Genomic DNA, 57,406 nt, shown 5'->3' with positions numbered 1-57,406 from the left:
AGCGTGTCGTCGTCGAGCTCGGCCACCACGAGCTGGGCGCGCAGCCCGTCCCGCGCCATTTCGGCGGCGAGCGCGGCGAGCTTCTCGCCCAGCGGCCGGGCGCCGGCCTCGACCTGCTCCGTCTTCGCCGTCTCGATCATGTGCCGGATCTCCATGGCCTGCGCGCGGGCGAGCCGCTGGATCTCGACCAGCCGTTCTTCGGGCTTCGAGGTGTCGGACAGCGCCATGGCTTCGAGGGTCTGCAGCACGGTGTCGTGCAGCATCCGGTGCTGCTGGGCGCGTTCGGCCAGGCGTCCGTTGCGGGTGCCGTAGGCCAGGGCCAGCCGGGTGCCGAGCCCGGTCAGCACCAGCGCGGCGGTGGCCAGGAACAGCTCGGCGAGCAGCGCGGAGTACGTCGAGAACGCGGCGCCGACGTGGAACTCGCCGGTGTTGAGCCAGTTGGCCAGCATCCGCAGCGGGAAGCTGAGCAGCCCGAACACCAGCCCGCTGGGGACGCCCAGCGCCAAGGTCAGCAGCCCGGCCTCGCCGAAGAGGTGGATGCTGCTGACCGCCAGCGCGTCGAAGTACGCGTCGGCCGGCACGGTCAGCGCGAGGACCAGCGGCGAAAGCACGGTGAAGACGAGGTCGGCGGCCAGCAGCTTCCCCGCGTCCCGGCCGCGGTAGGGCGCCGAGCGGAACATCCAGCGGAAGCCGATCAGGTTCACCGCGACCGAGAGCAGCGTGAACACCCCGACCGGCAGCAGGCCGGTCGAGCCGTGGCGGAGGGCGTAGACGCCGAACTGGCCGGGCACGGCGAGCAGGCGGAAGGCCAGCGGGATGAGCACGACGTACCGGGTGGCGCGCAGCAACAGCCCGTCGCGCCGGCTCGGGTCGATGGGCCCGGCCATCTTCGAGATCCGCTTCAGCGCGTGGATCGGGGTGGGATCGCCGATCTCGTCCGAGAGCTCGCTGGTGGCCGTCGCGATCGCGGGCGCGCCCTGCCGCAGGAGTGCCACGAAGAAGCTACCCGGTTTGGGCGGGCCGGGCGCTTCCGTGGACATCGGCCGGACAACCCCCTGGTCACGTCGGTGAACCGAGGTTAGGGAGTATCACCGATCCGCGACGGTCAGGTCCAGCGTTCTACGGAATTCACGATGAACCGATCAGGAATTTCCGATTCCCTGCGCGGCGGCCCACTTCTTCAGCTCCGCCACGGCCTCGTCGTGCTCCAGCGGGCCGCGGTCGAGGCGCAGCTCCTTGAGGAACTTCCACGCCTTGCCGACGTCCGGCCCCGGCTTGATGCCCAGCAGCTCCATGATCTGCTCGCCGTTGAGGTCCGGCCGCACCCGGTCGAGGTCCTCCTTGGCCTTGAGCGCGGCGATGCGGGCCTCGAGGTCGTCGTAGGTCGCCTGCAGCGCGGCCGCCTTCCGGCGGTTGCGCGTGGTGCAGTCGGCGCGGACCAGCTTGTGCAGCCGGGTCAGCAGGTGGCCGGCGTCGGTGACGTACCGGCGGACCGCCGAGTCCGTCCACTCGCCCTTGCCGTAGCCGTGGAACCGCAGGTGGAGGAACACGAGCTGGGAGACGTCATCGATGATCTCCTTGGAGAACTTCAGCGCCCGCAAACGCTTGCGGGCCATCCGCGCCCCGACCACCTCGTGGTGGTGGAAGCTGACGCCGCCGCCGGGCTGGAACTCCCGCGTCGCGGGCTTCCCGGCGTCGTGCAGCAGCGCCGCGAGCCGCAGGATCAGGTCCGGCTCGGACGTCGGCTCGTGCGTCTTCTCCAGCTCGATCGCCTGCGCGAGCACGGTCAGCGAGTGCTGGTAGACGTCCTTGTGCTGGTGGTGCTCGTCGATCGCCAGCCGCATCCCGGGCACCTCGGGCAGCACCCGGTCGGCCAGCCCGGTGTCCACGAGCAGTTCCAGCCCCGGCCGCGGGTCGTCCGCGAGCAGCAGCTTCGACAGCTCGGCCTGGACGCGCTCGGCGGTGATCCGGTCGATCTCGCCCGCCATCGACGTCATCGCGTCGACCACGCGCGGCGCCGCGGTGAAGCCGAGCTGCGCGGCGAACCGGGCGGCGCGCAGCATCCGCAGCGGGTCGTCGGCGAACGACTCCTGCGGCGTCGCCGGCGTGTCGAGCACCTTCTCCCGCAGCGCGCTCAGCCCGTCGTGCGGGTCGATGAACGTCTTGGACGCCAGCTCGACGGCCATCGCGTTGACCGTGAAGTCGCGCCGGAGCAGGTCGCCCTCGATGCTGTCGCCGAAGGTGACCTCGGGGTTGCGGCCGACGCGGTCATAGCTGTCCGCGCGGAACGTGGTGATCTCGAGCTGCATGCCCTTCTTCGTCACGCCGACCGTGCCGAACGCGATCCCGACGTCCCAGACCGCGTCGCCCCACTCGCTGACGATCTTCAGCACGCGGTCCGGCCGCGCGTCCGTCGTGAAGTCGAGGTCACCGGAGCGCCGGCCGAGCAGCGCGTCGCGCACGCTCCCGCCGACGAGGTACAGGCGGTGACCGGCGCGGGCGAACCGCTCGGCCAGCTCGTCCGCCAGGGGGGAGAGCCGCATCAGCTCCACCACCGCGTTCTCCTTGGCGACCACGTCGTTCACGAAAAAATCCCACGGGGTTCGGGTGCGACTACTACAGGCACCACCGGACAGGACACGGAGAGCCAGCCTACCGGGGCAACCGTTTGCTCTAGCATCGCAGCATGTCTGGATCAGCCGGCCGCCCCGGCGCCTCGAAGCCGCGGAGGCGGCGCAGGCGTCAGCGCGGCAGGCGCCTGACCACGGTCGACGAGACGTCGGCCGGCGGTCTCGTGGTGGACGCCGAGCGCGAACAGGCGGTGCTGATCGGCCGGCTCGACCGGCACGGCAGACTGCTGTGGTCGCTGCCCAAGGGCCACATCGAGGACGGTGAGACAGTGGAACAGACGGCCGTGCGCGAGGTGAAGGAGGAAACCGGCATCTCCGCGCGGGTCATGCGGCCGCTGGGCACCATCGACTACTGGTTCGTGGCGGAGCGGCGGCGCATCCACAAGACCGTCCACCACTTCCTGCTCGAAGCGCTCGGCGGCGAGCTATCCGACGAGGACGTCGAGGTCACCGAGGTGGCCTGGGTCCCGCTGGCCGAGCTGGAGACCAAGCTGGCCTACTCCGACGAGCGGAAGCTCGTCCGGAAGGCCGGCCAGCTGATCGAGGAACTTTTCGCGCGCCCGGACGTCCACGGACGAGACGAGCACGCCCCTGAGGGAGCCCCCGAGTGAAGCGGTTCGCCGCAGCCTTCCTTTCCGTCCTCTTCCTGGCCGTCCCCGCCCTCGCCGGAGCCACGGTGGCCCAGGCGGAGGAGGGTGCCCGCCTGCGCGTCGACCTGACCCAGCTCAACCCGCGGGTGATCACGAGCTCGTCGACGACGCTCACCGTCGCCGGCACGGTGACCAACACCGGCGACCGCAAGGTCAACCGGCCGCAGGTCCGGCTGCAGGTCGGGGAGCGGGCGACGACTTCGCGCGGGATCAACGACGTTCTGTCGGGGGCCGTCGTCAAGGACACCCCGCTGACCGAGTTCACCTCCGTCGCGGATTCCCTCGAACCCGGGCAGAGCGCGCCGCTGAACATCACGGTGAACCTGACCGGTTCGAAGTTCGCCCGCCCCGGCGTCTACCCGCTGCTGGTGAACGTCAACGGCACGCCGGAGTTCGGCGGCCCCGCCCGGCTGGGCGCGGTCAGCATGCTGATGCCGGTGCTCGCCGCGCCGGGCAAGTCGTCGGGCCACTCGTCCGCCGGGGCGCCGAGCATGACCCTGCTCTGGCCGCTGACCAGCAGCGTCCCGCAGGTTTACGCGGCGCCGTTCGGCCAGCCGCTGGTGCTGCGCGACGACCGGCTGGCCGACGAGATCGGCCCCGACGGCCGGCTGAACGCGCTGGTCACCGCCGCGTCGACGGCCGTGCACGGCGACTCGACCCTCGCCAAGTCGATGTGCTTCGCGCTCGACCCGGACCTGCTGACCACCGTCGACCTGATGAGCCGCGGCTACCAGGTGCACACCGACGGCGGCAACGTCGACGGCAAGGGCGCGCAGACCGCGAAGACGTGGCTCGCGTCCCTGCGCACCCTGCTGACCGGCCGGTGCGTGGTGGCGCTGCCCTTCGCCGACGCCGACCTGAACACCGTCTCCCGGATCCGCCCCGGCGACCCGATCCTGGTCGCGCAGGCGGCCGCGGCGGCCTCGGCCATCCAGCAGGTGGCGGGGGTCGCGCCGCAGACCGGCGTGCTCTGGCCGGACGGCACGCTCAACGAGTCCGTGCTCGCCGCGCTGACCCAGGCCGGCGTCAAGACCGTGCTCACCGACGCGGCGAAGCTCGCCCCGGCCGGGTCCGGCGGCGGAGTCACCGTCCAGGGCAGCACCGTGCGCGCCCAGCCGACCGACTCGCTGATCTCGGCGGCCATGTCCGGCGTGCCGAGCGTGCCCGACTCGGTGACCGTCGCCGCGAACACCGAGCGCGCGATCTCGAGCCAGAACGGGCTCGGCGCGCTCGCCTTCCGCGCGGGCCTCGGCCTCCCGGCCGGGCAGGAGCGCCCGGACCACCTGCTGGTCGCCCCGCCGCGGCGGTGGGACGCCCCGGCCGCCGAGCTCACGGCGTACCTGCAGCAGGTCGGCGACTTCCTCAACGCGGGTGTCGTCACGGCGGCGTCGCTCCCGTCCCTGCTCGACACCGACCCGCAGACGACCGGCGCGGTCGGCGACCGCGGCCAGGACCCCGGCTCGGTCCCCGACCCCGCCCTCGTCTCGACGCTGTCGAAGCTCGACGAGCAGGCCACCGGGATGGCCTCGGCGATGCAACCGGACACCACCAAACGGGTGAAACCGGAGGACGTCGTCGCACCGGTCCGGCTGGCCGAGCTGCGCGGCGCGTCCACCGGCTGGCGTGGCCTGCCCGCCGACGCGGCGACCGCGAACGCGCAGGCCGAGATCGCGGCGATCAGCGACCGGGTGAGCGTCCGGCAGCCGCAGCAGACCATCGCGCTGGCGTCCGGCAACTCGCCGCTCCCGGTGTACGTGGTGAACGACCTGCCGGTCGGGATCACCGCGCGGTTCACCCTCGACAACACCATCGGCCTGCGCACGGACGACAACAAGGAGGTGTCGTTCCCGGCGGGCGGCGGGCGGCAGTACTTCCTCCCCGTGGAGGCGCTGCGGGCCGGCCGGTTCAGCGTCGATGTGTCGTTGAGCACGCCGACCGGTACCCCGCTCGGGTCATCCGCGCGCTTCGAGCTGACCTCGACGGAGTACGGCGCGATCACCATCATCGCGACCGTCGCCGCAGGTGTGGCCCTGCTTCTGCTCGCTTCGCGGCGGATCTACCGGCGGATCAAGGACGCCCGGACGGGTCGCGACGTCGTGGACTGATCCGTCGGCCTTTGAGTGTTCCGGGCGGTTCCCGATTACCCTTGGTCCGCACATGCGCGGCACCGGGCCGCGGGCACCGGACGAGCACCGAGGATTGGGCACGCGTTGGAGAGAGAGCCGGGCTTACCACCCGAGCGTGCGAGTCGTCCTCGGCGCGAAGGCGCTCAGCCCCCGCACCGGGGTGACGGCCCCCCGCGCCCGGTCCGCCGCCAGCAGCCGCCTCCGCCGCAGGAGCGCGGCCGCAGGCAGCCGCCCCGCAACGGGCAGACGCGCCAGATGCCGCCACCGGACGACGCGACGGTCCGTGACCGCCGCCCGGTCCGCGAAGACGGCCCACCCCGCCCGGCCCGTGACGACGGGGGCCAACGGCGGCCGGCGCGCGACGACGCCCCGCCCCGGCGGCCATCCCGCGACGACGGTCCGCCACCCCGCCGCCCGGCCCGCGACGACGCACCCCCGCGCGACGGCCGTCCCGTTCGCGACGAAGGCGTAGTCCGCGACCAGCGGCCGCCCCGCGACGGCCAGCCGGTCCGCGACGACGTACCCCCGAGCGACGCCTGGCCGGTCCACGACGAGGCCCCGCCCCGCGAGCCGCAGCGCCCCCGGCGCGTCCCGCCGGGCCCGCCGCCCGGGCAAGGCCCGCCCCCGCAGCGCGGCGGGCAGCCTCCCCGAGCGGGTGGTCCCGCCCCCACGCGCGTCCAGCCCGTGCCGCCGCCCCCGGGCCCGCCCGGGCCGCCGCCGGCACAGGGCCGGCTGCCGCAGCCCGCCCCGCCGGTGACCCCGCCCCCGGGCACGCCGGCCCCCGGCACCCCGCCGCCCGGCATCCCGGTGCCCCCGCGCGGCCGCGGCTCCCGCCGTCCCGCGCCGGTCCGGCCGTGGCAGGAGGAGGCCCAGCGCCCGCCCGACCCGGAGGCCACGCGGTTCATCCCGCGCACCGCCGGCGTCCCGATGAACTCGCGCTGGCCGGTCGCCGACCCGGACGTCATGCGCCCGTACGACGCCCTGGCCACCCAGGTCATGCCGGCGCTCAAGGGGCCGCTGGTCAAGCCGAGGCCGGGCGAAGAGGTCGAGGCACCGGCCAAGGCGCCGTCCCTGGCGAAGGCGTCCGGACGGATGGCGATCGCGTCGCTGATCAGCCGGATCACCGGCTTCCTGTGGAAGCTGCTGCTGGTCGCCGCGATCGGCCAGGGCATCGCGAACGACTCGTTCAACGTCGCCAACACGATGCCGAACATCATCTTCGAGCTGCTGATGGGTGGCGTGCTCGCCAGCGTCGTGGTGCCGCTGCTGGTGCGGTCCCAGGACGACCCCGACGGCGGCGCGGCCTACACCCAGCGGCTCATCACGGTGGCGTTCTCGCTGCTGCTGGTCGGCACGGTGGTCGCGGTGATCGCGGCACCGGCGTTCACGAGCCTCTACGTCGACTCGTCCGGCAAGGCGAGCGCCGACCTCACCACGGCGTTCGCCTACCTGCTGCTTCCCGAGATCTTCTTCTACGGCGTCTTCGCGCTGCTCTCGGCGGTGCTGAACGCCAAGCAGATCTTCGGTCCCACCGCGTGGGCGCCGGTGATCAACAACCTGGTCGTCATCTTCACGATCCTCGTCGTCTGGGTCATGCCGGGGGACATCAACACCGCGCAGGTGTCGATCACCGACCCGAAGGTCCTGACGCTCGGCATCGGCGTCACCGGCGGCATCGTCGCCCAGGCCCTGCTGCTGGTGCCGCCGCTGCTGCGGTCCGGCTTCCGGTTCAAGTGGCGCTGGGGCATCGACAAGCAGATGAAGGAGTTCGGCGGCCTCGCGCTCTGGATCCTCGGCTACGTCGCCGTCAGCCAGATCGGGTACACGATCAACACGCGCGTGCTGACCACCGGTTCACCCGGTGGTGTGACCGCCTACAGCAACGCCTGGCTGCTCTTCCAACTTCCGTACGGCGTCATCGGCGTCTCACTGCTGACGGCGATCATGCCGCGGATGAGCCGCGCGGCGGCCGATGGCGACCACAAGAAGCTGATCGGCGACCTGTCGTACGCGTCCCGGATCTCGACGGTGATGCTCGTCCCGATCTCCGCGGTGATGACCGTGGTGGGCGGCTCGATCGGCATCGCGCTGTTCACCTTCGGCAAGGGCACGATCGACACGGCCGAGCGCCTCGGCGACGCCCTCGCCATCTCGGCGTTCGCGCTGCTGCCCTACGCGCTGGTCATGCTCCAGATGCGCGTCTTCTACGCGATGAAGGACGCCCGCACGCCGACGCTCATCATGATCGTGATGACGCTGGTCAAGGTGCCGCTGCTGTACCTGTGCCCGGTGCTGCTCTCGCCGGACAACGTCGTGCTCGGCGTCATGATGGTCAACGCGCTGACGTTCGTCGTCGGCGCGATCCTCGGCCAAGTCTGGCTCTGGGTGACGCTGGGCAACCTGCGCAGCAAGCGGGTGATCGGCGTGATCCTCTTCACGGTCGTCGCCAGCGCCCTCGGCGTCGGCGCGGCGTGGCTGGTGGGCCAGGTCGTGCCGGACTCCTTCGGGCCCAAGCTGGGTGCCTGGGTCAAACTCTTCCTGCAGGGCATCGTCGGCATCGTGGTGTCGTTCGGCGTGCTGATGGCGCTGAAGGTGGAGGAACTGAAACCGGCCACTTCGAGGTTCACCCGGTTGATCAAGCGCGGGTAACGATTCCGGTACGGAAGGCGACGACTCGCGCGTCGTATTCTGGGTACCCTCGACAGCGGGATCGAGCGGGAGCGAGTGAGGGTGGACACGAGGCGGAGCGAACAGGCGGGGGGTGCGAACCACGTGGGCAAGGCCCAGGTCGGATCGCTGGCCCCCGGGCGTGTGGTCGGCGACGGCCGCTACCGCCTCCTCGCGCAGTTCGGCGTGGACGAGCGGGGCGACGCGCACCTTTGGCGCGCCCGGGACGGGCAGCTGAAGCGGGACGTCGCGCTGACCCTGCTGGTCGGCGACCCGGCCGATCCCGAAGCCGCCCGGCTGGCCCGGCGGACCCTCGAACGCGCCACCCACGCGTCCAAGTTCGGCCACGGCGGCGTCGCCCGTGTGCTCGACGTGCTCGCGCTCGGCAGCGGCATCACCTCCAGCGAAGGCCTGCTCGGCGTCGTCGTCGCGGAGTGGACCAAGGGCAGCGACCTGGTCGACCTCGTCGCGCAGCGGCCGGTGGCCCCCGCCGCGGCCGCGCGGATGGTGCAGGCGCTGGCCGAAGCCGTCGAACAGGCCCACCAGAACGGGCTCGTCCTCGGGCTCGACCACCCGCAGCGGCTGCGGCTGACGCCGAACGGCGCGCTGAAGCTCGCGTTCCCCGGCCCGCTGCCGGAAGCGACGCTGCGCGACGACGTCAAGGCGCTCGGCGCGGTGCTGTACCTGCTGCTGACCGGGCGCTGGGCGCTGCCCGGCGGCCCGCCCGCGATCCAGCCGGCCCCGCTGTCGCCGCAGGGGCGGATCGTCCCGCCGCGCCAGCTGGTGCCGACGGTCCCGGCCGACCTGTCGTCGCTGGCCGTCCGCACGATCGAGGACGGCGGCAACGGCGGCATCCGCACCAGCGCGGCCATCCTCCGGATGCTCGACCAGGTGGCCGAGGAGGAAGAGCGCACCCAGCTGATCAAGTCCGTCGGCGGTGACCCGGCCGAGGGCGAAGGCACCGTCTGGACCACGAAGAAGCCGGTCAAGGACGTCGCCCGGCGGCGCAAGCTCGCGCTCGGCGTCACCGTGCTGGTGGTCGCGACGGTTGTCATCCTCGCCTGGGGCGGGCTGATGCTGATCAACGTCTTCCAGGGCGATTCGAAGGCGAGCGGGCCGACGATCAACGTCGCCGCGCCGCCGGCGTCGAGCCAGTCCGCCGGGCAGCCGCCCGCGTCGTCGGCGCCCGCCCCGCCGGCGCCGCCGGCCGTGGGAGCCCCGGTGAAGCCGCAGGCGGTAGCGGTCTACAACCCCGAGGGCAAGGGCGACAACACCGCGCGGGCGAAGTACGCGATCGACGGCAAGCCCGAGACGCAGTGGCGCACCGAGCAGTACAAGCAGCAGTTCCCGTCCATCAAGCCCGGCGTCGGGCTGGTCGTCACCTTCAAGGACCCGATCACTCTCAGCCAGGTGAAGGTCGAAGGCGGCACGCCGGGCACCAAGGTGGAGATCCGCTCGGCGACCGAGAAGAACCCGAACTTCGACGACACGAAGGTCGTCGGCAACGGCGACCTGCAGGACGGCGAGACGACGATCCCGCTGGCCCAGCCGACGCAGGGCGAGTACTTCATCGTCTGGATCACCTCTCTGGGTGGCGACGACGGGAAGTTCCAGACGGAAATCGCCGACCTGACCTTCCTGCCTGCGGGGTGACGCACCCGACAGGGTCAGTAGGCTCTGCCGGGTGACAGCTGCAGCTCCCACGGATGCGGATCTGATAGCGGCTCACGCCGCGGGGGACCCCCATGCGTTCAGCGAACTCGTCCAGCGACATCGCGACCGCATGTGGGCGGTCGCCCTGCGCACGGTCCGCGACCCGGAAGAGGCCGCCGACGCGTTGCAGGACGCGTTCATCTCGGCGTTCCGGGCGGCCGACAAGTTCCGGGCGGAGTCGCAGGTCACGACGTGGCTGCACCGGATCGTGGTGAACGCCTGCCTCGACCGGATCCGCCGCCGCCAGGCCCGCCCGACCGTGCCGCTGCCGGAGACCGGCTTCAACGAGCCGGCCACCCCGCGCGACTCGATGGCCGAGCGCGAGACGAGCCTGCTGGTGCGCGAGGCGCTCGACCAGCTGCCCGAAGAGCAGCGCGCGCCGATCGTGCTCGTCGACGTCGAGGGCTACTCCGTCGCCGAGACGGCCAAGCTGCTCGGCATCGCCGAAGGCACCGTGAAGAGCCGGTGCGCGCGGGGCCGCGGAAAACTCGCGAAGGTTCTCGGACACCTGCGGAACCCCGATGCGATTGCGAACGTCCCAACTCACGAAAGCAAACGGGCCGGGCGCCAGCCGGGTAGCGGGGAGGGACGATGACGGACGAAAGCCGGGGGATCGGGGGGACCGTCGGTCCGCCCTGGTCTGTCGACGTGCTCGCCGATCTCCACGCCGGCGTCCTGGACGACGCGCAGGCGGCCGAGCTGTGGCCGCTGGTGCACGCCGACCCGGAGGCCCGGGAGATCCTGGCCGCCCTCGACGCGACGCAGGCCGACCTGGCCTCGCTCGCCGACGCGCCCGCCCCGCCGATGCCCGCCGAGTTCGCGGCCCGGCTGGACGCGGCGCTGGCCGCCGAAGCAGCCGCCCGCTTTCCGGACCGAGCGCAGCCGGCGCCACGGACGGCACCGGAGCAGGGGGACGCCCAGGTGGTGGACCTCGCGGCCGCACGGCGGCGCCGGAACAAGCGGCTCGGCTGGGCCGCCGGCGTCCTGACCGCGGCCGCGGCGGCGATCGTCGCCGTGACCATCGCGATCCCGAACACCGCCCAGCAGAGCGGCACTCCCAACGTGGCCGCCCCGGCACCCACGGGCCCGTCGGTCGGCAGCGACGGCAGCGGCGCGCAGGCCCTGATCGGCAAGGCGGTCGGCGTCCGCGACTTCGGCCCCCTGCAGACCGAGGACAGGCTGGACGCGTGCATCGCGGCCGCCGGGCTCGACCCGAAGGTGCGGCCGGAGGGCATCCGCCCGGTGAACGTCGGCGGCAAAGCCGGGGTCATGATCATCCTGACCACCGGCAAGCTCGCGCAGTTCCGGCTCGTGGCCTTCGGCGCGGACTGCGGGCCCGGCAACCCGGCTGTGCTGTTCGACAAGGTCGTCGGGGAGAAGTAGCGGCTGTCACCTCTGGGAACATGGCCACCTACGATCGTGTTGAGCCTGGTACAGGTCACTACGAGCGGAGGTCAACGGGTGGCTGCCGAGGAAATCAGGAACCTGATCGTCGTCGGGTCGGGTCCTGCGGGATACACCGCTGCCGTCTACGCGGCGCGGGCCCAGCTTGAACCGCTGGTGTTCGAGGGCACGCAGTTCGGCGGCGCGCTGATGACGACGACCGAGGTCGAGAACTTCCCCGGGTTCCGCGACGGCATCATGGGTCCGGACCTGATGGAGGAGATGCGCAAGCAGGCCGAGCGCTTCGGCGCCGAGCTGCGCGCGGAGGACGTCGAGTCGCTGGAGCTGACCGGGGACGTCAAGTACGTCGTCGCGAACGGCAAGCGCTACGCCGCCCGTGCGGTCATCCTCGCCATGGGCGCGGCGGCGCGGTACCTCAACGTGCCGGGCGAGCAGGAGCTGCTCGGCCGCGGTGTCTCGGCCTGTGCGACCTGTGACGGCTTCTTCTTCCGCGACCACGACATCGTGGTCGCCGGCGGTGGCGACTCGGCGATGGAGGAGGCGACCTTCCTGACGAAGTTCGCGAAGTCCGTCACCGTCGTCCACCGGCGCGACGAGTTCCGCGCCTCCAAGATCATGCTCGAGCGCGCCCGCGCGAACGAGAAGATCAAGTGGAAGCTGAACTCGCAGATCACCGGGGTGCTCGGCGACGGCAAGGTCGAGGGCCTGCAGCTGAAGGACACCAAGGACGGCTCGGAGTCGACGCTGGACGTGTCCGGCTTCTTCGTCGCGATCGGCCACGACCCCCGTAGCCAGCTGGTGAAGGGGCAGGTCGACCTGGACGAGGACGGCTACGTCGTGACGAAGGGCAAGACGTCCTTCACGAACCTCGACGGCGTCTTCGCGGCCGGCGACCTGGTGGACCGCACTTACCGGCAGGCGATCACCGCGGCCGGTTCCGGATGCAGCGCCGCGATCGACGCGGAACGATGGCTCGCGGAGCACGGCGAATCGGACGCGCACGAGGCAGCCGAGCTGGTCGGCGGCGGCTACGGCGCGGGCACCAACTGACTTTCCGGCGTTCAACCACCCCTTGGAGGAGAAACCATGGCCAACACCGTCAAGGTGACCGACGCGACGTTCGTCGACGAGGTCCTGACCAGCGAGAAGCCGGTCCTCGTCGACTTCTGGGCCACCTGGTGCGGCCCGTGCAAGATGGTCGCCCCGGTGCTCGAGGAGATCGCGGCCGAGAAGGGCGACAAGCTGACGATCGCCAAGATCGACATCGACGAGAACCCGAACACGCCGCGTGACTACCAGGTGATGTCCATCCCGACGCTGATCCTGTTCCAGGGCGGCAAGCCGGTCAAGCAGATCGTCGGCGCCAAGCCGAAGGCCGCGCTGCTGTCGGACCTCGCCGACGTTCTCTGAGTTCCAGTACTCCCGGCGGACCCGGGGCCTGCGAGAACCCCTCTCGTGGACCCCGGGTCCTTCGCCGTTCGGGTTAATGCCACCGCTGTGGGTGAATCGAGCGTGACGGAGGCCACCAAGCGTGCGCCACCATCGGGCTCTTGACGTACCTACCGGGCCTGCGCTGTCACCGAGAGTTCGCAAGGCACAATAGAAGACCTGGGCCCGTCCCAGCGAAGGTTTTCTTGCCACGCACCGAGCCCCCCGACTCGGTGCCCTAGGAAAGAGCGAGGAGTGCATGCGGGTACTCCGCCGCGGTGACGCCGGTCCGGACGTCGCCGAGATCAGGTCCATCCTGGCCGGGATGGACCTGCTCCCGCCGGTCACCGGTACCGACGACTACGGCACGTTCGACGTCGCCGTCGAGCACGCCGTCCGTGCCTTCCAGCAGCGCCGTGGGCTGATGAGCGACGGCATCGTGGGTCCGGCGACCTTCCAGGCGCTCAAGGGCGCCAGCTACCACCTGGGCAGCCGTCCGCTGTCCTACCTGATCTCGTCGCCGGTGCACGGCGACGACGTGTTCACGCTCCAGGAGCGGCTCACCGAGCTCGGCTTCGACGCCGGCCGCCCGGACGGCTACTTCGGCCCGGCGACCGAGCGCGCGCTCAAGACGTTCCAGCGCGACATGCGCCTGACGCCGGACGGCGTCTGCGGCCCGGCGACCATCCGCGAGCTGCACCGCCTGTCCTCGCCGCGCGCACGCGGCGGTCGCCCCGTGTTCCTGCGCGAGCAGGAGCAGGTGCGCCAGGCCGGTCCCCGCCTGCGCGGCAAGCGCATCGTGATCGACCCCGGCCACGGCGGCGACGACCTCGGCGTGGTAGCCGGCGGTCTGCGCGAGGCCGACATCGCCTGGGACCTCGCGCGCCGCCTCGAAGGCCGGATGAAGGCCACGGGCATGGAGGCGCTGATCTCCCGGGGCCCGAACCACAGCCCGACCGAGCTGGAGCGCGCCAAGTTCGCCAACGACGCGGGCGCGGACCTGTTCCTCTCGCTGCACAGCGACAAGAACTCGTCGCCGCGTGCGCAGGGTGTCGCGAGCTTCCACTTCGGCAACGGCAACGGCACGACGTCCACGGTGGGCGAGCTGCTGGCCGGCTTCATCCAGCGTGAGGTCGCGGCCCGCACGGGCCTGCAGGACAACCGCACGCACTACAAGTCGTGGGACATCTTCACGCGCACCCGCTGCCCGGCCGTCCGGATCGAGATCGGCTACCTGACGAACCCGGACGACGCCCGCAAGCTCGGTGACCCGGCGTTCCGCGACATCGTCGCGGAGGGCATCCTGATCGCCGTCAAGCGGCTGTACCTGCTCGGCGAAGGCGACCAGCCGACGGGAACGTTCACGTTCGCCGACGTCCTGGCGCACGAGCTCGCGAAAGCCGAATAGGGCCGACCACAACCCCTAGCGGCTCACCTTCACCCGCCCCACCACCCCTGGGGACGCACGCGCTGCGTCCCCAGGTTTCGGGGCAGTAATCCACAGCTTTTCCACCGCGCCTAGCAGCGCTCTGTGGATAACTCGGCACTTCTTCCACAGTTGTGCACACGCGCGTTTCAGCCGTGCTCGAGCACGGACGCAAACGTTTGCGGGGTGGGTCAGGCGCGGCCGAGGCTGGGCTCGGCCGTCGTGATCGTCACCTGGCCGAGCAGCCGCTCCAGCGCCGCCTCGACGTCTTCCTTCCAGGTGATCGCCGAGCGCAGCTCCAGGCGCAGGCGCGGCCACTTCTGGTGCGGGCGGACCGTCTTGAAGCCGACGCTCTGCAGGAACGCGGCCGGCAGCACGCAGCTGTGCCCGCCGTCCGGGTCGGACTCGTCGGGACGGGCGTCGCCGAACGCTTCGATCGCGCGGACGCCGCGTTTGGTCAGGTCCTTGGCGACCGCCTGGACCAGCATCCGGCCGAGGCCACCACCGCGGAACTCCGGGAGGACCTGGAACGCCGTCAGCAGGACCGCGTCCGCGCTGGGCGGGGACGTCGGGAAGGCCAGCGCGCGCGGGACGGCGTTCGGCGGGGCGTACAGCACGAACCCGACCGGCAGCGTGTCGCTGTAGACGATCCGGCCGCAGGAACCCCACTCGAGCAGGACGCTGGAGACCCAGGCTTCCTTCTCGACCTCGGTGGCGCCGAACTCCTCGGCTTGGTTCTTCAGGTGCGGGGCCAGCTCCCAGTACACGCACCTGCGGCAGCTCTTCGGCAGGTGCTCCAGGTTGTCCAGTGTGACGCCCACGACGCGACGCGACACCCGCGACCTCCCCTGACCTACTGCTCCCGACCGGCCGCCCGGTCGTCAAGCCGCGTTCGACCGCGGCACGACACGGGAGCCACGGTCGAGGATAGGCCGATGTGACGAGCGCCGAAAGGTCAGGGGGTCCGGATGGGTGCCCGGTTACACTCGACGGGATCTGCTGCGCTCGTTCCAGGCAGCCCATCCATCGAGCCCCGGGTGAATCGTCGATGACCGAGAACCGCCCCAGCAAGCGCCCACACGGCCGCCAGAACCTCGACCCGCACCTCGAGCGCTACGCCGCGCGTACCGCCGGGATGACCGCTTCCGAGATCCGGGCGCTCTTCGCGGTCGCCAGCAGGCCCGAGGTGGTTTCGCTGGCCGGCGGCATGCCGAACCTGGCGGCGCTCCCGCTCGACACGCTCTCGGCGCAGGTGGCGGAGATCATCGCCGAGGACGGCCTCGTCGCGTTGCAGTACGGCTCGGCGCACGGCGTCCCGGTGCTGCGCGAGCAGATCTGCGAAATCATGGCCCTGGAGGGCATCAAGGCCCACCCGGACGACGTCGTGGTGACCGTCGGCTCCCAGATGGGCCTGGACATGGTCACGCGGCTGTTCTGCGACCCGGGTGACGTCGTGATCGCCGAAGGCCCCTCGTACGTCGGCGCGCTGGGCTCGTTCGCCGCGTACCAGGCGCAGGTCGTGCACGTGGCGATGGACGACAACGGGCTCGTGCCGGAACTGCTGCGTGAGGCGCTCGCGCAGACGGAAAAGGCCGGCCGGCGGGTCAAGTTCCTCTACACGATCCCGAACTTCCACAACCCCGCCGGCGTCACGCTGGCCGTCGAGCGCCGCGCGGAGATCCTGGAGATCTGCCGCGAGCACGGCGTCCTGGTCGTCGAAGACAACCCATACGGGTTGCTCGGGTTCGACGGCCAGACGTACCCGGCGCTGCGCTCGACCGACCCCGACAACGTCGTGTACCTCGGGTCGTTCTCCAAGACGTTCGCCTCCGGCCTGCGCGTCGGCTGGGTGCTCGCGCCGCACGCCGTGCGCGAGAAGCTCGTGCTGGCCGCGGAGTCGGCGACGCTGTGCCCGCCGACGTTCAACCAGATGATCGTGTCGCGCTACCTGGCCACGCACGACTGGAAGGGCCAGATCAAGAAGTTCCGCGAGAACTACCGCGAGCGGCGTGACGCGATCCTGTCCGCGCTCGACCAGTACCTGCCGCCGGGCTGCTCGTGGACCAAGCCGGACGGCGGGTTCTACGTCTGGGTGACGGTGCCGGAAGGCGTCGACACGAAGGCGATGCTGCCGCGTGCGGTGACCGCGCGGGTGGCGTACGCGTCCGGGACCGGCTTCTACGCCGACGGGTTCGGCAGCCGCCAGATGCGGCTGTCCTACTGCTACCCGACGCCGGAGCGGATCCGTGAGGGCGTGCGGCGGCTGGCCGCGGTGCTGGAGTCCGAAATGGATCTCGCGCGCACCTTCGGTAACGTGAGCGCGCGCCAGATCCAGGGACCGCAGACGCCGTCTCCCGACACGGTCTGAAATTCGTTCCAGCTAAGGAGTTCCCACGGTGGTCGACCGTACCGTTGCCGTGCTCGCCGGCGGGCTTTCGCACGAACGCGACGTCTCGCTGAGGTCCGGGCGACGGCTCTCCGCGGCGCTCAAGTCCGAAGGCCTCGGCATCGAGGAGTGGGACACCGACGCGGGCCTGCTGGAGCGCCTGCGCACCCAGCGGCCGGACGCGGTCGTCGTCGCGCTGCACGGCGGCGAGGGCGAGAACGGCTCGGTGCAGACGGTGCTGGAGATGCTGGACGTGCCGTTCGTCGGCACCGGCTCCCAGGGCTGCCGCCGCGCGTGGGACAAGCCGACCGCAAAGGCGCTCATCGAGAACGCCGGGTTCACGACACCGGGCTGGGTCGTGCTCCCGCACAGCACGTTCCGCGAGCTGGGCGCCCAGGCGGTCCTCGACGCGATGGTCGAGCGCCTCGGCCTGCCGCTGATCCTCAAGCCCGACCAGGGCGGCTCGGCGCTCGGCACCCAGGTGGTCCGCGAGGCGGCGGAGCTGCCGGCAGCGATGGTCGGCTGCTTCGCCTACGGCGACACGGTGCTCGCCGAGCGGTTCGTGGACGGCGTCGAGGTGGCCGTGACGGTCATCGAGGGCGAGAACGGGCCCGAGGCCCTGCCCGCGGTCGAGATCGTGCCGGAGAGCGGCGTGTACGACTACACGGCCCGCTACACGGCCGGCCTGACGGACTTCTTCACCCCGGCGCGCCTGGACGACGCCGCGGCCAAGGCGGTGGCCGAGCTGGCCGTCGCCGCGCACCGCGTGCTCGGGCTGCGGGACATCTCCCGCACCGACGCGGTCGTCGCCCCGGACGGCACGGTGCACTTCCTCGAAGTGAACCCGTCGCCGGGGCTCACCGAGACGTCGACGGTGCCGATGGCGATCGAGGCCGCGGGCAAATCGCTCGGCACGGTGTTCGGCGAACTCATCGGGCGCGCGATCTCCCGCTGACTTTTCCTACGCGAAAGGCCGCCTCGGAATCTCCGTGGCGGCCTTTTTCGTGTGATCACCAACCGTGTTCACCGGGACTGCTTTGAGCAATCATCACCGTGACGAAACACCCCGGGGTGATCCCTAATCGGTTTTCGGTGTCTGATTCGTCCCATTCGCATCGATGATCGCGACGATCCGCTCGAGGTCGTCGACCGACCCGAATTCGAGGGTGATCCGGCCCTTGCGGCGGCCGAGGTCGACCTTCACCCGCGTGTCGAACCGGTCCGAAAGCCGGTTCGCGAGCTCCTGCAACCCCGGCGCCTGGATCGGCTTGCGCGGCGCGGGCTTCGGCTTGGCCGGCTTCTCGCTCTTCTTGAGCGTGACGGCTTCCTCGGTCGCCCGGACCGACATGCCCTCCGCGATGATGCGGGCGGCGAGCTCTTCCTGGCTTTCGGCGTCCTCCAGCGAGAGCAACGCGCGCGCGTGGCCGGCGGACAGGACGCCCGCGGCCACCCGGCGCTGCACCGGCAGGGGGAGCTTCAGGAGCCGGATCGTGTTGGTGATGACCGGACGGCTGCGGCCGATCCGGCTCGCCAGCTCCTCGTGCGTGACCGCGAACTCGTCGAGCAGCTGCTGGTACGCCGCCGCCTCTTCGAGCGGGTTCAGCTGGACGCGGTGGATGTTCTCCAAGAGCGCGTCGCGCAGCATCGACTCGTCGGCGGTCTGCCGGACGATCGCCGGGATCGCCTCCAGCTCCGCCTGCTGCGACGCGCGCAGCCGGCGTTCGCCCATGACGAGCTCGTACTCGTCGTTCCCGAGTTCGCGGACCACGATGGGCTGCATGAGCCCGAATTCGCGGATCGAGTGCTCGAGTTCGGCGAGCGCGTCTTCGTCGAAGACCTGACGCGGCTGCTTCGGGTTCGGCTTGATCGAGCCGACCGGGATCTCGCGGTAGACAGCGCCGGCGACTTCGCCGCCGTGCTGCTTCGCCTGACCGTTCGCCGCGAACCAGCCCTTGTCCTCGGCCGCCTTCTTGTCCGCCGCCGCGTCCGGGGACGCGGGCAGGGGACCGCCGGGGGCGGGCCCGGTCGGGATCAGGGCGGCGAGGCCGCGCCCCAGCCCTCCTCGGCGCTCGGTCATGTCGAACTACCCTTCTCCAGCTGTGCGCCGCGCTCGGCGATCTCCTTGGCCGCGTCGACGTAGCTCATCGCCCCGCGCGAACCAGGATCGTAAGCGAGGACGGTCTGGCCGTACCCGGGTGCCTCCGACACCTTCACGCTGCGGGGGATGACCGTCTTCAGGACGGTGTCACCGAAGTGGTTGCGCACCTCGTTCGTCACCTGGTCGGCCAGCTTGGTCCGGCCGTCGTACATGGTGAGGAGGATCGTCGAGACGTGCAGCTCGCGGTTGAGGTGCTGCTGCACGAGCTCGATGTTGCTCAGCAGCTGCCCGAGACCTTCGAGCGCGTAGTACTCGCACTGGATCGGGATGAGCACCTCCTGCGCGGCGACCATCGCGTTGACCGTCAGCAGGCCGAGCGACGGCGGGCAGTCGATGAAGACGTAGTCGACGCCGATCTCGTCGAGGATCTCCGAGGAGATGGCCTCCTTGAGCCGGGACTCGCGGGACGCCATCGAGACGAGCTCGATCTCGGCGCCGGCGAGGTCGATCGTCGCGGGGACGCAGAAGAGGTTGGGGGACTGCTCGGTGGGCTGCGCGGCGTCCGCGAGCGTCACCTCGCCGATGAGCACCTCGTAGATCGACGGCGTCCCGGACCGGTGGTCGACGTCGAGCGCGGTGCTCGCGTTGCCCTGGGGGTCGAGGTCGACGACGAGCGTCTTGAGCCCGTGGACGGCGAGCGCGGCGGCGAGGTTGACCGTGCTCGTGGTCTTGCCGACGCCGCCCTTCTGGTTGGCGACGGTCAGCACGCGACGACGGCCGGGGCGGGGGAGTTCCCCCTCCTTCGGGTGCAGCAGACGCGCGGCGCGGGCGGCTTCTTCGGCGATCGGGGTCCAGCCCACGTCGGGGGTGGTCTCCGTGGAGTCGGACGGCGGGGGATTCACCGGTCTCGACACCTCCTCCATGTAGACGTCTGGTCGGTGGTCGAGTCGCGTCGTTTCACGTGGAACATCGCGGCCCGTTAACGCTTCTTGCTCCGCGCCTTCGGCTTGCTTGCTGCTGGGAGGCGACGGATCTTCACGACCGTGCTGGGGACCTCCAGCACGGCGGCACCGCATTCGACGATCAGTGGTTCGGCCCCGCCGGCCTTGCGGATGGCGGCGCCGTCCCGGTCGATCTCGTCCGCCGCGCTGGCGCCCTTCAGGGCAACCAGGAAGCCGTCGGGACGAACGAGCGGCAAGCACCAGTCCGCGAGCCGGGCGAGCGGGGCGACCGCGCGAGCGGTGACGATGTCGGCGCCACCGAGCTGCTCACGCACAGGCCGCTCCTCCGCGCGTCCACGGACGATGGTGATCGGGAGTTCCAGCTTCTCGGCCACCTCGGCCAGCCAGTCCACCCGGCGGGCCATCGGTTCGAGCAAGACGATATCGAGGTCCGGTCGCGCGATCGCGAGCGGTACTCCCGGAAGCCCGGCACCCGACCCGACATCGACGACGCGAGCGCCCTCGGGCATCTGCTCACCGATGACGGCGGAGTTCAGGACGTGCCGCTCCCACAGCCGCTCGACCTCCCGCGGCCCGATCAACCCGCGCTCCACGCCGTGACGCTCAAGGAGTTCGACATACCCAGCGGCTTGGTCCACCCGCGCACCGAACACCCGCTCCGCCGCGGCCCGCACCGCCGCGGCGGCCTGATCCAAGCTCACTCCGTCTACTCCTCGTCCGCCGGTTTCACGTGAAACCGCGCTTCTCCGATTGTCCCCGATGTCGACTCGAAAACGAGCCGACGAGCCGCAGATGTGGACAACTACACTCGCTCAGCCATCTTCGAGTGGGCGGTTCCACGTGAAACATCATCGATGTAATTCGCCGGGCCGCGGCCGGGCGTTCCGCAACCGGATGCCGCTGAAGCCGAGCGAGCTCTCCGCCACGGCGTCCACGAACCGCCACAGGTTCGGCAGTACCCGAAGCTCGATGCCCGCCTCCTCGTGCAACCCCAGGAGGTCGCCGACCGGCTCCGGCAGCCCCAGCGCCGAGACCGCCGACTCCGCCACCATCGCGTGCGCGTGCTCGCCGAACGACCGGAACGACGAAGCTGCGAACCGGTACGCGTACAACCGGACCGCTCGCATCGCCTCGAGCCAGCCGTACTCGATCGCGTGCACGCGATCGGTCCCGAGCCACGCGCGGTCCGCGTCCGTCGTCGACGGCACCACCCACGCCATCGCGCGCGGGCACTGCCGGGGGAACCAGTAGTCCGGCGCTCGTTCCGCGCCGACCGCCCAGACGTACGCCTCCGGCTGCTGAGCCGTCGCGGCCACGTGCGGCTCGAAGCGGGTGATCGTCGGGTCCTCCGAGAAGTGGAGGACCTCACCAGGTGCCGGGCGCATACCCACAAAAAAGCGGCCCCACCTGACCGAGTCAAGTGGGGCCGCTGCCGGAGCCGGTGGGTCAGGACTCCGGGAAGATCACCACGCGGCGCTTGGGGTCCTCGCCCTCGCTCTCGCTCGTGACGCCGGAGACCGCCGCCACCGCGTCGTGGACGACCTTGCGCTCGAACGGGCTCATCGGCTGCAGCCGCACCCGCTCGCCGCTCTGCAGGACCGACTCCGCCGTCGACCGGCCGAGCTCGCGGAGCTCCTCGCGGCGGTCCGCGCGCCAGCCCGCGATGTCCAGCATCAGCCGGCTGCGGGAGCCCGTCTCCTGCTGGACCGCCAGCCGGGTCAGCTCCTGCAGCGCCTCGAGCACCGTGCCGCGCGGGCCGACGAGCTTCTCGAGGTCCTCGCCGCCGTCGATGCTCACGATCGCGCGGCCGGCTTCCACGTCCAGATCGATGTCACCGTCGTAGTCGAGCAGGTCGAGCAGACGCTCGAGGTAGTCGCCGGCGATGTCACCCTCCTGGACGAGGATGTCGTCACCACCCGCCTTCTGCTCACCCCCTTCGTCCGTGGAAGCGGCCTGCTCCGGGGTCACGTCGTCCTTATCGGCGTCGATCGTGTCGATCGTCTCCGACATCATTCGTCTCCTCTCCGAACCGGTCGCGCCTCAGCGGCGCTTCCGGCCCGACTTCCTGGTCGAGTCTTTGAGAAGGCCCGGCACCCCGGTGCCGTTGTCCTTCGAGCCGTTCTGGCCGTTCGCGTCGGCCGGGGTCTGGTCGCCGTCGGTGGACGCCGCCGACGAGGTCTGCGCGAAGCCGTGGGCCGAGCCCGCCTTCGTGACCTTCTTCGACGAGCCGCTCTGGGCCGGCTGGTTCTTCTTCTGCTGGACCGGCTTCTGGCCGACCTTCGGCGCGGTCGGCTTCTGACCCGGCTTCGGGCCGAGCGACGCGCGCTTCTCCGCGGCCTCCGCCTTGCGGGTCGCCTCTTCCTTGTCGATCTTCGTGTAGACGAGGCGCTGCTGCATCAGGGTCCAGCCGTTGTTCGCCAGCCAGTAGAAGAGGAGGCCGAGCGGGAACAGCGCACCGAAGACGAGCACACCGAGCGGGAAGATGTACATCGTCAGCTTGTTCATGATCGCGGTCTGCGGGGTGGCCGACGCGGCGTTCTGCCGGGCCACCGAGTGCCGCGCGGTGAGGTGCGTGGCGATCGACGCGACGATCATCAGGGGCAGCGCGACCGGGAGCACGCTCCAGTGGAAGCCGACGTTCGTGGCCCCGCCGCTGACGACACCGACACCGTTGTAGACGGCCTCACCGAGGTTGACGCCGAAGAGCTTCGCGTTGACGTAGGACTCGACGTCGTGCTGGGTGAAGAAGTAGTTCTCGGTCTTCGGACCGCCACCGGGCGGCGGCATCGTGAACGCGCGGAGGACGTGGTTCAGGCCGATGAAGACCGGGATCTGGAGCAGCATCGGCAGGCAGCTGCCGAGCGGGTTGACGCCGTGCTCGCGCTGGAGCTTCTGCATCTCCGCGGCCTGGCGCTGCCGGTCGTTCGCGTACTTCTTCTGGATCTTCTTCATCTCCGGCGCGAAGTCCTGCATCTTCTTCATCGACCGGACCTGGTTCACGAACGGCTTGAACATGATGCCGCGGACCGTGAACGTCAGAAAGATGATGCCGAGGATCCAGGAGATCGCCGCGGCTTCCCCGAAGACGAACCCGAAGACCTTGTGCCAACACCAGAGGATGAAGGACACGGGGTAGTAGATGAAATCGAGCACTGCTGCTACTCCTCGATCGGTGTATCAGGTCGTCGGTGGCGCCACGAGAACTCCTCGGGCACGGGATCGCGGCCGGGCGGTGTCCACGGGCCGCAGCGCAACAGCCGGCGCAGCGCGAGGTAGGAGCCGCGGCCGGCACCGTGCCGGGTGAGGGCTTCGACTGCGTACGCGCTGCAGCTCGGGTAGAACCGGCAAGCCGGTGGGAGGAAAGGCGAGATCGCCTTGCGGTAGAGCTTGATGGGGAGCAACAGGACCCAGGCGACGGGACCGGGCCGCGGGGGCGGGGTCTCCACGTCGTGGTCGTGCTCGGGGGTGGCTCGCATGCCGGTCACATCGCAGATCCGTGGTCGGGGGCCGCGTCGGCGGGACGCGCCGGGCGGGGGACATCCCCGGCCGGACGACGCGACGGTGGAAGACCCAGCCGACCCGGCACCAGCCCCAGACGACGCAGTGCGGCGTCAAGATCGGCTCCGAGCTCGGCGCTGGACGCGGTCGCGGACGGCGGCAATGCCCTAACGACCAACGCACTGCCGGGCGGCAGGGTTCCGAGGCGGGCGGAAACGAGGTGACGCAGCCGCCGGGTGACGCGGTGGCGGACCACCGAGTTGCCGACGGCCTTGCTCACCACAAAACCCGCCCTGGTCGCCGACGAGTCGGCGACCACGGACGGGTCCGTGGTCAGCGCGTGGACGACGAGGCGGCGCCTGCCTGCCCGGGACCCGCGACGGAGAACCACGCGGAAATCCTCACTCCGCCGCAGACGTGCGGCAGCCGGCAGCACGGCGCGCCCCGACGTGCCGGATCAGGCGGACAGCGCGGCGCGGCCCTTGCGACGGCGGCCCGCCAGGATGGCCCGGCCGGCACGCGTGCGCATGCGCAGGCGGAAGCCGTGCGTCTTCGCGCGGCGACGGTTGTTCGGCTGGAAGGTGCGCTTACCCTTGCTCACTGCTTCTCCTGTGTCTCGCGTCGGGCGGCGGAATCTCTTCCCCCGCCTGGCGTGTCGTGCGGGCGCACGGCAGTCTCTGGTGTCTCCTACCAACGTGTGGCCTCGTCACGACGAGCGACGACAACGTGGGCACGCGAATAGCACCCGTCGCATACGGGAGACCTTACGAGGGTACGCACCCCCGTCGGGCGGCCGGTAACCACCCCCTCGGCCACGGTCCGCGACCGGCCCGCCGGGGCGAGATCATCGACGCCGGGGCACCGAATGGCAACACGCCGTACACCGTGAAATGCTTGCGACCCAGGATGCCTTGTGGCAGCGGGCGGGGCTTGTTAGCGTGCCTCTCTCGGGTCACCGGTCGAGGTGCACGAGTATCCGGGTGGTGGAGTGCCCACCGGCGTACGACGAGCCCGCAGGTGGCGTCGCCGCGGGTCGCCGTACATTAGTGCACAGCTGTGGACAACTATGTGGATATTCGCTGTGCCGGTGCACACGCGGGTCCGCTGATGCGTACCGGACCGCGTGACCAGGGGCGTTCGGCCGTCCACGCCGACGAGGGGAGGGGAGCCAGACCGGTGTCGGAGCACCAGCACAATCTGGGCGTCATCTGGGAACAGGTGGTACGCGAACTGTCCGACGGGACCCTGTCCCCCCAGCAGCGCGCGTGGATGCGCGTGACCCGCCCGATCGGCCTGCTCGACGGCACCGCCCTGCTGGCGGCCCCCAGCGACTTCGCGAAGGAAGCGATCGAACGCGGCCTGCGCGGCGCGATCACCGACGCCCTCTCCCGGCGGCTCGGCCGCGCCATCTCCCTCGCGGTGAAGGTGGACAGCGCCGAGACCGTCGCGCCGTCGCCCGCGCCCCGGTACGTGCCGTCACCCGGCCGGGTGGAAAACGGCGCGAGCCCCGAGCCCGCTCCCGCGCTGCCCGCCAACGGCGCGCCGATGATGCCGCCGCCGCGTCCCGAACCCGCGCCGCCGATGCCGCCGCACCCCTCCGTCGCGGCGAAGCCGGACGACGGCGACGACACCGATGAAGAGGTGGACGAAGAAGGCGAGGCGCTCGCCGCCGTCCACGAGATCTGGCCGACGTTCTCCGGCCAGCCGATCGCCGGCCAGCCCTACACCGCGCCGGCGCAGCCGCAGACGTCGAAGACGAAGCTGAACGAGAAGTACACCTTCGACACGTTCGTCATCGGCGCGTCCAACCGCTTCGCGCACGCGGCCGCGGTCGCCGTCGCCGAAGCGCCGGCCCGCGCGTACAACCCCCTGTTCATCTGGGGTGAGTCCGGGCTCGGCAAGACGCACCTGCTGCACGCGGTCGGCCACTACGCGCAACGGCTCTTCCCGGGCATGCGCGTCCGGTACGTCTCGACCGAAGAGTTCACGAACGACTTCATCAACTCGCTGCGCGACGACCGCAAGGTCGCGTTCCAGCGCCGCTACCGCGACATCGACATCCTGCTCGTCGACGACATCCAGTTCCTGGAAGGCAAAGAAGGTACGCAGGAGGAGTTCTTCCACACCTTCAACACCCTCCACAACGCGAACAAGCAGATCGTCGTCAGCTCCGACCGCCCGCCGAAGCGCCTCGAGACGCTGGAAGACCGGCTGCGGACGCGGTTCGAGTGGGGTCTCATCACCGACATCCAGCCGCCCGAACTGGAGACGCGTATCGCGATCCTCCGCAAGAAGGCAGCGCAGGACCGGCTGGCGGTGCCCGGCGAGGTCCTCGAGTTCATCGCTTCGCGCGTCGAGGCGAACATCCGCGAGCTCGAAGGCGCGCTCATCCGCGTCACGGCGTTCGCGTCGCTGAACCAGCAGCCGGTCGACGTCGGGCTCGCGGAGATCGTCCTGCGGGACCTGATCCCGGACTCGCACGCGCCGGAGATCACCGCGCCGACGATCATGGGTGTCACGGCGGAGTTCTTCGACGTGACGCTCGACGACCTGTGCGGCCCCGGCAAGACGAAGGCGCTCGCCACCGCCCGCCAGATCGCGATGTACCTCTGCCGGGAGCTGACCGACATGTCGCTGCCGAAGATCGGGCAGACGTTCGGCGGCCGCGACCACACGACCGTCATGCACGCGGACAAGAAGATCCGCAAGGAGATGGCCGAGCGCCGGCGCATCTACGACCAGGTGCAGGAGCTGACGTCGCGCATCAAGCAGCGCGCCCGCCAGTAGCACATCCCTTACCTCCCAACGACTTCGGGGCGTCCGCACAAAGTGGACGCCCCTTCGTCGTCTTCGGACGAAGTCGGGAAAATTCTTTGTACACAAGGAAGTTTCCCCATGGTGTGGGCGGATTGCCCACAGTGCCAACGGATCTCCCATCAGCGACGACGCCGGATTCGTCCACACCCCGCCCACAGGTGATCCACAGGGAATCCACACCCTTGTCCACGCTGATTCCACAGGTTGCCCACATTCTGTGCACAGGACGACCAGGTCACTCGGTAGGGCGAACCGGACGCCTCTGCGCACCCCCAGACCCTGGGGACGGATCGCCCCACACCTGGGGACAACCGTGGGGACAACTGGGCCCGGCTGTGGACGAATCGGGGATCGCCCGAAACCATCCACGGACGCCCCGATCTACCCACAGGACTGCCACCACGGTTCTCCACATGCCCGCGCGCCCTCCGACCTGCGCGAACGAGCTCGATCCACACAATCCACACCGCTTACTACTGCTACTGCCTTTAGATCTCTTCTAAGAGAGAACAAAACAAAAACAGGCGATGGACGAAGTTGGGGACAGCCGCGAGAACGTGTCGGCAAGTCGACAAAGTCAAGGGGAGGCCGAGGTGACGTCGGGGCCCGCGACGGCCTAACGTGGACGCCTGCACCTGGTCCGCGCTCCGCCGCTCACGCGGGAGGGCGGACCGGCCGGAGGGGGCAGCCGGTCACTGCCCCGCGAGAACGAGGCCTGGCCCGAGCCACGAGCGCTCGGTCGTCGAAAGGATGCGCGCATGAAGATCCGCGTCGAGCGTGACGGGCTCGCCGACGCCGTCGCGTGGGTGGCCAGAAGCCTCCCCTCCCGGCCTCCGGTGCCGGTTCTCGGCGGTGTCCTGCTCGACGCCGGTTCGGACGGCGACTCCGACGCCCTGACCGTCTCGGGCTTCGACTACGAGGTCTCCGCCACGGTCGGCGTCCCGGCGACGATCGCCGACGGCGGCCGCCTGCTGGTCTCCGGGCGCCTCCTCGCCGACATCACCAAGGCGCTGCCCGCGCAGCCGGTCGAGATCTCCGTCGACGGCGCGCGCGCCACCATCACGTGCGGCACCGCGCGGTTCTCCCTGCCGACCATGCCGGTCGAGGACTACCCGCAGCTGCCGTCCCAGCCCGCCTTCGCCGGCGAGCTCGCGGGCGACGCGTTCGGCCAGGCCGTCACCCAGGTCGTCGTCGCCGCGGGCAAGGACGACACGCTGCCGATGCTCACCGGCATGCGGCTGGAGATCTCCGGCAGCTCGCTGACCCTCGTCGCGACCGACCGGTTCCGGCTCGCCATGCGCGAGTTCACCTGGCAGCCGGCCGAGGGGCTGGCCGACGCCGCGGTGCTCGTCCCGGCGCGCACCCTCGCCGAGGCCGCCAAGACGCTCGGCGCGAGCGGCGCCACGATCCGCCTCGCGCTCGCCAGCGGCGAGAGCCTGCTCGGCCTGTCCGGTTCCGGGCGCTACACGACGACCCGCCTGCTCGACGCGGAGTTCCCGCCGTACCGGCAGCTGCTGCCCGCGTCGCACACCTCGCGCGCGGTCATCGACGTGTCCGCTCTCACCGAGTCCATCAAGCGCGTTTCACTGGTGGCCGAGCGGGGGACTCAGGTACGACTGGAGTTCGGGGACAACTCGCTGCGGTTGTCCGCGGGCGGCGACGACGAGGGAAGCGCCGAAGAGGAGCTTCAGGTCGAGTACGAAGGTGAGCCGGTGACCATCGCGTTCAACCCGGGTTACCTCGTCGACGGCCTCGGCGCGCTCCACAGCGACCGGGCGGAGCTGACGTTCACCACGCCGAACCGGCCGGCGCTGATCAAGCCCGCCGACCCCGAGGGCAACGTCGTCCCCGGCTACCTCTACCTCCTGATGCCGGTCCGCCTCCCGGGCTGACCCGCTTTTCTTAGCACGTAAGGGGATCTCGATGGTTCAGCTCGGTCTGATCGGCCTGGGCAAGATGGGCTTCAACATGCGTGAGCGGCTGCGCGCGGCCGGTCACGAGGTGGTCGGCTACGACCGCAACCCGGACGTCAGCGACACCACGTCGCTCGAAGACCTGGTGTCCAAACTGGACGGCCCGCGGATCGTCTGGATCATGGTGCCCGCCGGTGAGCCGACGCGGCAGACCGTCACCGAGCTGAGCAACCTGCTCTCCGCCGGCGACATGGTGATCGACGGCGGCAACTCGAAGTACACCGACGACAAGCTGAACGCCGACCTGCTGGCGGCGAAGAGCATCGGCTACGTCGACTGCGGTGTGTCCGGTGGCGTGTGGGGCAAGGAGAACGGCTACGGCCTGATGGTCGGCGGCGCGGCCGCCGACGTCGAGAAGGCGATGCCGATCTTCGACGCGCTGCGCCCGGAAGGTCCGCGCGAAGAAGGCTTCTCGCACGCCGGCGACGTCGGCGCGGGGCACTACGCGAAGATGATCCACAACGGCATCGAGTACGGCATGATGCAGGCCTTCGCCGAAGGCTTCGAACTGCTCGAGGCCGCGAAGGTCGTCAAGGACGTGCCGGCCGTGATCAAGGGCTGGCAGCGCGGCACGGTCGTCCGGTCCTGGCTGCTCGACCTGCTCGTGCGCGCGCTCGACGAAGACCCGGAGCTGGACGACCTCGAGGGCTACGTCGAGGATTCCGGCGAGGGCCGCTGGACGCTGGAAGAGGCGATCAACAACGCGGTGCCGGCGCCGGTCATCTCGGCCGCGCTGTTCGCGCGCTTCGCCTCGCGCCAGGAGCACTCGGCCGCGATGCGCGCGGTGGCCGCGCTGCGCAACCAGTTCGGCGGGCACGCCGTGAAGAAGGTCGGCGGGTAAGGAGCAGCTGGTGTATCTGCGTCACCTGCAGGTCACCGACTTCCGCTCCTGGCCGCAGGCCGATCTCGCGCTCGAACCGGGGCCGACCGTGCTGGTCGGCCAGAACGGTCGCGGCAAGACCAACCTGCTGGAGGCGATCGGGTACGTCGCGACGCTGGGCTCGCACCGCGTCGCGACGGACGCGCCGCTGATCCGGCACGGCTGCGAGCGCGCACTGGTGCGGGTCGCGGTGGTCAACGACGACCGCGAGCTGACCGTCGAGCTCGAGATCACCAACGGCCGCGCGAACCGCGCCCGGGTCAACCGCGGCGCGGTCGGCCGGCCGCGGGACGTGCTCGGGATCCTGCGCACGGTGCTCTTCTCGCCCGAGGACCTGGCGCTCGTCCGGGGCGACCCGAGCGAGCGAAGACGGTTCCTCGACGAGCTCCTCGTGCTGCGCGCGCCGCGGTACGCGGGGGTCCGGGCCGACTACGAGAAGGTGCTGAAGCAGCGCAACGCCCTGCTCAAGACGGCGGGGAAGCGACGCACTGGCCGCGAAGACCCGTACGCGCTTTCGACGCTGGAAGTCTGGGACGACCACCTCTCGGTGGCGGGCGCGGAGCTGCTGGCCGCACGCCTGAACCTCGTCGCGGACCTCGGGCCGTACGCAGCCGCGGCGTACATGGGGGTCGCGCCGGACTCCCGGCCGGCGAAGATCTCGTACAAGTCGTCGCTGGGAGACGCCCTGCCGGAGACGTACGGCGTACCGGATGGCGAACGGGCGCAACCCGAAGTCCTCAAAGACGTCCTGCTCAAGGCGCTCGGTGAAGCCCGGAAGGCCGAACTCGAGCGCGGGATCAGCCTGGTCGGCCCGCACCGGGACGAGCTGGAGCTGATCCTGGGCCAGGCGCCGGCCAAGGGGTACGCGAGCCACGGGGAGTCGTGGTCGTTCGCGCTCGCCCTCCGGCTCGGCAGCTACGAGCTGCTGCGCGGGGAGGCGGGCGAGCCGGTGCTGCTGCTCGACGACGTGTTCGCCGAGCTGGACCGCAAGCGCCGGGCCCGGCTGGCCGAGGTGGCCGCGAGCGCCGAACAGGTGCTGGTGACCGCCGCGGTCGACGAAGACGTGCCCAGCGAGCTGGCCGGCGGCCGGTTCGTGGTGGCGGATGGTGAGATCACGCGTGGCTGAGCAGCGCGAACCGGGACCGGCAAGATCGACTCGCACACCCCGTGTGACCGTCGACACAGCAGTTACCCACCGATCTGGGGACAAACCTGTGGACAGTGTGGATAAACCCGTGCCCGAGTTATCGCCGCGCGTGACCAAAACCCCGGAACAGCCGCTTGACGCCCCCCGCGCGGGGGGTAACCCACGTGAGCAAGTCACTTCGGGTACGCAGAGTGAAAGCGGCACTGCTCCGAACGGGCAGACCGGCCGGGACCTCGCCCACGCCGCCCTCGAGGCGGCGAAGGCCAAGGCCAAGGAACGCGGGACGTCGCCGGGCTACCGGCGCCGCGCGGTCGGTGGAGGCGGCGGAGGCCAGAACCCCCGGCGTCGCCGCTGGTCGGGGCCCGGTGCGGACCCGCGCGACCCGCAGCCGCTCGGCCGGCTCGTCTCCCGGCTGGTCACCGACCGCGGCTGGAACGAGAGCGTGACGACCGCGCGCGTCTTCGCGCAGTGGGCCCGGCTGGTCGGCGAAGACGTCGCCGAACACGCCCAGCCGGTCGCGCTGAAGGACGGCGAGCTGACCGTGCGCGCGAGCTCCACGGCGTGGGCCACCCAGCTGCGGTTGCTGCAGGGGAAGCTGCTGCACAAGATCGCGGCGGGGGTCGGCAACGGCGTCGTCAAGCGGATGCGGATCCAGGGTCCGACCGCCCCGAGCTGGCGGAAAGGGCCCCGGCACGTGCCGGGGCGCGGCCCGCGTGACACGTACGGCTGACCCGGGTTGCGCGATGCTCGGTTGAATGCCCCGAGAACGCATCCAGACCTCCCGAAATACGTCAAGACTCGGCTCGGACCGATTTCGTCCGTCTGTGACGCGCTCAGGGGTGTCCTTGCCGCATGCCAGCGGACGCGGCCAAGTACACTGGGAGGGAGCGAGCGTCCGCTCGGGCGAGACGAGGAGAAACAACGCCTGTGACCGAGAACAAGAGCGAGTACAACGCGTCGTCGATCACGGTGCTCGAAGGCCTCGAAGCGGTCCGCAAGCGCCCCGGCATGTACATCGGTTCCACCGGTGAACGCGGCCTGCACCACCTCGTCCAGGAGGTCGTGGACAACTCCGTCGACGAGGCGATGGCGGGTTACGCCACCAAGGTCGAGGTTACCCTCCTCGCGGACGGCGGGGTGCGCGTCGTCGACGACGGCCGCGGCATCCCCGTCGACATGCACCCCAAGGAGCAGAAGCCGACCCTCGAGGTCGTGCTGACCGTGCTCCACGCGGGCGGCAAGTTCGACAGCGACTCCTACGCGGTGTCCGGCGGCCTGCACGGCGTCGGCGTCTCCGTGGTGAACGCGCTGTCGACGAAGCTGCTCGCCGAGGTCAAGTACGGCGGCCGCAGCTGGCGCCAGGAGTACACCGACCAGGTCCCCGGCCCGCTCGAGGACCTCGGCCCGGCGTCGGAGACCGGCACCACGATCACCTTCTGGGCCGACAAGAACATCTTCGAGACCACGACGTACAACTTCGAGACCATCTCGCGCCGGCTGCAGGAGATGGCGTTCCTCAACAAGGGGCTGACGCTGTCCCTGCGCGACGAGCGCGTCGCCGACGAGGAGACCGAAGAGGACGCCGAGGGCAAGGTCGCGCGGGTCAAGGAGAAGACCTACTGTTACCCGGGCGGGCTCGAGGACTTCGTCAAGCACATCAACGGCAGCAAGGACCCGATCCACTCCAGCGTGATCTCCTTCGACGCGAAGGGCACCGGCCTCGAGGTCGAGGTCGCCATGCAGTGGAACACCGGCTTCACGCCGTCGGTCTACACGTTCGCCAACACGATCAACACGCACGAGGGCGGCACCCACGAGGAGGGCTTCCGCGCCGCGCTGACCCGCGTCGTCAACGCGTACGCGCGCGACAAGAAGCTCCTCAAGGAGAAGGACGCCAACCTGACCGGTGACGACGTGCGCGAGGGCCTCGCCGCGATCGTCTCGATCAAGCTGGCCGAGCCGCAGTTCGAGGGCCAGACCAAGACCAAGCTGGGCAACAGCGAGGCCAAGACGTTCGTGCAGCAGACGTCGAACGAGTGGCTGGCGGACTGGTTCGAGCGCAACCCCACCGAGGCGAAGACGATCATCAACAAGTCGATCTCTTCGGCCCAGGCCCGGATGGCCGCGCGCAAGGCGCGTGACCTGGTCCGCCGCAAGGGCGCGCTGGAGATCGGCGGCCTGCCCGGCAAGCTCAAGGACTGCCGCTCGACCAACCCGGCGGAGTGCGAGCTCTACATCGTCGAGGGTGACTCGGCGGGCGGCTCGGCCAAGGAGGGCCGGGACTCGATGTACCAGGCGATCCTGCCGATCCGCGGCAAGATCATCAACGTCGAGAAGGCCCGCATCGACCGCGTCCTCAAGAACACCGAGGTCCAGTCGCTGATCACCGCGCTGGGCACCGGCATCCACGACGAGTTCGACATCCAGAAGCTGCGCTACCACAAGATCGTGCTGATGGCCGACGCCGACGTCGACGGCCAGCACATCACGACGCTGCTGCTCACCCTGCTGTTCCGGTTCATGGCGCCGCTGATCGAGCACGGCCACGTCTTCCTGTCGCGGCCGCCGCTGTACAAGATCAAGTGGCCGCGGGCGGAACCGGAGTACGCGTACTCCGACCGCGAGCGCGACGCCGTCATCCAGGCGGGTGTCGAGGCCGGCAAGAAGCTCCCGAAGGACGACGCGATCCAGCGCTACAAGGGTCTCGGCGAGATGAACGCCGAAGAGCTGTGGGAGACCACGATGGACCCGGCGAACCGGCTGCTGGGCCAGGTCACGATGGACGACGCCGCCCAGGCCGACGAGCTGTTCTCGGTCCTGATGGGCGAGGACGTCGAGGCCCGCCGCTCGTTCATCACGCGCAACGCCAAGGACGTGCGCTTCCTGGACGTGTAGGCGTCCCCCTCCCGTCCGACACCCCGCACTCGAGAAGGACCCATGACGGAAACTCTGCCGCCGGCTCCGGACCACGACCGGATCGAACCGGTCGACATCCAGCAGGAGATGCAGCGCTCCTACATCGACTACGCGATGAGCGTCATCGTGTCGCGCGCGCTGCCGGACGTGCGGGACGGCCTCAAGCCGGTCGCCCGCCGGATCCTGTACTCGATGTTCGACTCCGGCTTCCGGCCGGACCGCGGGTACAACAAGTGCTCCCGCGTCGTCGGCGACGTCATGGGCAACTACCACCCGCACGGCGACTCGGCGATCTACGACGCGCTGGTGCGGCTCGCCCAGCCGTGGTCGCTGCGCTACCCGCTGATCGACGGCCAGGGCAACTTCGGCTCGTCGGGCAACGACCCCGCGGCCGCCATGCGGTACACGGAGTCCCGGCTCGCGCCGCTGGCCATGCAGATGCTGGCCGACATCGAAGAAGACACCGTCGACTTCTCGGACAACTACGACGGCCGGACGCAGGAGCCGGACGTCCTGCCGTCGCGGTTCCCGAACCTGCTGGTCAACGGCGGTTCCGGGATCGCGGTCGGGATGGCGACCAACATCCCGCCGCACAACCTGCGCGAGGTGTCCGACGGCGTCGTCTGGGCGCTGGAGAACCCCGAGGCGACCGACGACGAGCTGCTGGCCGCGCTGCTGGTCCGCATCAAGGGCCCGGACTTCCCGACCAAGGCGATGATCCTCGGCACGTCCGGCATCGAGGACGCCTACCGCACCGGCCGCGGCTCGATCCGGATGCGCGCGGTCGTCGAGGTCGAAGAGGACGCGAAGGGCCGCACGATCCTGGTCGTGTCCGAGCTGCCGTACCAGGTCAACCCGGACAACCTGGTCGAGAACATCGCCAACCTGGTCCGCGACGGCAAGCTCACCGGCATCGCCGACATCGCCGACGAGTCCAACAGCCGCTCCGGCATGCGGATCGTCGTCACGATCAAGCGGGACGCGGTCGCGAAGGTCGTGCTGAACAACCTGTTCAAGCACACCCAGCTGCAGCAGAACTTCGGCGTCAACATGCTGGCCCTGGTCGACGGCGTGCCGCGCACGCTGCGGCTCGACCAGATCATCCGGCACTACGTGAAGCACCAGATCGAGGTCATCGTCCGGCGGACCCGGTTCCGCCTGAAGAAGGCCGAAGAGCGGGCCCACATCCTGCGCGGGTACGTCAAGGCGCTGGACATGCTCGACGAGGTCATCGCGCTGATCCGGCGGTCGCCGTCCGCGGACGAGGCCCGGCCGGCCCTGATGGAGCTGCTGGACGTCGACGAGATCCAGGCGACCGCGATCCTCGACATGCAGCTGCGGCGCCTGGCCGCCCTGGAGCGCCAGCGGATCATCGACCAGCTGGCCGAGATCGAGCTCGAGATCGCCGACCTGAAGGACATCCTCGACAAGCCCGAGCGGCAGCGCGCGCTGATCCGCGACGAGCTGATGGCGATCGTCGAGAAGTACGGCGACGACCGGCGCACGAAGATCATCGGCTTCAGCGGCGACGTGACCGACGAAGAGCTCATCGCCGTCGAGGACGTCGTCGTCACCATCACCCGCACGGGGTACGCCAAGCGAACGAAAACCGACCTGTACCGCTCGCAGAAGCGCGGCGGCAAGGGCGTGCAGGGCGCGACGCTCAAGCAGGACGACATCGTCCAGCACTTCTTCGTCTGCTCGACGCACGACTGGATCCTGTTCTTCACGAACAAGGGGCGCGTCTACCGGACGAAGGCGTACGAGCTGCCCGAGGCCAACCGCAACGCGCGCGGCCAGCACGTGGCGAACCTGATGGCGTTCCAGCCGGACGAGCAGATCGCCCAGGTCATCGAGATCAAGAACTACGAGGTCGCGCCGTACCTGGTGCTCGCCACCAAGCGCGGCCTGGTGAAGAAGACCAAGCTCACCGACTTCGACTCGAACCGCTCCGGCGGCCTGATCGCGATCAACCTGCGCGAGGGCGACGAGCTGGTCGGCGCGGTGCTGGCGGCGGCCGAGGACGACCTGCTGCTGGTGTCCGCGGAAGGCCAGTCGATCCGCTTCCACGCGACCGACGAGGCGCTCCGGCCGATGGGCCGCCCGACCTCGGGCGTGCTGGGGATGCGGTTCAACGACGGCGACGAGCTGCTCGGCATCAGCGTCGTCAAGGAGGACAAGTTCCTGCTGGTCGCGACCGACGGCGGCTACGCGAAGCGGACGGCGATCGAGGACTACCCGGTCCAGGGCCGCGGCGGCAAGGGCGTGCTCACCATTCAGCACGACCGGAAACGTGGCAGGCTGGTGGGTGCGCTCATCGTCGACGCCGAGGACGAGCTGTACGCGATCACCTCGAGCGGCGGCGTGATCCGCACGCCGGCGGGCGACGTCCGCAAGGCAGGACGGCAGACGAAGGGGGTCCGGCTGATGAATCTCGGCGAAGGCACCACTCTTCTCGCCGTCGCACGCAACGCGGACGAGCCCTCGGACGTCGCCAATGGTGACGCCGGCGAGGACGCACCGGCTCCGGAAGCACCTGACGCGGGTGAGGAAACGACGGCCACGCCGGAGCAGTAAATTTGCTCTCCGACGACGGCCCCACGGCACGGGTAAGGACTGACTCTTCGTGACACCATCCGAGAATCCCGAGGCAGCGGGTTCGAACGGGACTCCGGCGAGCCCGCCCTGGCAGCGGGTCGGCAAGGACGGCGACTCCGAAGCGACGGTCAAGCTGGCCACGGAGGACGCACTCCCGGCCGGGGAGACCCAACCGGTCTCCCCGGACCAGCGACCGGTGGTGACGGGCAGCGCGGCCCCCAAGCTGTTCGGCGACACCCCACCCTCGGGTTCGCCCGAGGTTCCCTCGGCCTCGGCCCAGCGAGCGCGCCCGAGCGCGCTGCGCAGGCCAGGCCGCGGTCCCCGCCGGGCCTCGCTGCAGGTGAAGCGGTTCGACCCGTGGTCGGTGCTGAAGCTGTCCCTGGTACTGGGCGTGGCGATGTTCTTCGTCTGGCTGGTGGCGGTCGGCGTCCTGTACACGGTGCTCGACGGAATGGGCGTCTGGGACAAGCTGAACGGAACGTACTCGTCCCTGGTGGGCGGCGAGGGCGCCAACGCGTCCTCGGAACCCCTGATCAGCGCGGGCCGCGTGTTCGGCATCGCAGCCATCCTGGGCGCGATCAACATCGTGCTGGTCTCGGCACTGGCCACGGTGAGCGCGTTCATCTACAACGTGTCGGCGGACCTCGCCGGAGGCCTGGAAGTCACGCTGTCGGAGCGAGAGTAACCCGGTTGCAGGGCCCCTCCGGGGGTCCTGTAAAGTTCTCCTCGTTCAAGGGCCTATAGCTCAGGCGGTTAGAGCGCTTCGCTGATAACGAAGAGGTCCCAGGTTCAAGTCCTGGTAGGCCCACGCAGGTCAAAGCCCGGTTCGCGTCTAGCGGACCGGGCTTTTGCGTGACCTGGGTGACTAAGCGGGTGACTGTCATCCCGTGGCGGCGGTCTCGTCGGCAGTGACCTGAGCCCCGCGCTCGTCCACGATGATGCCTGCAACGGTCTTACCGTCTGACGAGCAGCAGGTGAGGATGACATCGGTGAATGAAGTCCTCGCGGCGAGTTGCCGATCTATCGTCTGCGGAACGCCGGTGAAGAGTGTGTTCTTGAACGAGGCTTCGCCTGTGAAGGTTGTGTCCTTGAACGAGGCTTCGGCGGTGAAGGTTGTGTTCTTGAACGTGGCTTTGCCGGTGAAGGTCGCGCTCCTGAATACAGCTTTGCCGGTGAAGGTCGCGCCGCCGAACGAAGCCTCGTCGACGAAAGTCACGCCGCCGAACCAGGCGTTGTGGACGAAGATCGCGTTGCTAAACGAGGCCTCGGCGGTGAAGATCGCGCGGTCGAATGAGGCAAAGCTGATGAAGGTCGCGCCATCGAACCAGGCAGTCTCGGTGAAAGTCACACCCCTGAATGCGACGTGGTCGGTGAAGGTCGCGTCGTCGAACGAGGCAGAGCTGGTGAAGGTCGCGCCGCCGAACCAGGCGGTCTCGGTGAAGGTGACGTTGTCGAATGACGCTTCGTCGGTGAAGGTCGCGTAGTCGAACGAAGTGAAGCAGCTGAAGGTCGCGTTGTTGAACGAGGCTTCGCCGGTGAAGGTCGCGTCGACGAACGAGGCTCCCTCGACGAAGGTTGCGCCACTAAAACGGCCGTTCCGTACTCGGCAGTTCATCAGGGTGAAGTCGATGAGGCGGGCGTTGGTCAGGTCGAGGTCGATGTCGTCCCAGAACTTCCGCCGGTTCTGCGGGTCCAAGTGGTCAGCGACTATGCGCTGGCCGGCAAGCCGGACTTCACGTTCCTGGGTCCGCTCCTGTTGTTCCGCATCGTCGGTCGCCGGTGCGGGGCTTGGCGGCGTATAGGGCATGCGCAGGTAGGCGCAGATGACGTTGACGATGCTCTGTCGCTGTCCGGGATTGTTGTGGGCGAGCCGTTCGAGAGCGTAGAGGCCGGCCAGGCGCACAGGCGCCTCAGTTGAGCCGAGCTGGTCGGCGGCCTTGGTGTACAGCTCGGTGACATTCTTTTCTGTCGCGTCGCTCTCGCTGTGCCACTGCCGCCGCACGGCCAGCAGGAGCGCGAAGATGCCCGTGGTGCCGGCGCCGATGCCGAGCCCGGTCTTGATCGCGTCGACCTTTGCTGCCGCCTTTGTGTCCGCGCTGGTCGCCTTGCCGGCCTCGTCAAGCAGCCAGTTGGTAGCGACCCATGCCACGACGACCACCGCGATCGTGGCGGTGACGACGACCCACCAGCTCATCCCCGAAGCCCGGGTCCGCGGCGCCCGCTGCCCGCGCAGCCGCCACCCAGCGGCGGCCAGCCCCGCCACAGCAACAGCGAGCAGAGCCAGCGGAACAACGTGCGGACGCGCCCACCGGCCTAGCGCCAGCCAGTCCACCCACCCGAACAGCACCGTCATCGCGGTTAGCAGCGCGGCCCCGCTGAGCACGAGCGCGCCGCGCGCCGACGTCCAGTCCAGCTCGGGCAGGCGTGGCAGCGTTGGCTTCCACTTCGTCACGCACGGTGAGTCGCCGTTGACCGACTCGGCGCTACATCAAAGACTCGGCAAGGCCCGTCGAGGCACCTTGGGCGGCCCCCGCGGCTGGAATCGAGACCGGTCACGAACGCTTACCGACCAGTGCATGGAGGCCCGCTGCGGCACTCAGTCCGGCCACGACAGCGGCGGCCAAGCCCACGACGAAACCGACAGCGACTCCCCACCCTGCCCCGGCACTCGTCGCGCTCGCGAGCCCAGCTGGGATGCCCGCGGCCAGGCCACCGAGGAACCCGACGATCGCGGCGACGATGAAGATCACCAGCGCGCGGACCGAGATCAACGGCTCGTGCTGGTCCCGTGGTTGGTCACGTTCGTGATCATCCTTCGCATCACGAGCGTGTTGCTCTAGGGTCATACCTGTCCTCTTCTGCTACCTGCTGAACATGGACGAGACGGCTCCCGGTGACGCGGGGGCCGTCGCCTTTTGAGCGGCGGCTGCCGTCGGGTGCTAAGCGAAGCACACGGACCCCCACGAAACGTCAATTACAATTGACCAGGTGGATCGGCGATGGACCTACGTCTCGCCAGACGACGAGGAGTACTGGCCGGAAGGCGCGGTGAGCGATGCGGGGTTTCAGCTTCGCCTCGCCGTCAACCGGCTTCTGGATGACGTGATCGTTGAGGGCGAGGACACTCGGGACCCGCTGAACGTGATCCGGGCCTTGCGATGGCTCGAACGTTCGCTTGCGCTGGAGTACGCCTTCCTAGTCGCCCAGGCAAGGGTCGAAGGGGCGTCCTGGTCGGAGATCGCCAACGCCTTCAAGCTCACCAAGCAGGCGGTCCAGCAGAGATTTAGCGAGCCGATAAACAAACTTCTGCCCTACTGCACGTCGGAAGACAGGCAGGACGGGGAGGAGTTCCTGGACATGCTCGACAAGTACTACACCGGCCGTCGCAGCATCTGGGCGGATAGCGAGGACTAAAGGCGGCTTCCAGCACGGCGTGTCACCTTGCTTAGTGCAGAAGTTGAAGTGCCGGCTCGCGGTTCGCGAACCGGCACTTCAACACCTAGTGGCGACTAAGCCGCCGAATCCGGGAAGATCGCGTCCATCGCTTTCGCGCCATCCTGGATCACCGGTCGCAGTTGGTGTCGGTAGACCGACTCGGTCACTTTCGTGTCCGAGTGTCCAACCAGTCGCGAGATCTCCTCGATGGTGAGCCCGCTGTCGGAGAGCAGCGACACAAAGCTGTGGCGCAACTCGCGCGGCGTCCAGTCCTTCGGTTCGAGGCCAGCGAGCTTCAGGATTCGCCGGAAGCCGCGCCGGACGTTGGCCGCGTCGAGCTGTGTCCCGACGTCCGACGCGAACACGATCCCGAGTTCTTGCCACCGGTCGCCGGCCGAGTCGCGTTGACGCTTCTGACGGAGCTTCTGGCGCTCCAGCGCGTCGACCGCCCGACCGGGAAGCGCGAGCGAACGCCGTGACTTCTTGGTCTTCGTGTCCCCACCCGCCCGTACCGACCGCCACACGTTGACGTGCGGAGGAATCGGCGGCTCCGCCTCCAGCTTCCCGATTACGTCGACCTCCGGCCACGCCAGCGGGCGCGCCTCCTCGGTCCGCGCGCCGGTCAGCAGCGAAACCACCGTGTAGTCGCCGTACGTGGAGTCCTCCGCCTCCGCGGCGGCGAGCACCGCTACCGCCTGCGCGAAGGTCAGCGACTTCGACGGCCGTCCGTCGCGGCCAACCGGCAGCTCGTCACACAGCAGGACCACGTTTCGGATGCCCTTGGTCCGCTTCGCCGCGCGGTTGATCGCGCGCCGGAGGATCGAACGAAGGTCCTGAAGCGTGCGCGTCGCCAGAACCTCTGCCTTCTCCTCCAGCCAGGCGTCGACATCATCAGCGGTCAGTTCCTTCGACTGCTTCGGGTCCAGCAGCAGACGCGCACCAAGCGAGGGGACGATGTGCGTCTCGGCCAGGATCGTCAGCTTCTCAACGGTCGCGGCGGTGCGACCGTTGAGGCCGTGCCGCAGCCAGTCTCGAACCGCCTTCTCGACCGTGAGCCCGCGGACCGCAGCGGCGGTGCCCTCCTTCTTGCGCTCGACGAGCCGGTCGAGGGCAGCCTTCGCCTCCGTCTTCGTCTTGCCGCTGGCCTTGCGCGTGATGCGCTTCCCGTTCGGCCGGTAACCGATCGTCATTCCGCGATCCAGCGCTGTCGGTCCTCGGACCAGTACAGGCCGCCGTCTCCGCGGCTACGCCGACTCGCCATAGCTGACCTCCGCTTCCTTCATCAGCAACTCGACGTACTGCTGGATGGCGACGGCCGGCACAAGGCGGGCGCGTCCCTGCTTGACCGAGCGCAGACGCCCCGAGCGAAGCTGCTCGTAGATGACCGAGCGGCTCATCGACAGCAGGCGCATCGCTTCGGTGATCCGGTAGAGGTGCCGTTCAGGCACTGCGACCGGCATGGGTACGGCGTTCATCGATCCCCCTCGTTGTCGTGGTCCGGCTTGGTGGGCGCGACGTCCGCGACCTCCGCGACCGGGCTGGTCAGCTCGGGTGCGAGCGGCTGTTGGGTGCCGCGACCGTCCGCGACCCCAGTTGCGGAGGTCGCGGCACCGGCCGACGACTCCGCGGCGTCTGATCGGGCTCCGACCTGCGGGGTTGCGCTGGTCGCGGAGGTCGCGCCCGTTTCGAGCGGCGGCAGGTAGCGGCTCCAGGCGTCGGCCAGCCCGCCGTCGCCGTCGATGCGGTAGCCCTTGAGGGTCTTGCCGCTGACCTTCAGGTCCTTGGGCCGGACCAGGTACCGGTCGAGTTCCTTCGCCAGGCGGCGGCTGTCGAGCGGCTTGCCCTGCACGTCGGTCCACGGTCCGTCTTCGATGGCGTGCAGTTCGCGGATCAGCTCGGCGGTGACCATGCGGTCGGTGTTCTCCGAGGCGAAGATCTGCCGGACGTCGGCCAGCAGCCGCACGCCGATCGAGGCCGGTTGCGCGGTTGCTTCGAGCACGAAATGACGGCACGCCCGACGAGCGGTGTCCGGCCAGTGCCCACCGGCCGCGTCCGCGATCGCCAGCAGCGGCCGCCAGATCTCCGCAGCCCGATCGCGCACGCCGTCCGGGCGTTCCGGCCGCGCGCGGCTCACCTCGTCGCCGACGCGGCCGACCCACTCCGCCAGCTCGGCGCGCACGGGCGCCGACTCGCGTTCGACGTCCTCTTCGATGAACTCCTCGACGGCTTCATCGAATCGGCGTTTGCGCATGTGCACGGTGATCGCCCGGGTGGTGATCGTGTCCGGCATTCCGCCAGCGATCCCGGCGAGCGCGACCGGCGCGTACACCGGGAACCGCGTGACGTTCATACTCTTGGCGTCGCCGACGCACCGCGTCACCGTCGCCGACCGCTTGTAGCCCGCGTTCAGCAGCGCACGGAGGTCCTCGTTGTTCCCGCCCGTCTTCGGGTTGAACACCGCGTCGATCTCGTCGAACAGCAGCGTCATCGGCCCGTCAGCGAGCATGCGGAAGATCGCGGCCGGCGTGATGCTGATGGTCATCTCCGGCTTTGCCACGAGGTACTGCGCGACTTCTAGCACGCGCGTCTTGCCGCTGCTCGGCTCCGCCGAGTCGAGGATCAGCCTGGGCGTGACATAGAGCCGTTCTGCTACGTGGGTGTGGGCGTACCAGAGCGCCAGCGTCGGCGCCGCGTGTTCGTTGGCGAATGCGGAGAACCGCGACACGAACGTCACGACTGTGTCGAGAACCTCGTGACCCGGCTTCGCGAAGGCCCCGGTCGGGGCCGGCCCGAGCCACGTCAGCGGGTTGACCGGCGCGGCCTTCGGCAGCTCGCTCGGCTGGGCGCCGCAGTCGTCGGCGGGCGTGGCCGCGATGTGGCGGCCACGCCAGACACGCTGGCAGTTCTCCGAGCAGAAGTCGCCGGACGGCGAGTCACCGCGCGGCCGGCCGCACTGCTGGCAGTTCGGTGCCGGCTCGTTGGAGATCACGAAGTCGATCACGGACAAGGTGTCGTCGAATCCGGACATCACGCGGCCACCTCCAGGCGTGCGGTCGGTTCGTCGTCGCCTCCGGCCTCGCAGTAGCGCCGCCACAGGTCATCGAGCCGCTCGGTGTCGTCGAGCTGGTGGCGGAGGACGTCCGTCGGCGAGTCGTCTTCGACGGCTTGCACCAGGCGGGCCGCGTGCTCCCGGACGGCGCGGCGGTAGGCGTTCTTCAGCACGACGGCCTTGAGCCAGGCGCCGTAGTACGGCGGCGGCAGGATCGGGCCGTCGGTGTAGGTCTCGACGATCCAGAGGCCGAGGCTGTGCAGGCGGTGCGCGCCGCCGGACCGCGGTTCGGTCGCTGTCCGCTCGCGGGCGTGGTCCATCACGGCCATCGGTGTCGGTGCGTGGCCCGCGCCGGTCAGCTCGATGACCAGCTGGAGGACGCGGGCGGCGATCGGCGAGCCGAAGTCGTCGGCGCGCATGCCTGCGAGCAGTCGCCGGGCCCCGGTCAGCCGGACCTGCATCACGCAGCCCAGGAACTGACGCTCGGGGTCGAGCAATGTGGTCTTCATGGGGGTGGCCTTTCGATTTGGGCTGCGCGTCAGCGGCTGTTGTCGCGGCGGTCGCGGTCGCGAAGATCGCGGTACGACCGGCAGGCGCGGAGGCAGGAGTTGTAGGCGCGGCGGCCGGCGCGGAGCGTGCGGCCGGTGCCGTTGCACCGGCGGCAGAGCCGGATCGCGCGGAGCAATGGCGAGCGGAAAGCGCCAAAGCCCCGGCAGGAGCGGCACGGCTTGTACGGGTAGACCGCGCACGACCAGGCGTAGCCGAGGGTGACGATCGCGAGAAGGAGTAGGAGCAGGATGGTCGGGTTGCTGAGGGGGTTCAACGGAGCCTCCGGGGCTTTTTTGGCCGCACTCGGCCCGCGCCTCTAGGTGCTAGGGCGCTGATCAGCTGTGTTGTGGTGGTCTAGGGAGGGCTCTAGGTCTAGAGGGACGAGGCTCTAGACCTAGAGCCCTGCGGGAGCTATCCGCTCTTGCGGTTCCGATCACGCTCGGTCAGTGCGTCGGCGATCCATTCGCGCTTGACGCCCATCCGGTTGGCGCCCTTGCCGGTGTCGACGTCGTTGCCCCACACCTGCTTGGTGGTGATCCCGAGCGGCTTCAACGCGGTGGAGAGCTGGGTTGCCTTCGCCGCCCCGGTGGGCAGTTCGGCCCACGGGCCGTAGACCGCCGGCCGCAGCTCGGCGAGCCGGTCGACGATGCGTTCCGACCACGCCTTCTCGGCGTCGCCGATCGCAGTCAGCACGTCGGCGAGCAAGGTGCTCGTGTCCTCGTCCTCCTCGGGCGTGAGGTCGAGGCCGGCGGCGTAGCCGGTCAGCCGTCCGGCCGCCAGCCGCGCGGTTCGTGCGCGAGCGGCGATCCTCTCGGCGTCCGGGCCGTCGATGTACACGCCGCGGGTGATGCGCGGCTCGTCGCCCTCGCCGGCCAGGTAACCGATGCCCTTGTCCCGAAAGGACAACGTCGTGGCCCGGATGCCGTTGCGGTACGACGAGGTGCCGAGCACCATGTCGTTGGCCTGCTGGCCGGTGACCTTGAGGCAGAACCGCATCACCGCGTTGTCGCTGATCGCTGTCGGGATGCTCTTCGCGTCCGGCCGCTGCGTCGCCAGGATGATCACGATGCCCAGCGCCGGGCCGCGCTTCACGAGGTCGGTGCAGACCTCCTCGATCTCCGCGCCGTACTGCGGGTGCTCGAACCACTTCTGGCACTCGTCGACGCCGATCACGATCGGGTGCAGGCCGAGGGACTTCTTGTCGGCCAGTTCCGGCGTGACTTTGTTCTCCGGGCACAGGTCCTTCGGCAGTTCCCGGATCACCTTCGCGCGCCGCCGCAGCTCGTCGGCGAGCGCCCGCAGATCGGCGACGGCGTACGCGATGTCTTCCGGCTCGTCGCCGGCGCGGTACCGGTGCGACACCGGCGCCAGCGGCGAGAGGTCGCCGGTTCCCTTGAGGTCGAACGAGTGCAGCTCGGCCCTCGGGTCCAGCGCGGCGATCAGCAGCAGCTCTCGCAGCGTGAACGTCTTGCCCATCCGCGGGATCGCGCCGATGACCATCGAGATGAACATCAGCGTGATGTCGACCCACCGGCCGCGCTGGTCGGTGCCGAACGGTTGCGGTTTGAACAGGTCCACGGTGCCGGGCTTCCGCAGCGGCCAAGTTGCCTGTCGCGACTTGGACAGGTCCTGATCGCCGACCCACAGGACCATCCGCCCGGGGTGAACCTCGGCGTTGCCCTCCGGCCAGACGCAGCCGAGGGGACGGCCAAGGCCAGACGCGAGCTTCGCGCGCCGCTCGACCACTTCGGACACCGTGACGCCCGGCGGAAGGTCGACGTCGGCGCGCCAGCCGGGGCCGTCGCGGGTGATCGGCGCCGTGAACCCGATTGCGTTCGGGTTCTTGGTGAGGGCCTGGTTGATGCCCGCGATGCCGAGCACCGACAGCGCCTGAACGACGTTGTCACTCGTGAGCTTCTGGACCTGCGTGGACAGGACGGCGCGAGAGGACACCACCGGGTTGTCCCGGGTGGACCCGAGCTTTCCGAGCAGTCCTACCGCGATGGCGCCGCAGGCCCAGATCACCCACTCCGGCAGGACGTTGGGCAGCGTGAACACCAGGACCAGGCCGACCGTCGACACGAGACCGAGCTGGATCAGGCGGAGGACGACTCGCCGGTCTCGCTGCTGCGACAGCTTCAGGTAGAGGTCGGCCTTGTCGGCCGTGGCCGTCTCCGAGCGGGCCGGACGCCCCTCGGCGTCGGTCACGTATCGGCCGGTTGCCGCCAGTAGGAGGAGAAGGCCACGGGGGGAGCGCACCGCGAGCCGAAGCGCGTAGAGCGGTGACCGGGCCGCGTGGTAGCCGGCCTTGTGCGCGTAGTGCTTCCCCACCCACTTCGCGGCGTCCTTCGCGTCGGCCGTCGACTTGAGGTAGCTGGGGATGATCGCCTGGCGATGCTGTGAGCGGAGGCGGTCCAGCCACGACGAGCCGTCCGTGACCGGGCGGTCCACCGGAACAGCCGGCGACTGCTCCGCGGTTTCGTCGCCAGGCTCGGCGTCGATGACGAACGGGTCGGCCTCGACGGGCGTCGTGCTGGGGAACGCGATCACGCGGCCGCCGTGCGGTTCGTTGGTGGTGCTCATCAGTCGTTCACCTCCTGGTCGGTGGTGTCGCGTACGAGGTGTGCGAGGGCAGCGCCGCAGCCGAGGACGACCACCGGCAGGCAGGAGACGAGCGTGGTCACCGGCCAGGGAGCGCGTTCGACGTCCGCCGCGGACATCAGGTGATAGGCGACCTGGCCGACCATCCCGAGGACGAGCGAGCCCAGGGCGGACCACTTCGCGAAGCTGCGGACTCGGTGGGTCCGGGTCGCCGGGGACAGCCAGACCCGCAGGGCGAATGCCGCGTAGGTCTCGACCCCGATGGGGAGTGTGATCGCCGAATTGATCGTCAGGTGGTCCCAGATTCCCGGCAGGAGCTGGATCGGGCCGAACCCGGTCAGCCTGCCGAGACCGACCCAGCCGCTCCAGACGGCGACGAACGCCGGCAGGGCCAGGAGGAGCACCGGCCACAGCTTGATCCGCTGCACCTTCTCCGGCGTCGCACCCGGGTCTGCGGTGACGTTGACCTGCGGCTCTGAGTTATCCGAGGCCGGTTCGTCCGAGGTCTCGGACTCCTGATCCGGTTCCTCTACTTCGGCGGGTTCCGTCACCGCGTGCAGCTTCCGCACGGGCTTGGTGTCGGCCTCCTCGTTCAGCGCGGCGAGGATGGCGCGGGCTTTCGGCGCACCCACCTTGAACTCGGTCATGATCCGGTTCCGGGAGGGGCACTCGCCCAGGTCCGCGGCGAACTCGCGGACACGGGGCAGCAGGTCGGTGACCGAAGGCGGGTACGCGCTTCGGGTGTTCGTAGGCGTGTCGAGCCCTACCATGGGTGTTCTCCTGACTGGCTTGGAAGTGGTTGGGAGAAGCCCGGTCCGGCGGGTGGTTCTTGGCGGTTCCGTGCGCCGGGCCGGGGCGGCTTCAAGCGGCCGCGCCGGGGCTGTCCGACCGGCCCCGGAGGGCCGAGCTGACGTTCTGGCGGCTGATGCGCCGGACGTGTCGACGCGTGGCGGCCCGATCCGTGCTCGGGGCCAGGCTGGTGCTCGCCGCTTCCTGGTCGTGAGCCGTCACGAAGTACTCGGCGATCATCGCGTCGATGTCCGACTCGGTCAGTCCGTCCGGCGCGTAGCTGAGCAAAGGGATGAGGTCATCCATTGGTGTGAACTCCAACGACTTGTAGGTCTCCCGCTCGGGAGCGGCCGGTGGCGGCCGGCACTCAACGTAAGTCCTGTCTATTAACTCTGTCAACTGACATGGAAGAACTGACTTAGCCAACTGACTTGGCCTACGCTGGTGGTATGGCATCCCTGAACCCGGACGACCCGCGTGCGCCGTTCTTGCAAGTAGCCGGCGGTCTCCGGGCCGCGATCCTGTCGGGGGAGTACGCCCCCGGGGCGCAGCTGCCGACCTACCAGGAACTGGCCGATTCCTGGGGGGTGGCGGTGAACACGGCCAAGAGCGCCGTTGCTCACCTCAGGGAAGAGGGCCTGGTGGTGATCCGGCACGGCAAGGGCTCGTTCGTTCGTACCCAGCCGGCCGAAGGTGACTCCGCGACTCGCCCTGAGGCCTCAGGGGACGAGCGGGTGTGGCAGGCCATTGCCGAGATCAGGAAGCGTCTCGGCGAGATCGAGCGGAAGCTGGGGGAGAACTAGCCGAACAGGGCGCGGAGGAACTGCACGACGCCGTCGATCACCGCGCCGATGCCGTGTGCGGCTCCGCTGGCCCAGTTCGCCGAGTCGGCCGGGTACTTGACGATCAGCACGACGACCGCGAGTCCGATGACCAGGCCGATCGCCTTGCCGACCAGGCCGCCCCCGCTCTTCATAACCGGGAAGTTGTTCTTCGCCATCACGGTCTCCTTTCGTTCTGCGACGGCCTGGAGGCCGGTCCGGATCGGGGTTTTCGATCCGGCGTTGTCGCTGATGAATTCAGGAAACCGCGCGGGGGCGGGGGTGCAGCAGTGTGCACGCGGGGGTGCATTTCTGCACGTGGGGGGTGCACGGGGGGTGCTTAATGACCTTCGGAGGTACCGGTGGTCGACAAGGGGAAGCAGCCGAATGCACTTCTAGCTGCGGTTATGCGACAGGCGGGGGCGACTAACAAGGGCTTCGCCCGCCGGGTGCGCGAACGCAGCCAGAGAGACGGCGGCGAGCTGGTCAGCGCGGACCACGTGTCGGTCAAGCGCTGGCTCGACGGCACGAAGCCGCACCCGCGCACCTGCCAGCTGATCGCCGGCGTTCTCGGCGAGCTGCTCGGCCGGCCTGTCGGCCTGGAAGAGATCGGCTTTGGCGGAGCGGCCGAGACCACCTCGGACGACGTCGGTCTGGAGTACCCGGAGGAGATCGCACACAGCCTGGTCGCGCTGGGCGCGATCACCGAACTCGAGCTGCGGACGCCAAAGCGGGTCGGTCCACTGGCCGTCGTACCGGAGGCATGGAGCGGCCTACTCGTGCGGTGGCTGACCGACTCCGACGACGAAGGATCGCGGCCGCCATCCGAGCCACGCTCGATCACCCTTGTGGACGTCGAGGCGGTTCGCGAGGCAACCGCGATGTTCAGCAGCTTCGACTACAAGTACGGCGGGGGCCGGCCGAAGTCGCTCGTCGCCTCGTTCCTCGACCAGGAGATCTTGCCGAACATCAAGCACGTGTCCCCGCAAGACCCAGTAGGCCGGGAGTACTTCCGGGAGGTCGCTGCCCTGACGCGGCTCGCCGGTTGGACGGCCTACGACACGGGTGCGCACGGACTCGCGCAGCGGTACCTCACGCAGGCGTTCCGTTTGGCGAAGGCGGCCGGCGACAAGGCGCTGTGCGGCCGAATCCTCGCGGGCATGTCGCACCAGGCGAACTTCCTCGGGCATTTCCAGCGAGCGGTCGACCTGGCGCGAGCGGCGTACAAGGGTGCGAACGGCTACGCCACTCCGACCACGATGGCACTGTTCCACGCGATGGAAGCGAGGGCGCTTGCGTCGCTCGGCAGGGCAGAGGACGTCACAGCCGCGCTGCTCACGGCTGAACGGTGGCACTGCCAGGGCATCCGGGAGAACGACCCCGAGTGGATCCACTACTTCGACGAAGCCGAGCTACACGCCGAGTTCGCGCACTGCTTCCGCGACATCGGGAACGCCGAGTTGGCGAACCACCACGCGGCCGCGTCGATCGCAGCCTCGGAGTCGACCTACGTGCGGAGCCTCTCGTTCTGCCGGACCGTGCTGGCCACATCCCACCTGCAAGGCGGGAACCTCGAAGAGGCGTTGGACGTGGCCAGGTCGGTCGTCGAGACCGCGGCGAAGCTGAAGTCGTTCCGGGTGATCTCGTACCTCGACGACTTCCGCGGACGCCTGGGCGGACATGCCAGCGACCCGTTGGTGAAGGAGTTCATCGACTTCGCCAACATCCACCTGCCGTCAGAAAACCTTCCAGTGTCGGGGCGCCTGGTCGTCGCGTAGGTCGCTGATCCGCTTCTCGACCTCGGCTTTGACCTCGGCGGACTCGTCGACGGTCTGCGAGAGCCACATGGTCATGTTCAGCTCGCGGGTAGCCCTGACCACGGGGAACCCCTCCCAGCTGATCGGATCGAACCCGTACGCCTCGGTGTACGAGTCGTACTCGGCTTCGGTGGCCCAGCCGAACGCCTGGTGGCGTACCGAGAGCACGGCCGCGTCCCACTCGCGCGGGCCGTACGCGAAGTCCTCGAAGTCGATCAGGTTCAGCGTCCCGTCGGGGGAGCGCATGATGTTCCCGGGGTGCGCGTCGCCGTGCACGGGGCCGGCGGGAAGCGGGAACTCAAGGGCTTGGAACTTCTCGGAGAGTTCCTCGTACCGCTCGCGCAGGAAATCGAGGTCAGCCTCGGGGAGCTTGCCCTTCAGGGCTTGCAGCCGCGGTTCAACCTTCGGCATCGGGGAGAACGCCGGCAGGCGGAAGTCCTTCGGATGGGGGAGCGCGTGGAGGTCGTGAAGCAGCTTCCCGAACTCGGCCGGAGTGATCGGCGTGTCGTCCTCTTCCAGGCAGCTCCAGAAGGTGACGGGTAGGCCGTCCTCGACGAAGGGCTGTTCGTTGCCGTCGAGCACCGTTGCGGCGGGGAACCGGTTCTCGGCAAGCCACCCAGCGACGAGCACTTCCTTCGTGGCGGCCGGGATGGAGCGGCCGACGCGCACCACGGCTGAGCCATCGGCCAGGCGGTAGATGGCGTTCTCCCCGAACCGGACTCGTTTCGCGCCGGTCGCGTCCAGCTCGGCGAAGGCGCACGCTGCCTCGAAGACAGCTTGTGTCCGCTCCGTCGTGAAAGCCTTCGTCGATGTCATCAGACTCCTCTATCGGGGTGCCTTGGCCAGGCTAGAGCTTCGGCAGGAACGTGTGCTCGGCGAATCGGGGCGGTGAGGCCCAGCCGGCGCGCCGCCTGGAGGGAGGACAGGACGCGCCGACCGGGGCTTAGGGCCACGCGTTCTCCGTGGCGTGGCGTCGTAGTGCTCGGGCGGCGTTCTCGTAGGTGGTCAAGGCGGCTTGGTGGGTGGAGTAGACGGCGCCGTGGTGGTGGCGCAGTGCGACGGCGAGGGCGCCGGTGCGGCGTTCGTAGAGGGTGAACGGTTCGACCAGGCCGGGCGGGCAGTCGGCGGCGGGGACGATCCGCACGCCGATCCGCGGCTTTCTCGCCCAGGTGCGCAACTGGTCGAGCTGATCGCGGAGGACATCGGCGGTGCAAGCGTCGGGACGCGTGGCGACCTCGCCGATCAGGAAGGTGTGCGGCGGGCCCGGCTCGTCGGACAAGGCGACCTGACGTGCGGTGCGGAGAAGACAGCCCACATCGGCGTCCTCGGCGTCCAGCAGGCCGGTGTCCCGCAAGGCGCAGGCGTACTCGGAGGTCTGCAGGACGTCGGGGATGAGGGTCGGTGACCACTCGGTCACGCGGGTGGATCGCTGTTCGAAGGCGGTGCGCAGATAGTTCTCGGCGCGTCCGGTGCGGTCGATCAGGTCGGGGTCGTGGGACCGGCGGGCCAGGTCGATGAGGTGTTCGCGCACGTGTTGTGGTGCTCGCAGGACCCCGAGGATGTGGGCCACGATCGTGTCCTGTGGCGTGCGGTGGCCGAGTTCGAAGCTGGACAGTACGGCGGGGTAGATGCCGATCATGTCGGCGAGTCGACGCAGGCCGATGCCGCGTTCGTTGCGGGCTTCGCGCAGGCCGCCGGCCAGGGCGATGACGGCTGGTCGGAGTGCAGTTTCGGTCACGGTTCAGACCGCTCCGTTCGGTCGTGGGTTTCTGTGTCGGGGGCGTTGAGCAGGGCAGATGGATCGAGTTCGGTGCCGTCGAGTTCGCCGGCGCGGCGGGTGAGGGCAACGCCGATGTGGACGAGTTGGCGGCCGAGGGTGCGCAACTCCGCGGCATAGGCTGCGTCGTTCGGCTGGAGGGTCAGCAGCTCGACCGTCACGCTTCCGATCTTGGAGTTGACCTTCGAGAGCGCGGCGAGCAGCTCGCGGTCACGAGCGTGCATGTGGCACTCCGATCCGCCGGTGCTCGTTCTGGGCTGCGCAGACGGGGCAGATCCGGCCCGGCCTGGGGATCACCCGGCGGCGGCTGATGCTGGGGCGGTCGTGTTCCAGCGGGAAGCGGACGTCGGTCAGGCACCAGGGCAACAGCATGATGAGCCGCGGGTTGGCCATCTGCGAGTGCAGGTACAGGTGAGCCCACCCGTCGCCCCCGGTGAACTCGTGCCACTCCCAAAAGTCCAGGTGCGAGCTGGCGCCCATCATCGGGCCGACGTCCAAGGCGGTCATCGAAGCCCCCGCTCGACGTCGAACGCCCGGACCGCGGCGGCAGCCTGCTCCCAGTCGGCATCGGTCATGTCCGCGTGCTTCTGCGGATGCCGGCAGGTATCAAGGTCGATCTCGTTGAGCCGCTGACCACCTGAGTTGAACAGCGACGCACCACACCAGAACGTCGGTCGGTCGTCGAAGTGCTCCGCGGTCATGGCGCCTTGCACCCCCGAGCTGTGCGAGCGTCGCGCAGCGAGACAGTCAGGGCGTCACCCAGCTGGTTCCGAAGTTGCGCGGCCGCCTCGGCGGTGAACAGGATTGGTTCGCCCGGGGGCGTCGAGCTGGTCAGCGCGATCCGATCGTCATCCCGTACCTCGACCTCGACGTGTGCCGGACCGCCGAGCTGGTCGGCACCCTCGGTGCTCTGTCGCGTACGTCGTCGATCACGCATAGTTAGTGACCGTACAAAGGTGCAGGTCACAAACGTTTCCTGCTGGGAAACCCAAGTCTGTACCCTGAGGCGCATGGACTCGATCGGCATCACGATCCGCCGGCTTCGCCGTTGGCGTGGCCTGTCCCTCGAACAGCTCGCCGGCCTGTCCGGCCTGTCGAAGGGCTACTTGTCCAAGATCGAGAACGAACGCACGGCGATCGACAAGCGCTCAACCCTGGTCGCGATCGCCGGCGCGCTCCGCGTCAGCCTCTCCGACATCACCGGCGACGGGCTGGAGATCCGCGACCCGCAGGCCGACTCCGCCATCCCCGCGATTCGCGACGCCCTGCTGAGCACCGACCTCGACGGCACCGAGCCGCCGATCGGCGACCTTGCCCAGCTGCTGTCCGAGACGCAGCTGGTCGCAGCCCTGCGGCAGGCGAACCAAGACGCTGAGGTCGGCGCTCGGCTCCCCGAGCTGTTGCTAGCGCTGCACACCCATGTCGACAAGCCGGACGCACTCCGCTCGCTCGTCACCGCTACCCACACCACGGCGCTGCTCACGAAGGGGCTCGGCGCGTTCGAGCTGGCCTGGATCGCCGCCGACCGCGGCCACGAGGCGGCGCAGCGGCTCGGCGAACCCGGCTGGATCGCCCTCGCCGAGTTCGCACGCACGCAGGCCCTGTCCGGCCTCGGCGCGCACAAGCGAGCCTCCAAGCTCGCCGAACGCGCCCTGGACTACGTGCCGGCCGACGCCTACGACGTCCGCGGCGCACTCACCCTCACCACCGGCTACACCGAATCCGTCCTGGGCGGCGACGCGACCGCGGCGCTCGACGAAGCCGCCGGCCTGGCCGAGCACGTCGAGTACGGCAACCGGAACTTCCTGCTTTTCAGCCCGGCCAACGTCGTGCTCTGGCGCATCTCATCGGCCCTCGAACGCGGCGACCACGCCGAGGCTGCCCGGCTAGCCGCGACCGTCGACCCGGCCGAGCTCACCATCGACTCGCGCCGCACCACGTTCCTCATCGAGCACGCTCGCGCGCTCTACGGCATCCGCCGCCCTGACGAGGAGGTGTTGGCTCTGCTGGTTAAGGCCGAAAAACTGGGACACATCCGAACCCGAACGAATCCCTTCGTCCGGGAGATCATCTCCACGATGCTTGCACGCGCTCGACGCGAAGGCGTAGCTCGTGAGGTGCGCGGCATGGCCGACCGGATGGGCTTGATCAAAACTGCTTAGTTCGTCTGTGCAGGCGACCCTCTGTCCCTGCAGTTCAGCGCATCTAATCCGTCGTTAAATGGAAGCCGGCTTTATCGTCTATACCGGTCGAGCACTACAGAAGGCAGGTCGGAGAGCTCTCCAGCTCGGAAAACCACCGGTCGCATCGGTCGAGAGTCTTGCCTGTGTTCTGACCTTCCAAGTGGGTCCGGTACATGTTTTCCCCTGTCTCGTCGATGTGCTTCGGGTCCGGCGGCGGCAGCTCGCTTACCTTTCGCCAGCGCATCCCGACGGACAGACTGAAGATTCCTTTTCCGCCACCGAAGAACGGTGTTTGGTCTTCGTCGACGGTGACTGGTAGTTGGTGGGCGTGTCGGTTGCGTGCCCAACGCACGCCTCGAATTACAGCACCGTAGGGGTCTCGGTCCCGAGCGCTCTGGTATGACTGGCTGTAAAGCGTCACGAGTTGATCGTTGATCGCAATCACCCACATGGCGGCCTCGACTACTGTGGTGTAAGCGTGGTCGACGTCGCGGACGGCCCTCGCCTCGTGATGACGAGACTTGGCATCTCGGAATCCGACAAGAGCAAGCCGGAGTCGTCTGATGTCTTCGGGACCAGGCTTTTCCTTCTCGACGAGGATGATCATCTACGGCCCACCTTCGGGGTACCTGCAAGCGCGGTCATGGCGGCCGCCGTGCTCCACGTGAGGTCGCAACGGATGACGAAGCCATTACAGGTGAGCTGCGAGGCTTATCTTGCAGTCTGATCCCGTTAGGCACCGTGAGTAACGGAGTTGGTGTGGGGTGCGACTGTGTGACGTGGTCTGAAGGAGGGAATTGCGGTGGCTGGTCAGATTGTGCCGATGCGGTTTGGCGGGGTTGAGGTGCTGGTGGCGACGGTGCCGGTGGCCGGGTCCGAGCCGACGTCGAGGCTGGGTGATGCGGGTGCGAAGGCGGTGGATGCGTTCGGTCGGGCGCACGAGGTGATCGTGGGCGCGGCGGCATCGGCGGTCGAGGTGCTGGGGAAGCTCGCTGCGGAGGCGGCGCGTCCGGACAAGCTGGAGGTCGAATTCGGTTTGGGTTTTTCGGCGAAGGGCAACGTGATCGTCGCGGGCGGGTCGGTGGACGCGACGTTGAAGGTGAAGCTGACATACGAGCCCAAGCCAGCGGAGTAGCGCCATGCCGACGGATCCGCGTATTCCCGCTTATCTGGGCCGGGTGCTGACGGCCGAGGGCGCGCCGGCCGGGACGTGTTTCCAGGTTGCCCCGGGCGTTCTGGTCACGGCCTGGCACGTGCTCGACGATCTCGGCTGCACCGGCGATGGTGACGCGGTCGACGTGGATGCCCTCAACGGGGCCACGCAAGCGATGACGGCGCAGGTAGTGCGGTTTGATCCGTTGCACGATCTGGCGGTGCTGCGAGCCGAAACGTCGTTGTCCGGGTCGGTGGCGGGGTGGTTCGCGACCGACTGGGTGCCGCTCACCGATCCGATCGTCGTCACTGGAGTCTCCGAAGTGGACGATCCTGGTCACGAGGTGCACTATCTCGACGCGCCGGGCGTGTGGGCGGGTGGGACGACGCGGGACCGGCAGGTGCCGCTCGGGCGGTTGTCGGCGAAAGACGTGATGAAGGGGATGAGCGGCGCTCCGGTCCGGCGGATCGCCGGTGACGATCGGGTGGTCGGGGTGGTGTCGGCCCGGTACAACTCGGCTGATGGCTGGCTGGAGCATTCGGTGTGGGTGGCCCGCACCGAGGATCTGCAGAACCTGCTCGCCGGCGTCATCGAGGTGACGGTCGAGGGTGCGCCGGATCTGGGCGCAGCGGTGGATCTGGTCCTGTCGGTGACCGACACGGACGTGCGGCTGTCCGGCCCGGCCACCGACGTGACGGCGCCACACCGCGGGGTCAGTCCGGCACTGGTGGCCGCATTGAGCGATGCACGCCGGGCCCGGGCACGCGCCGGCGCCCCCGGCCGCACGATCGCCCCGGACGCCGAACGGACCGAGTCGGTGGGTGAGGTGTCCCTGCGCCGCGCCGGCCAGATGCTGGCGGAGTCGTTCCTGCCCGGGCCCGTCGCGGACGCGCTGGAGAAGGTGCTGCGGCGGGCCACCGCGCAGCACTTGCCGGTGCGGATCGGCATCGACGCACCAGGCTGGACGCAACTGCCGTGGGAGGCGATCCCGGACCCGCTGACGTCGCGTCCGTTGGCGCTGTGCCCGCTGGTCACGGTGTTCCGCCGGGTGACGGCACCGAAAGTGCGGACCGTGCCGGGGCCGTTGCGGATCCTGGTCGCGATCTCCGCGCCGGAGCGTGGCGGCGGCCCGCTACTGGACTATGAACGGGAGCTGCGCAATGTGGTAGCCGCGGTCCGCGGCGCTCGCGCGGGCGACGCGGACGTGCGTGTGGTGCCCTTCGCGACGACCGCGGCGATCCGGGCCGCGCTGGACGAAGCCCCCGCCCACGTGCTGCACCTGTCGTGTCACGGCGGCCCCGGGAAGCTGGACCTCGAGGATAAGGACGGCTCTGCCCGGGCGGTGACCGCGGCGGAGCTGGTGGCCGAAGCGATCCCTCCGGGGACGATGCCGCCGGTGGTGTGCTTGGCAGCCTGCTACAGCGACGTGCCTGGCGAGGAAGGCGCGCCGTCGTTGGCGGCGAGCCTGGTCGAGCACGGTGCGAGCGTGGTGATCGGGACCGAAACCTCGGTGACCGACTGGTACGCCACCGCGTTGTTCGCGCGCGTCTACCAGGAGCTGGCCCAGTCCGCGGTCCCCGACGTGGTCGCGGCGGTCGCCGACGCTCGCCGGGTCGTGCAGTTGCAGCTCGCCTCGTCCACGCATCCGCGGGAGAGCCGGCTGGCCGGGCTGGACGAGTGGAGCATCGTCACCGTCCTGGCCGGGGCAGGATCGACGGTGGTGTTCGATCCGGCAGTCCGTGAGCCGGTGCCGGTGCGGGGTCGCACGTCTGTGGCCGGGTTGCTGGGGCGTGGTGACGGTGAATTCGTCGGACGGCGCCGTGAGCAACGGGCACTGCCTGCGGCATTGACCGGAGGCGAGGTCAGCGGCGTTGTCCTGCACGGCATTGGTGGCGTCGGCAAGACCACGTTGGCGGCCGAGCTGGTCGGGCACCTGCGGTTCCCGGTGTACGCCGTCTGCCAGGGCGAATTATCAGTGGATAGCGTGCTTACCGAGGTGACGGGTGCCCTGCGCCGCCACCTCGCGGTGGAGGGCGGTCACGAACAACTGTTGCGCGCTGTCAACTACTGCTCACGGCTCGACGAGTCGTGGCGTGACCGATTCACCGTGTTGCGCGAGCAGGTCCTCGGTGTCGTGCCGGTGCTGGTGGTGCTCGACAACTTCGAAGACAACCTCACCGACCGCCGGGTCAGCGAGGGCACTCTTGCCGAGCTGCTGGCCCTGTGGGCATCGGATCCGGGCGGGAGCCGGCTGCTGATCACCTCGCGTTATCCGTTCACTCTGCCCGGCGATGCGCAGCACAGTCTGCGGTTCTCGCTGGTGGGGCCGATGTCGATGGCCGAGACGTTCAAGCTGATCTGGTCGCTACCGGCACTGGACCGGCTCAGCGACGCCGAAATCGACCAGGTGTGGCGGCTGGTCGGCGGGCATCCCCGCAGCCTCGAATATCTCGATGCTCTCCTCAACCACGGGCACGCCCGCTACCACGACGTCACCCAACGCCTCACCACCGCGATCAAAGCCCAGCCCGACGCCCACGCCGCTCTGACCGCCGACACCCTCGACGCCGCGCTCGCCCAGACCTTGACCCTGATCGCCGACGATGTCCTGCTCGACGAACTCCTACAGACCCTCGACGGGCGCCCCGGGGCTCGTGAGCTGCTACTGGGCGCCTCCGTGTACCGGGAACCGGTCGGGTCGGCCGCGCTGCTGTTCCAGATCGGCGAATTCGACGACACCGCCGCCTACCAGCCGGACATCAGCGGCGCGAAACAACGCATCCTCGCCGTCCTCGAACAACACCACGTTCCCGTCGAGACCTTCACCAGCGGCCAGCTGCCCTCCGGGATCCTCGCGCAGATTCAACCCGACCTCGACGAGCTGAGGACACCGCCTCGGCCACCACGGTCGACCGCGCACGACCTGAGGGCACTGATCGAAGACCTGGCAGCGACCAGCCTGCTGACCGTCGACATAGACGAGGCCACGGTGTTCGTGCATCGCTGGACCGCCTCGGAACTTGAACGCCGCTGGCGAGACAACGACAACGAGGACCAACTGCGCCAAGCGCACCGCAACGCCGCACACTACTGGCAGTGGCGCATCCAGGTCTGGCCTCAAGACCTCGACGAGGACCTGCACGACGCTCTCGAAGCGCGCCACCACCTCATCGCAGCCCACCTCCTGAAGGATGCCGAACAAATCAGCCAAAGCATCGTTGAGCGGCTCCACGTCATCGGCGCCTGGGACCACGAATCGACGATTAGCCACCACACCCTCGACACGCTGGCACACAGCGCGGACCAACGAGCGGGGTGGCACCACCACCTCGGCATGCTCGCCCATGCCCGGGGTGAGTATGGCGAGGCGGAGCGTCGCTACACCGACTCCCTGACCATTCTCGAGGAGCTCGGCGACCGTGCCGGCATGGCCGTCAGCTACCACCAGCTCGGCATGCTCGCCCACGATCGGGGTGAGTATGGCGAGGCGGAGCGTCGCTACACCGACTCCCTGACCATTCTCGAGGAGCTCGGCGACCGCGCGCGCATGGCCGCCAGCTACCACCATCTCGGCATCCTCGCCCAGAATCGGGGTGAGTATGGCGAGGCGGAGCGTCGCTACACCGACTCCCTGACCATCAAGGAGGAGCTCGGCAACCGTGCCGGCATGGCCGCCAGCTACCACCAGCTCGGCATGCTCGCCCATGCCCGGGGTGAGTATGGCGAGGCGGAGCGTCGCTACACCGACTCCCTGACCATCGCCGAGGAGCTCGGCGACCGTGCCGGCATGGCCGTCAGCTACCACCATCTCGGCATCCTCGCCCATGCCCGGGGTGAGTATGGCGAGGCGGAGCGTCGCTACACCGACTCCCTGACCATCGCCGAGGAGCTCGGCGACCGTGCCGGCATGGCC

The 57,406-nt window shown here is 69.4% G+C and carries 55 protein-coding genes and 1 tRNA gene (1 of these 56 running past the window's edge); 26 read left to right on the top strand and 30 right to left on the bottom strand.

Annotated features, from left to right (window positions below):
* Together ACWEVP_RS06250 and ACWEVP_RS06245 are read right to left on the bottom strand one after the other, a co-directional pair.
* Positions 1–1,040: the 5' portion of a sensor histidine kinase gene (locus ACWEVP_RS06250; protein WP_452061556.1), read on the bottom strand. 289 nt of this gene lie to the left of the window's left edge; the window shows 1,040 of its 1,329 coding nt (coding positions 1–1,040); its start codon is at positions 1,038–1,040; the stop codon falls past the left edge of the window.
* 102 nt (positions 1,041–1,142) lie between these two features.
* A complete protein-coding gene (locus ACWEVP_RS06245; protein ID WP_452061555.1) occupies positions 1,143–2,585 on the bottom strand; it encodes a CCA tRNA nucleotidyltransferase in 1,443 nt (480 codons plus the stop codon).
* 101 nt (positions 2,586–2,686) lie between these two features.
* Between ACWEVP_RS06245 and ACWEVP_RS06240 the strand changes: the two genes are divergently transcribed.
* Complete coding sequence (locus tag ACWEVP_RS06240) at positions 2,687–3,241, top strand: NUDIX hydrolase (protein ID WP_452061554.1); 555 nt, start codon at positions 2,687–2,689, stop codon at positions 3,239–3,241.
* Positions 3,238–5,385 carry a DUF6049 family protein gene (locus ACWEVP_RS06235; protein ID WP_452061553.1) on the top strand — a complete coding sequence of 716 codons (2,148 nt, stop codon included), beginning with the start codon at positions 3,238–3,240 and terminating at the stop codon, positions 5,383–5,385. The genes ACWEVP_RS06240 and ACWEVP_RS06235 overlap by 4 nt, the downstream gene beginning before the upstream one ends.
* Before the next feature lie 123 nt (positions 5,386–5,508).
* Here ACWEVP_RS06235 and ACWEVP_RS06230 read toward each other — a convergent pair whose 3' ends face one another.
* Positions 5,509–6,021 carry a hypothetical protein gene (locus ACWEVP_RS06230; protein ID WP_452061552.1) on the bottom strand — a complete coding sequence of 171 codons (513 nt, stop codon included), beginning with the start codon at positions 6,019–6,021 and terminating at the stop codon, positions 5,509–5,511.
* A gap of 69 nt (positions 6,022–6,090) precedes the next feature.
* Between ACWEVP_RS06230 and murJ the strand changes: the two genes are divergently transcribed.
* From murJ to ACWEVP_RS06195, 7 genes are all read left to right on the top strand, one after another.
* A complete protein-coding gene (murJ, locus tag ACWEVP_RS06225) occupies positions 6,091–8,055 on the top strand; it encodes a murein biosynthesis integral membrane protein MurJ (protein ID WP_452061551.1) in 1,965 nt (654 codons plus the stop codon).
* A gap of 81 nt (positions 8,056–8,136) precedes the next feature.
* Positions 8,137–9,726, top strand: coding sequence for a hypothetical protein (locus ACWEVP_RS06220; RefSeq protein ID WP_452061550.1), 1,590 nt, complete (start codon positions 8,137–8,139; stop codon positions 9,724–9,726).
* A 31-nt stretch (positions 9,727–9,757) separates the two neighbouring features.
* Positions 9,758–10,381 carry an RNA polymerase sigma factor SigM gene (sigM, locus tag ACWEVP_RS06215; protein WP_033261039.1) on the top strand — a complete coding sequence of 208 codons (624 nt, stop codon included), beginning with the start codon at positions 9,758–9,760 and terminating at the stop codon, positions 10,379–10,381.
* Positions 10,378–11,169 carry a hypothetical protein gene (locus tag ACWEVP_RS06210; protein ID WP_452061549.1) on the top strand — a complete coding sequence of 264 codons (792 nt, stop codon included), beginning with the start codon at positions 10,378–10,380 and terminating at the stop codon, positions 11,167–11,169. The genes sigM and ACWEVP_RS06210 overlap by 4 nt, the downstream gene beginning before the upstream one ends.
* A gap of 78 nt (positions 11,170–11,247) precedes the next feature.
* Entirely contained in the window at positions 11,248–12,240 is a 993-nt protein-coding gene (gene trxB / locus ACWEVP_RS06205) for a thioredoxin-disulfide reductase (protein ID WP_452061548.1), read from the top strand.
* Positions 12,241–12,276: 36 nt separating this feature from the next.
* Positions 12,277–12,600 (top strand): thioredoxin, encoded by a 324-nt coding sequence (gene trxA, locus ACWEVP_RS06200; protein ID WP_072475336.1) that lies wholly within the window; start codon positions 12,277–12,279, stop codon positions 12,598–12,600.
* A gap of 277 nt (positions 12,601–12,877) precedes the next feature.
* A complete protein-coding gene (locus ACWEVP_RS06195) occupies positions 12,878–14,026 on the top strand; it encodes an N-acetylmuramoyl-L-alanine amidase (protein ID WP_452061547.1) in 1,149 nt (382 codons plus the stop codon).
* Positions 14,027–14,235: 209 nt separating this feature from the next.
* Here the strand turns inward: ACWEVP_RS06195 and ACWEVP_RS06190 are convergent, their stop codons facing one another.
* Positions 14,236–14,880, bottom strand: a complete 645-nt coding sequence (locus tag ACWEVP_RS06190) for a GNAT family N-acetyltransferase (protein ID WP_452061546.1) — start codon at positions 14,878–14,880, stop codon at positions 14,236–14,238.
* A gap of 212 nt (positions 14,881–15,092) precedes the next feature.
* Between ACWEVP_RS06190 and ACWEVP_RS06185 the strand changes: the two genes are divergently transcribed.
* Together ACWEVP_RS06185 and ACWEVP_RS06180 are read left to right on the top strand one after the other, a co-directional pair.
* The gene (locus tag ACWEVP_RS06185; RefSeq protein WP_452061545.1) at positions 15,093–16,412 is read left to right on the top strand and encodes an aminotransferase-like domain-containing protein; all 1,320 of its coding nucleotides are present in this window, start codon (positions 15,093–15,095) and stop codon (positions 16,410–16,412) included.
* A 28-nt stretch (positions 16,413–16,440) separates the two neighbouring features.
* On the top strand, positions 16,441–17,385 hold the full coding sequence (locus ACWEVP_RS06180) for a D-alanine--D-alanine ligase family protein (RefSeq protein ID WP_364448534.1): 945 nt from the start codon (positions 16,441–16,443) through the stop codon (positions 17,383–17,385).
* 123 nt (positions 17,386–17,508) lie between these two features.
* Here the strand turns inward: ACWEVP_RS06180 and ACWEVP_RS06175 are convergent, their stop codons facing one another.
* From ACWEVP_RS06175 to rpmH, 9 genes are all read right to left on the bottom strand, one after another.
* Positions 17,509–18,507 (bottom strand): ParB/RepB/Spo0J family partition protein, encoded by a 999-nt coding sequence (locus ACWEVP_RS06175; protein WP_452061544.1) that lies wholly within the window; start codon positions 18,505–18,507, stop codon positions 17,509–17,511.
* Positions 18,504–19,430, bottom strand: coding sequence for a ParA family protein (locus ACWEVP_RS06170; RefSeq protein ID WP_452061543.1), 927 nt, complete (start codon positions 19,428–19,430; stop codon positions 18,504–18,506). The genes ACWEVP_RS06175 and ACWEVP_RS06170 overlap by 4 nt, the downstream gene beginning before the upstream one ends.
* 77 nt (positions 19,431–19,507) lie before the next feature.
* Positions 19,508–20,191 carry a 16S rRNA (guanine(527)-N(7))-methyltransferase RsmG gene (gene rsmG / locus ACWEVP_RS06165; protein ID WP_452061542.1) on the bottom strand — a complete coding sequence of 228 codons (684 nt, stop codon included), beginning with the start codon at positions 20,189–20,191 and terminating at the stop codon, positions 19,508–19,510.
* A gap of 147 nt (positions 20,192–20,338) precedes the next feature.
* Positions 20,339–20,875: a DUF6886 family protein gene (locus tag ACWEVP_RS06160; protein ID WP_452061541.1), complete on the bottom strand. Its 537-nt coding sequence runs from the start codon at positions 20,873–20,875 to the stop codon at positions 20,339–20,341.
* Positions 20,876–20,936: 61 nt separating this feature from the next.
* Entirely contained in the window at positions 20,937–21,503 is a 567-nt protein-coding gene (locus ACWEVP_RS06155) for a Jag family protein (RefSeq protein ID WP_452061540.1), read from the bottom strand.
* A 27-nt stretch (positions 21,504–21,530) separates the two neighbouring features.
* Complete coding sequence (yidC, locus tag ACWEVP_RS06150; protein ID WP_452061539.1) at positions 21,531–22,643, bottom strand: membrane protein insertase YidC; 1,113 nt, start codon at positions 22,641–22,643, stop codon at positions 21,531–21,533.
* A 5-nt stretch (positions 22,644–22,648) separates the two neighbouring features.
* On the bottom strand, positions 22,649–22,966 hold the full coding sequence (gene yidD / locus ACWEVP_RS06145) for a membrane protein insertion efficiency factor YidD (RefSeq protein ID WP_452061538.1): 318 nt from the start codon (positions 22,964–22,966) through the stop codon (positions 22,649–22,651).
* A 5-nt stretch (positions 22,967–22,971) separates the two neighbouring features.
* On the bottom strand, positions 22,972–23,424 hold the full coding sequence (gene rnpA / locus ACWEVP_RS06140) for a ribonuclease P protein component (protein ID WP_452061537.1): 453 nt from the start codon (positions 23,422–23,424) through the stop codon (positions 22,972–22,974).
* Positions 23,425–23,445: 21 nt separating this feature from the next.
* On the bottom strand, positions 23,446–23,589 hold the full coding sequence (rpmH, locus tag ACWEVP_RS06135; RefSeq protein ID WP_003082934.1) for a 50S ribosomal protein L34: 144 nt from the start codon (positions 23,587–23,589) through the stop codon (positions 23,446–23,448).
* Positions 23,590–24,164: 575 nt separating this feature from the next.
* Here rpmH and dnaA point away from each other — a divergent pair.
* From dnaA to ACWEVP_RS06090, 9 genes are all read left to right on the top strand, one after another.
* A complete protein-coding gene (gene dnaA / locus ACWEVP_RS06130) occupies positions 24,165–25,775 on the top strand; it encodes a chromosomal replication initiator protein DnaA (RefSeq protein ID WP_452061536.1) in 1,611 nt (536 codons plus the stop codon).
* Between the two features lie 788 nt (positions 25,776–26,563).
* A complete protein-coding gene (gene dnaN, locus ACWEVP_RS06125) occupies positions 26,564–27,697 on the top strand; it encodes a DNA polymerase III subunit beta (RefSeq protein ID WP_452061535.1) in 1,134 nt (377 codons plus the stop codon).
* A gap of 31 nt (positions 27,698–27,728) precedes the next feature.
* The gene (gnd, locus tag ACWEVP_RS06120) at positions 27,729–28,619 is read left to right on the top strand and encodes a phosphogluconate dehydrogenase (NAD(+)-dependent, decarboxylating) (RefSeq protein WP_452061534.1); all 891 of its coding nucleotides are present in this window, start codon (positions 27,729–27,731) and stop codon (positions 28,617–28,619) included.
* 10 nt (positions 28,620–28,629) lie between these two features.
* On the top strand, positions 28,630–29,784 hold the full coding sequence (recF, locus tag ACWEVP_RS06115) for a DNA replication/repair protein RecF (protein WP_452061533.1): 1,155 nt from the start codon (positions 28,630–28,632) through the stop codon (positions 29,782–29,784).
* A gap of 130 nt (positions 29,785–29,914) precedes the next feature.
* Positions 29,915–30,535: a DUF721 domain-containing protein gene (locus tag ACWEVP_RS06110; RefSeq protein WP_452061939.1), complete on the top strand. Its 621-nt coding sequence runs from the start codon at positions 29,915–29,917 to the stop codon at positions 30,533–30,535.
* A 197-nt stretch (positions 30,536–30,732) separates the two neighbouring features.
* Positions 30,733–32,700 (top strand): DNA topoisomerase (ATP-hydrolyzing) subunit B, encoded by a 1,968-nt coding sequence (gene gyrB, locus ACWEVP_RS06105; protein WP_452061532.1) that lies wholly within the window; start codon positions 30,733–30,735, stop codon positions 32,698–32,700.
* 42 nt (positions 32,701–32,742) lie between these two features.
* A complete protein-coding gene (gene gyrA / locus ACWEVP_RS06100) occupies positions 32,743–35,298 on the top strand; it encodes a DNA gyrase subunit A (RefSeq protein ID WP_452061531.1) in 2,556 nt (851 codons plus the stop codon).
* Positions 35,299–35,347: 49 nt separating this feature from the next.
* The gene (locus tag ACWEVP_RS06095; protein WP_452061530.1) at positions 35,348–36,004 is read left to right on the top strand and encodes a DUF3566 domain-containing protein; all 657 of its coding nucleotides are present in this window, start codon (positions 35,348–35,350) and stop codon (positions 36,002–36,004) included.
* Between the two features lie 49 nt (positions 36,005–36,053).
* Positions 36,054–36,127, top strand: a tRNA-Ile gene (locus ACWEVP_RS06090).
* Positions 36,128–36,199: 72 nt separating this feature from the next.
* Here the strand turns inward: ACWEVP_RS06090 and ACWEVP_RS06085 are convergent.
* The gene (locus ACWEVP_RS06085) at positions 36,200–37,771 is read right to left on the bottom strand and encodes a pentapeptide repeat-containing protein (RefSeq protein WP_452061529.1); all 1,572 of its coding nucleotides are present in this window, start codon (positions 37,769–37,771) and stop codon (positions 36,200–36,202) included.
* Positions 37,772–37,871: 100 nt separating this feature from the next.
* Complete coding sequence (locus ACWEVP_RS06080; protein ID WP_452061528.1) at positions 37,872–38,165, bottom strand: hypothetical protein; 294 nt, start codon at positions 38,163–38,165, stop codon at positions 37,872–37,874.
* A gap of 142 nt (positions 38,166–38,307) precedes the next feature.
* Here ACWEVP_RS06080 and ACWEVP_RS06075 point away from each other — a divergent pair, with 142 nt between their 5' ends.
* Positions 38,308–38,733 carry a hypothetical protein gene (locus ACWEVP_RS06075; protein ID WP_452061527.1) on the top strand — a complete coding sequence of 142 codons (426 nt, stop codon included), beginning with the start codon at positions 38,308–38,310 and terminating at the stop codon, positions 38,731–38,733.
* A 95-nt stretch (positions 38,734–38,828) separates the two neighbouring features.
* On the opposite strand, the gene ACWEVP_RS06070 is transcribed toward ACWEVP_RS06075, so the two are convergent.
* The 8 genes from ACWEVP_RS06070 to ACWEVP_RS06035 all read right to left on the bottom strand — a co-directional run bounded on the left by ACWEVP_RS06070 (position 38,829) and on the right by ACWEVP_RS06035 (position 46,048).
* Positions 38,829–39,944, bottom strand: coding sequence for a site-specific integrase (locus ACWEVP_RS06070; RefSeq protein ID WP_452061526.1), 1,116 nt, complete (start codon positions 39,942–39,944; stop codon positions 38,829–38,831).
* 54 nt (positions 39,945–39,998) lie between these two features.
* On the bottom strand, positions 39,999–40,229 hold the full coding sequence (locus ACWEVP_RS06065) for a helix-turn-helix domain-containing protein (RefSeq protein ID WP_247059664.1): 231 nt from the start codon (positions 40,227–40,229) through the stop codon (positions 39,999–40,001).
* The gene (locus tag ACWEVP_RS06060) at positions 40,226–41,782 is read right to left on the bottom strand and encodes a DUF3631 domain-containing protein (RefSeq protein WP_452061525.1); all 1,557 of its coding nucleotides are present in this window, start codon (positions 41,780–41,782) and stop codon (positions 40,226–40,228) included. The genes ACWEVP_RS06065 and ACWEVP_RS06060 overlap by 4 nt, the downstream gene beginning before the upstream one ends.
* Positions 41,782–42,312 carry a hypothetical protein gene (locus ACWEVP_RS06055; protein ID WP_354908773.1) on the bottom strand — a complete coding sequence of 177 codons (531 nt, stop codon included), beginning with the start codon at positions 42,310–42,312 and terminating at the stop codon, positions 41,782–41,784. Before ACWEVP_RS06055 ends, ACWEVP_RS06060 begins: the two co-directional genes overlap by 1 nt.
* A gap of 29 nt (positions 42,313–42,341) precedes the next feature.
* Positions 42,342–42,626 (bottom strand): hypothetical protein, encoded by a 285-nt coding sequence (locus tag ACWEVP_RS06050; RefSeq protein WP_452061524.1) that lies wholly within the window; start codon positions 42,624–42,626, stop codon positions 42,342–42,344.
* Between the two features lie 137 nt (positions 42,627–42,763).
* Positions 42,764–44,935 (bottom strand): cell division protein FtsK, encoded by a 2,172-nt coding sequence (locus ACWEVP_RS06045; RefSeq protein ID WP_452061523.1) that lies wholly within the window; start codon positions 44,933–44,935, stop codon positions 42,764–42,766.
* Positions 44,935–45,723, bottom strand: coding sequence for an ABC transporter permease (locus tag ACWEVP_RS06040; protein WP_452061522.1), 789 nt, complete (start codon positions 45,721–45,723; stop codon positions 44,935–44,937). The genes ACWEVP_RS06045 and ACWEVP_RS06040 overlap by 1 nt, the downstream gene beginning before the upstream one ends.
* 91 nt (positions 45,724–45,814) lie before the next feature.
* Positions 45,815–46,048, bottom strand: coding sequence for a hypothetical protein (locus ACWEVP_RS06035; protein ID WP_452061521.1), 234 nt, complete (start codon positions 46,046–46,048; stop codon positions 45,815–45,817).
* 143 nt (positions 46,049–46,191) lie between these two features.
* Between ACWEVP_RS06035 and ACWEVP_RS06030 the strand changes: the two genes are divergently transcribed.
* Positions 46,192–46,545, top strand: a complete 354-nt coding sequence (locus tag ACWEVP_RS06030; RefSeq protein ID WP_452061520.1) for a GntR family transcriptional regulator — start codon at positions 46,192–46,194, stop codon at positions 46,543–46,545.
* Here ACWEVP_RS06030 and ACWEVP_RS06025 read toward each other — a convergent pair.
* Complete coding sequence (locus tag ACWEVP_RS06025; protein WP_452061519.1) at positions 46,542–46,742, bottom strand: hypothetical protein; 201 nt, start codon at positions 46,740–46,742, stop codon at positions 46,542–46,544. The genes ACWEVP_RS06030 and ACWEVP_RS06025 overlap by 4 nt on opposite strands.
* Positions 46,743–46,925: 183 nt before the next feature.
* Here ACWEVP_RS06025 and ACWEVP_RS06020 point away from each other — a divergent pair, with 183 nt between their 5' ends.
* Positions 46,926–48,341: a hypothetical protein gene (locus ACWEVP_RS06020; RefSeq protein WP_452061518.1), complete on the top strand. Its 1,416-nt coding sequence runs from the start codon at positions 46,926–46,928 to the stop codon at positions 48,339–48,341.
* On the opposite strand, the gene ACWEVP_RS06015 is transcribed toward ACWEVP_RS06020, so the two are convergent.
* From ACWEVP_RS06015 to ACWEVP_RS05995, 5 genes are all read right to left on the bottom strand, one after another.
* Positions 48,300–49,196 (bottom strand): phosphotransferase enzyme family protein, encoded by an 897-nt coding sequence (locus tag ACWEVP_RS06015; RefSeq protein ID WP_452061517.1) that lies wholly within the window; start codon positions 49,194–49,196, stop codon positions 48,300–48,302. The two genes, ACWEVP_RS06020 and ACWEVP_RS06015, sit on opposite strands and share 42 nt — an antisense overlap.
* Before the next feature lie 127 nt (positions 49,197–49,323).
* Positions 49,324–50,118 (bottom strand): helix-turn-helix domain-containing protein, encoded by a 795-nt coding sequence (locus ACWEVP_RS06010; RefSeq protein ID WP_452061516.1) that lies wholly within the window; start codon positions 50,116–50,118, stop codon positions 49,324–49,326.
* Positions 50,115–50,381, bottom strand: coding sequence for a hypothetical protein (locus tag ACWEVP_RS06005; RefSeq protein ID WP_452061515.1), 267 nt, complete (start codon positions 50,379–50,381; stop codon positions 50,115–50,117). Before ACWEVP_RS06005 ends, ACWEVP_RS06010 begins: the two co-directional genes overlap by 4 nt.
* A complete protein-coding gene (locus ACWEVP_RS06000; RefSeq protein ID WP_452061514.1) occupies positions 50,368–50,664 on the bottom strand; it encodes a hypothetical protein in 297 nt (98 codons plus the stop codon). Before ACWEVP_RS06000 ends, ACWEVP_RS06005 begins: the two co-directional genes overlap by 14 nt.
* Positions 50,661–50,858, bottom strand: a complete 198-nt coding sequence (locus tag ACWEVP_RS05995) for a hypothetical protein (RefSeq protein WP_452061513.1) — start codon at positions 50,856–50,858, stop codon at positions 50,661–50,663. The genes ACWEVP_RS06000 and ACWEVP_RS05995 overlap by 4 nt, the downstream gene beginning before the upstream one ends.
* Before the next feature lie 309 nt (positions 50,859–51,167).
* Here ACWEVP_RS05995 and ACWEVP_RS05990 point away from each other — a divergent pair, with 309 nt between their 5' ends.
* Positions 51,168–52,319, top strand: coding sequence for a helix-turn-helix domain-containing protein (locus ACWEVP_RS05990; protein ID WP_452061512.1), 1,152 nt, complete (start codon positions 51,168–51,170; stop codon positions 52,317–52,319).
* A 94-nt stretch (positions 52,320–52,413) separates the two neighbouring features.
* On the opposite strand, the gene ACWEVP_RS05985 is transcribed toward ACWEVP_RS05990, so the two are convergent.
* Positions 52,414–52,947, bottom strand: coding sequence for a hypothetical protein (locus tag ACWEVP_RS05985; protein WP_452061511.1), 534 nt, complete (start codon positions 52,945–52,947; stop codon positions 52,414–52,416).
* Positions 52,948–53,142: 195 nt separating this feature from the next.
* Between ACWEVP_RS05985 and ACWEVP_RS05980 the strand changes: the two genes are divergently transcribed.
* Positions 53,143–53,475 (top strand): CU044_2847 family protein, encoded by a 333-nt coding sequence (locus ACWEVP_RS05980; protein WP_452061510.1) that lies wholly within the window; start codon positions 53,143–53,145, stop codon positions 53,473–53,475.
* Positions 53,476–53,479: 4 nt separating this feature from the next.
* Positions 53,480–57,406, top strand: a 3,927-nt coding sequence (locus tag ACWEVP_RS05975; RefSeq protein ID WP_452061509.1) for a tetratricopeptide repeat protein, incomplete at its 3' end; no start/stop codon positions are given.

The sequence above is a fragment of the Amycolatopsis sp. NPDC003865 genome (assembly GCF_053605345.1).
The sequence above is the reverse complement of the archived record's forward strand: the minus strand, read 5'-3'. Positions and strand labels throughout refer to the sequence as shown.

Coding starts and splice junctions, on each gene's coding strand:
- ACWEVP_RS06240 (WP_452061554.1), top strand. CDS start 2,687: ATGTCTGGATCAGCCGGCCGCCCCGGCGCCTCGAAGCCGCGGAGGCGG.
- ACWEVP_RS06210 (WP_452061549.1), top strand. CDS start 10,378: ATGACGGACGAAAGCCGGGGGATCGGGGGGACCGTCGGTCCGCCCTGG.
- trxA (WP_072475336.1), top strand. CDS start 12,277: ATGGCCAACACCGTCAAGGTGACCGACGCGACGTTCGTCGACGAGGTC.
- ACWEVP_RS06195 (WP_452061547.1), top strand. CDS start 12,878: ATGCGGGTACTCCGCCGCGGTGACGCCGGTCCGGACGTCGCCGAGATC.
- ACWEVP_RS06185 (WP_452061545.1), top strand. CDS start 15,093: ATGACCGAGAACCGCCCCAGCAAGCGCCCACACGGCCGCCAGAACCTC.
- ACWEVP_RS06175 (WP_452061544.1), bottom strand. CDS start 18,507: ATGACCGAGCGCCGAGGAGGGCTGGGGCGCGGCCTCGCCGCCCTGATC.
- ACWEVP_RS06160 (WP_452061541.1), bottom strand. CDS start 20,875: ATGCGCCCGGCACCTGGTGAGGTCCTCCACTTCTCGGAGGACCCGACG.
- ACWEVP_RS06155 (WP_452061540.1), bottom strand. CDS start 21,503: ATGATGTCGGAGACGATCGACACGATCGACGCCGATAAGGACGACGTG.
- yidD (WP_452061538.1), bottom strand. CDS start 22,966: ATGCGAGCCACCCCCGAGCACGACCACGACGTGGAGACCCCGCCCCCG.
- dnaN (WP_452061535.1), top strand. CDS start 26,564: ATGAAGATCCGCGTCGAGCGTGACGGGCTCGCCGACGCCGTCGCGTGG.
- gnd (WP_452061534.1), top strand. CDS start 27,729: ATGGTTCAGCTCGGTCTGATCGGCCTGGGCAAGATGGGCTTCAACATG.
- gyrA (WP_452061531.1), top strand. CDS start 32,743: ATGACGGAAACTCTGCCGCCGGCTCCGGACCACGACCGGATCGAACCG.
- ACWEVP_RS06080 (WP_452061528.1), bottom strand. CDS start 38,165: ATGACCCTAGAGCAACACGCTCGTGATGCGAAGGATGATCACGAACGT.
- ACWEVP_RS06070 (WP_452061526.1), bottom strand. CDS start 39,944: ATGACGATCGGTTACCGGCCGAACGGGAAGCGCATCACGCGCAAGGCC.
- ACWEVP_RS06065 (WP_247059664.1), bottom strand. CDS start 40,229: ATGAACGCCGTACCCATGCCGGTCGCAGTGCCTGAACGGCACCTCTAC.
- ACWEVP_RS06060 (WP_452061525.1), bottom strand. CDS start 41,782: ATGTCCGGATTCGACGACACCTTGTCCGTGATCGACTTCGTGATCTCC.
- ACWEVP_RS06055 (WP_354908773.1), bottom strand. CDS start 42,312: ATGAAGACCACATTGCTCGACCCCGAGCGTCAGTTCCTGGGCTGCGTG.
- ACWEVP_RS06045 (WP_452061523.1), bottom strand. CDS start 44,935: ATGAGCACCACCAACGAACCGCACGGCGGCCGCGTGATCGCGTTCCCC.
- ACWEVP_RS06040 (WP_452061522.1), bottom strand. CDS start 45,723: ATGGTAGGGCTCGACACGCCTACGAACACCCGAAGCGCGTACCCGCCT.
- ACWEVP_RS06035 (WP_452061521.1), bottom strand. CDS start 46,048: ATGGATGACCTCATCCCTTTGCTCAGCTACGCGCCGGACGGACTGACC.
- ACWEVP_RS06030 (WP_452061520.1), top strand. CDS start 46,192: ATGGCATCCCTGAACCCGGACGACCCGCGTGCGCCGTTCTTGCAAGTA.
- ACWEVP_RS06025 (WP_452061519.1), bottom strand. CDS start 46,742: ATGGCGAAGAACAACTTCCCGGTTATGAAGAGCGGGGGCGGCCTGGTC.
- ACWEVP_RS06015 (WP_452061517.1), bottom strand. CDS start 49,196: ATGACATCGACGAAGGCTTTCACGACGGAGCGGACACAAGCTGTCTTC.
- ACWEVP_RS06005 (WP_452061515.1), bottom strand. CDS start 50,381: ATGCACGCTCGTGACCGCGAGCTGCTCGCCGCGCTCTCGAAGGTCAAC.
- ACWEVP_RS06000 (WP_452061514.1), bottom strand. CDS start 50,664: ATGACCGCCTTGGACGTCGGCCCGATGATGGGCGCCAGCTCGCACCTG.
- ACWEVP_RS05995 (WP_452061513.1), bottom strand. CDS start 50,858: ATGACCGCGGAGCACTTCGACGACCGACCGACGTTCTGGTGTGGTGCG.
- ACWEVP_RS05990 (WP_452061512.1), top strand. CDS start 51,168: ATGGACTCGATCGGCATCACGATCCGCCGGCTTCGCCGTTGGCGTGGC.
- ACWEVP_RS05985 (WP_452061511.1), bottom strand. CDS start 52,947: ATGATCATCCTCGTCGAGAAGGAAAAGCCTGGTCCCGAAGACATCAGA.